Source organism: Myroides odoratus, from assembly GCF_001549985.1.
Taxonomy (GTDB): Bacteria; Bacteroidota; Bacteroidia; order Flavobacteriales; family Flavobacteriaceae; genus Flavobacterium; species Flavobacterium odoratum_A.
Map to the genome: position 1 here is coordinate 57,672 of NZ_LROZ01000009.1, position 57,671 is coordinate 115,342.

At 35.3% G+C, this 57,671-nt stretch carries 56 protein-coding genes (3 of these 56 running past the window's edge); 37 read left to right on the forward strand and 19 right to left on the reverse strand.

Translation table 11 applies throughout. From position 1 onward, the window contains the following. From AWV75_RS10915 to purD, 9 genes are all read left to right on the forward strand, one after another. A protein-coding gene (locus AWV75_RS10915; RefSeq protein WP_082711068.1) for a lipopolysaccharide biosynthesis protein crosses the window boundary here: on the forward strand, positions 1-860 show its 3' portion. It extends 376 nt beyond the left edge of the window; only the last 860 of its 1,236 coding nucleotides appear in the window; its start codon lies beyond the left edge, outside the window; the stop codon is at positions 858-860. A gap of 11 nt (positions 861-871) precedes the next feature. Next, positions 872-2,695 (forward strand): asparagine synthase (glutamine-hydrolyzing), encoded by a 1,824-nt coding sequence (gene asnB, locus AWV75_RS10920; protein WP_060874397.1) that lies wholly within the window; start codon positions 872-874, stop codon positions 2,693-2,695. Positions 2,696-2,705: 10 nt separating this feature from the next. Continuing rightward, entirely contained in the window at positions 2,706-3,827 is a 1,122-nt protein-coding gene (locus AWV75_RS10925; RefSeq protein WP_060874398.1) for a glycosyltransferase family 4 protein, read from the forward strand. Positions 3,828-3,840: 13 nt separating this feature from the next. Beyond that, positions 3,841-5,076, forward strand: a complete 1,236-nt coding sequence (locus tag AWV75_RS10930; protein WP_156424193.1) for an O-antigen ligase family protein — start codon at positions 3,841-3,843, stop codon at positions 5,074-5,076. Beyond that, positions 5,069-6,331, forward strand: coding sequence for an O-antigen ligase family protein (locus AWV75_RS10935; protein WP_060874400.1), 1,263 nt, complete (start codon positions 5,069-5,071; stop codon positions 6,329-6,331). The genes AWV75_RS10930 and AWV75_RS10935 overlap by 8 nt, the downstream gene beginning before the upstream one ends. Next, positions 6,307-8,256: a WecB/TagA/CpsF family glycosyltransferase gene (locus tag AWV75_RS19140; RefSeq protein WP_231738090.1), complete on the forward strand. Its 1,950-nt coding sequence runs from the start codon at positions 6,307-6,309 to the stop codon at positions 8,254-8,256. The genes AWV75_RS10935 and AWV75_RS19140 overlap by 25 nt, the downstream gene beginning before the upstream one ends. Then, positions 8,253-9,236: a UDP-glucuronic acid decarboxylase family protein gene (locus AWV75_RS10945; RefSeq protein WP_060874401.1), complete on the forward strand. Its 984-nt coding sequence runs from the start codon at positions 8,253-8,255 to the stop codon at positions 9,234-9,236. Before AWV75_RS19140 ends, AWV75_RS10945 begins: the two co-directional genes overlap by 4 nt. Further along, positions 9,236-10,585: an exopolysaccharide biosynthesis polyprenyl glycosylphosphotransferase gene (locus tag AWV75_RS10950; RefSeq protein WP_060874402.1), complete on the forward strand. Its 1,350-nt coding sequence runs from the start codon at positions 9,236-9,238 to the stop codon at positions 10,583-10,585. The genes AWV75_RS10945 and AWV75_RS10950 overlap by 1 nt, the downstream gene beginning before the upstream one ends. Positions 10,586-10,683: 98 nt before the next feature. Beyond that, positions 10,684-11,955, forward strand: a complete 1,272-nt coding sequence (gene purD, locus AWV75_RS10955) for a phosphoribosylamine--glycine ligase (protein WP_060874403.1) — start codon at positions 10,684-10,686, stop codon at positions 11,953-11,955. Between the two features lie 9 nt (positions 11,956-11,964). Here the strand turns inward: purD and AWV75_RS10960 are convergent, their stop codons facing one another. Next, entirely contained in the window at positions 11,965-12,195 is a 231-nt protein-coding gene (locus AWV75_RS10960) for a DUF6341 family protein (RefSeq protein ID WP_060874404.1), read from the reverse strand. A gap of 109 nt (positions 12,196-12,304) precedes the next feature. On the opposite strand from AWV75_RS10960, the gene AWV75_RS10965 reads away from it, so the two are divergent. Continuing rightward, positions 12,305-13,243 (forward strand): DUF6427 family protein, encoded by a 939-nt coding sequence (locus tag AWV75_RS10965; protein WP_060874405.1) that lies wholly within the window; start codon positions 12,305-12,307, stop codon positions 13,241-13,243. Here the strand turns inward: AWV75_RS10965 and upp are convergent. Further along, a complete protein-coding gene (gene upp, locus AWV75_RS10970; protein ID WP_060874406.1) occupies positions 13,238-13,891 on the reverse strand; it encodes a uracil phosphoribosyltransferase in 654 nt (217 codons plus the stop codon). The genes AWV75_RS10965 and upp overlap by 6 nt on opposite strands. 59 nt (positions 13,892-13,950) lie before the next feature. On the opposite strand from upp, the gene AWV75_RS10975 reads away from it, so the two are divergent. The 16 genes from AWV75_RS10975 to AWV75_RS11050 all read left to right on the forward strand — a co-directional run bounded on the left by AWV75_RS10975 (position 13,951) and on the right by AWV75_RS11050 (position 29,749). Beyond that, positions 13,951-14,556 (forward strand): DUF4254 domain-containing protein, encoded by a 606-nt coding sequence (locus AWV75_RS10975; protein WP_060874407.1) that lies wholly within the window; start codon positions 13,951-13,953, stop codon positions 14,554-14,556. Between the two features lie 178 nt (positions 14,557-14,734). Continuing rightward, complete coding sequence (locus AWV75_RS10980) at positions 14,735-15,778, forward strand: glycosyltransferase family 9 protein (RefSeq protein ID WP_197429579.1); 1,044 nt, start codon at positions 14,735-14,737, stop codon at positions 15,776-15,778. A 15-nt stretch (positions 15,779-15,793) separates the two neighbouring features. Beyond that, entirely contained in the window at positions 15,794-16,306 is a 513-nt protein-coding gene (locus AWV75_RS10985) for an adenine phosphoribosyltransferase (protein WP_060874409.1), read from the forward strand. A 420-nt stretch (positions 16,307-16,726) separates the two neighbouring features. Then, entirely contained in the window at positions 16,727-17,563 is an 837-nt protein-coding gene (locus AWV75_RS10990) for a hypothetical protein (RefSeq protein WP_060874410.1), read from the forward strand. Between the two features lie 721 nt (positions 17,564-18,284). Then, a complete protein-coding gene (locus tag AWV75_RS10995; protein WP_060874411.1) occupies positions 18,285-19,121 on the forward strand; it encodes a DUF3836 domain-containing protein in 837 nt (278 codons plus the stop codon). Between the two features lie 442 nt (positions 19,122-19,563). Continuing rightward, entirely contained in the window at positions 19,564-20,244 is a 681-nt protein-coding gene (locus AWV75_RS11000) for an N-acetyltransferase (RefSeq protein WP_060874412.1), read from the forward strand. A gap of 16 nt (positions 20,245-20,260) precedes the next feature. Continuing rightward, a complete protein-coding gene (gene argG / locus AWV75_RS11005) occupies positions 20,261-21,460 on the forward strand; it encodes an argininosuccinate synthase (protein ID WP_060874413.1) in 1,200 nt (399 codons plus the stop codon). After that, positions 21,453-22,430: an N-acetyl-gamma-glutamyl-phosphate reductase gene (gene argC, locus AWV75_RS11010; RefSeq protein ID WP_060874414.1), complete on the forward strand. Its 978-nt coding sequence runs from the start codon at positions 21,453-21,455 to the stop codon at positions 22,428-22,430. Before argG ends, argC begins: the two co-directional genes overlap by 8 nt. A gap of 12 nt (positions 22,431-22,442) precedes the next feature. Beyond that, positions 22,443-23,582, forward strand: coding sequence for an aspartate aminotransferase family protein (locus AWV75_RS11015; protein WP_060874415.1), 1,140 nt, complete (start codon positions 22,443-22,445; stop codon positions 23,580-23,582). A 12-nt stretch (positions 23,583-23,594) separates the two neighbouring features. Continuing rightward, positions 23,595-24,593 (forward strand): acetylornithine carbamoyltransferase, encoded by a 999-nt coding sequence (locus AWV75_RS11020; RefSeq protein WP_060874416.1) that lies wholly within the window; start codon positions 23,595-23,597, stop codon positions 24,591-24,593. A gap of 2 nt (positions 24,594-24,595) precedes the next feature. After that, positions 24,596-25,381, forward strand: coding sequence for an acetylglutamate kinase (gene argB / locus AWV75_RS11025; RefSeq protein WP_060874417.1), 786 nt, complete (start codon positions 24,596-24,598; stop codon positions 25,379-25,381). Positions 25,382-25,389: 8 nt separating this feature from the next. Further along, a complete protein-coding gene (locus tag AWV75_RS11030) occupies positions 25,390-26,451 on the forward strand; it encodes a M20 family metallo-hydrolase (protein ID WP_060874418.1) in 1,062 nt (353 codons plus the stop codon). Next, entirely contained in the window at positions 26,452-27,783 is a 1,332-nt protein-coding gene (argH, locus tag AWV75_RS11035; protein WP_060874419.1) for an argininosuccinate lyase, read from the forward strand. A gap of 75 nt (positions 27,784-27,858) precedes the next feature. Continuing rightward, the gene (locus AWV75_RS11040; RefSeq protein WP_060874420.1) at positions 27,859-28,386 is read left to right on the forward strand and encodes a hypothetical protein; all 528 of its coding nucleotides are present in this window, start codon (positions 27,859-27,861) and stop codon (positions 28,384-28,386) included. Positions 28,387-28,505: 119 nt separating this feature from the next. Then, the gene (locus AWV75_RS11045; protein ID WP_060874421.1) at positions 28,506-29,075 is read left to right on the forward strand and encodes a hypothetical protein; all 570 of its coding nucleotides are present in this window, start codon (positions 28,506-28,508) and stop codon (positions 29,073-29,075) included. Positions 29,076-29,200: 125 nt separating this feature from the next. Beyond that, complete coding sequence (locus tag AWV75_RS11050) at positions 29,201-29,749, forward strand: hypothetical protein (protein ID WP_060874422.1); 549 nt, start codon at positions 29,201-29,203, stop codon at positions 29,747-29,749. A gap of 28 nt (positions 29,750-29,777) precedes the next feature. On the opposite strand, the gene AWV75_RS11055 is transcribed toward AWV75_RS11050, so the two are convergent. Further along, positions 29,778-30,830, reverse strand: coding sequence for a ferredoxin--NADP reductase (locus tag AWV75_RS11055; RefSeq protein WP_060874423.1), 1,053 nt, complete (start codon positions 30,828-30,830; stop codon positions 29,778-29,780). Between the two features lie 143 nt (positions 30,831-30,973). Here AWV75_RS11055 and AWV75_RS11060 point away from each other — a divergent pair, with 143 nt between their 5' ends. From AWV75_RS11060 to AWV75_RS11080, 5 genes are all read left to right on the forward strand, one after another. After that, positions 30,974-31,309, forward strand: coding sequence for a PadR family transcriptional regulator (locus AWV75_RS11060; RefSeq protein WP_060874424.1), 336 nt, complete (start codon positions 30,974-30,976; stop codon positions 31,307-31,309). A gap of 26 nt (positions 31,310-31,335) precedes the next feature. Continuing rightward, on the forward strand, positions 31,336-31,983 hold the full coding sequence (locus AWV75_RS11065; protein WP_060874425.1) for a hypothetical protein: 648 nt from the start codon (positions 31,336-31,338) through the stop codon (positions 31,981-31,983). 71 nt (positions 31,984-32,054) lie between these two features. Beyond that, complete coding sequence (locus AWV75_RS11070) at positions 32,055-32,723, forward strand: hypothetical protein (protein ID WP_060874426.1); 669 nt, start codon at positions 32,055-32,057, stop codon at positions 32,721-32,723. A gap of 10 nt (positions 32,724-32,733) precedes the next feature. After that, complete coding sequence (locus AWV75_RS11075) at positions 32,734-33,432, forward strand: hypothetical protein (protein ID WP_060874427.1); 699 nt, start codon at positions 32,734-32,736, stop codon at positions 33,430-33,432. Between the two features lie 189 nt (positions 33,433-33,621). Beyond that, positions 33,622-36,108 (forward strand): DUF5686 and carboxypeptidase regulatory-like domain-containing protein, encoded by a 2,487-nt coding sequence (locus AWV75_RS11080; protein ID WP_060874428.1) that lies wholly within the window; start codon positions 33,622-33,624, stop codon positions 36,106-36,108. A 96-nt stretch (positions 36,109-36,204) separates the two neighbouring features. Here AWV75_RS11080 and pheS read toward each other — a convergent pair whose 3' ends face one another. After that, positions 36,205-37,221, reverse strand: coding sequence for a phenylalanine--tRNA ligase subunit alpha (gene pheS / locus AWV75_RS11085; RefSeq protein ID WP_060874429.1), 1,017 nt, complete (start codon positions 37,219-37,221; stop codon positions 36,205-36,207). A gap of 82 nt (positions 37,222-37,303) precedes the next feature. After that, positions 37,304-37,660 carry a hypothetical protein gene (locus AWV75_RS11090; RefSeq protein WP_060874430.1) on the reverse strand — a complete coding sequence of 119 codons (357 nt, stop codon included), beginning with the start codon at positions 37,658-37,660 and terminating at the stop codon, positions 37,304-37,306. A 96-nt stretch (positions 37,661-37,756) separates the two neighbouring features. Between AWV75_RS11090 and AWV75_RS11095 the strand changes: the two genes are divergently transcribed. Next, positions 37,757-38,296, forward strand: a complete 540-nt coding sequence (locus tag AWV75_RS11095; protein ID WP_060874464.1) for a CvpA family protein — start codon at positions 37,757-37,759, stop codon at positions 38,294-38,296. On the opposite strand, the gene AWV75_RS11100 is transcribed toward AWV75_RS11095, so the two are convergent. The 8 genes from AWV75_RS11100 to AWV75_RS11135 all read right to left on the reverse strand — a co-directional run bounded on the left by AWV75_RS11100 (position 38,293) and on the right by AWV75_RS11135 (position 47,353). Next, positions 38,293-39,054, reverse strand: a complete 762-nt coding sequence (locus tag AWV75_RS11100) for a tetratricopeptide repeat protein (protein ID WP_060874431.1) — start codon at positions 39,052-39,054, stop codon at positions 38,293-38,295. The two genes, AWV75_RS11095 and AWV75_RS11100, sit on opposite strands and share 4 nt — an antisense overlap. Then, complete coding sequence (locus AWV75_RS11105; protein ID WP_060874432.1) at positions 39,054-40,817, reverse strand: BatD family protein; 1,764 nt, start codon at positions 40,815-40,817, stop codon at positions 39,054-39,056. The genes AWV75_RS11100 and AWV75_RS11105 overlap by 1 nt, the downstream gene beginning before the upstream one ends. 10 nt (positions 40,818-40,827) lie before the next feature. Then, on the reverse strand, positions 40,828-41,724 hold the full coding sequence (locus AWV75_RS11110) for a tetratricopeptide repeat protein (protein WP_060874433.1): 897 nt from the start codon (positions 41,722-41,724) through the stop codon (positions 40,828-40,830). Beyond that, on the reverse strand, positions 41,724-42,755 hold the full coding sequence (locus tag AWV75_RS11115; protein ID WP_060874434.1) for a vWA domain-containing protein: 1,032 nt from the start codon (positions 42,753-42,755) through the stop codon (positions 41,724-41,726). Before AWV75_RS11115 ends, AWV75_RS11110 begins: the two co-directional genes overlap by 1 nt. A 7-nt stretch (positions 42,756-42,762) precedes the next feature. After that, positions 42,763-43,764: a vWA domain-containing protein gene (locus tag AWV75_RS11120; RefSeq protein WP_060874435.1), complete on the reverse strand. Its 1,002-nt coding sequence runs from the start codon at positions 43,762-43,764 to the stop codon at positions 42,763-42,765. Between the two features lie 2 nt (positions 43,765-43,766). Then, positions 43,767-45,398 carry a BatD family protein gene (locus AWV75_RS11125; RefSeq protein ID WP_060874436.1) on the reverse strand — a complete coding sequence of 544 codons (1,632 nt, stop codon included), beginning with the start codon at positions 45,396-45,398 and terminating at the stop codon, positions 43,767-43,769. Position 45,399: 1 nt separating this feature from the next. Continuing rightward, positions 45,400-46,263, reverse strand: coding sequence for a DUF58 domain-containing protein (locus tag AWV75_RS11130; RefSeq protein WP_060874437.1), 864 nt, complete (start codon positions 46,261-46,263; stop codon positions 45,400-45,402). 85 nt (positions 46,264-46,348) lie between these two features. Beyond that, complete coding sequence (locus tag AWV75_RS11135; RefSeq protein ID WP_060874438.1) at positions 46,349-47,353, reverse strand: AAA family ATPase; 1,005 nt, start codon at positions 47,351-47,353, stop codon at positions 46,349-46,351. 167 nt (positions 47,354-47,520) lie between these two features. Between AWV75_RS11135 and AWV75_RS11140 the strand changes: the two genes are divergently transcribed. The 3 genes from AWV75_RS11140 to AWV75_RS11150 are packed head-to-tail and all read left to right on the forward strand — an operon-like array spanning position 47,521 to position 49,994. Further along, positions 47,521-48,669: a DUF5929 domain-containing protein gene (locus tag AWV75_RS11140; RefSeq protein ID WP_060874439.1), complete on the forward strand. Its 1,149-nt coding sequence runs from the start codon at positions 47,521-47,523 to the stop codon at positions 48,667-48,669. Beyond that, positions 48,662-49,396 (forward strand): metallophosphoesterase family protein, encoded by a 735-nt coding sequence (locus AWV75_RS11145; RefSeq protein ID WP_060874440.1) that lies wholly within the window; start codon positions 48,662-48,664, stop codon positions 49,394-49,396. The genes AWV75_RS11140 and AWV75_RS11145 overlap by 8 nt, the downstream gene beginning before the upstream one ends. A gap of 40 nt (positions 49,397-49,436) precedes the next feature. Continuing rightward, on the forward strand, positions 49,437-49,994 hold the full coding sequence (locus AWV75_RS11150) for a DUF3575 domain-containing protein (RefSeq protein ID WP_002988334.1): 558 nt from the start codon (positions 49,437-49,439) through the stop codon (positions 49,992-49,994). A gap of 62 nt (positions 49,995-50,056) precedes the next feature. Here the strand turns inward: AWV75_RS11150 and amaB are convergent, their stop codons facing one another. From amaB to dut, 6 genes are all read right to left on the reverse strand, one after another. Continuing rightward, positions 50,057-51,604 (reverse strand): L-piperidine-6-carboxylate dehydrogenase, encoded by a 1,548-nt coding sequence (gene amaB, locus AWV75_RS11155; RefSeq protein WP_060874441.1) that lies wholly within the window; start codon positions 51,602-51,604, stop codon positions 50,057-50,059. 239 nt (positions 51,605-51,843) lie between these two features. Further along, positions 51,844-52,365 (reverse strand): 3-hydroxyanthranilate 3,4-dioxygenase, encoded by a 522-nt coding sequence (locus AWV75_RS11160; RefSeq protein WP_060874442.1) that lies wholly within the window; start codon positions 52,363-52,365, stop codon positions 51,844-51,846. 15 nt (positions 52,366-52,380) lie between these two features. Further along, positions 52,381-53,640: a murein hydrolase activator EnvC family protein gene (locus AWV75_RS11165; protein WP_060874443.1), complete on the reverse strand. Its 1,260-nt coding sequence runs from the start codon at positions 53,638-53,640 to the stop codon at positions 52,381-52,383. A 39-nt stretch (positions 53,641-53,679) separates the two neighbouring features. Continuing rightward, a complete protein-coding gene (locus AWV75_RS11170; protein ID WP_060874444.1) occupies positions 53,680-54,453 on the reverse strand; it encodes a DUF4292 domain-containing protein in 774 nt (257 codons plus the stop codon). An 86-nt stretch (positions 54,454-54,539) separates the two neighbouring features. Beyond that, positions 54,540-55,550 (reverse strand): sugar phosphate nucleotidyltransferase, encoded by a 1,011-nt coding sequence (locus AWV75_RS11175; RefSeq protein ID WP_060874445.1) that lies wholly within the window; start codon positions 55,548-55,550, stop codon positions 54,540-54,542. Between the two features lie 25 nt (positions 55,551-55,575). Then, complete coding sequence (dut, locus tag AWV75_RS11180) at positions 55,576-56,013, reverse strand: dUTP diphosphatase (RefSeq protein WP_060874446.1); 438 nt, start codon at positions 56,011-56,013, stop codon at positions 55,576-55,578. 176 nt (positions 56,014-56,189) lie between these two features. Here dut and xseA point away from each other — a divergent pair, with 176 nt between their 5' ends. Then, positions 56,190-57,671, forward strand: partial view of an exodeoxyribonuclease VII large subunit gene (gene xseA / locus AWV75_RS11185; RefSeq protein WP_060874465.1) — the 5' portion only. 6 nt of this gene lie beyond the right edge of the window; 1,482 of the gene's 1,488 nt are visible here — the first part of the coding sequence; it begins with the start codon at positions 56,190-56,192; its stop codon lies beyond the right edge, outside the window. After that, positions 57,638-57,671: the beginning of an exodeoxyribonuclease VII small subunit gene (xseB, locus tag AWV75_RS11190; RefSeq protein ID WP_060874447.1), read on the forward strand. Its footprint extends 161 nt past the window's final position; the window shows 34 of its 195 coding nt (coding positions 1-34); it begins with the start codon at positions 57,638-57,640; its stop codon lies off the right edge, out of view. The genes xseA and xseB overlap by 40 nt, the downstream gene beginning before the upstream one ends.

Below are 57,671 nucleotides of genomic sequence, written 5' to 3' on the forward strand. Positions count from 1 at the left end.
ATACCTTGCTATTTATCTTTCACAAGAGTTTGGGTGATTTTAAAATTGAACTTGTAATCAATATTTTTAAATCTCTATTAATTGGGGGACTAATTGTGGGCGTGTATAGCGTGCCCAATATTTCTGTACTAAGTGTCCTCGTGTTATTGCTTTTAATTAATGCTATTACGGCTTTTTTGACTGTTATTAAATCTAAGGTGTTAAAAATCAGTGATCTTACTTTGTTTTTTTCTTTCGATTTTAACCTTTTAAAAAAACAGTTTATTGCTCAAAAATACTATGGTTTACAAGACATTTTAACGGTTTCCTTTGTACAAGGAGGAATGTTGTTACTCCCTCTTTTGGTTGTAAATGAAATTTATGGTATGTACCGTGGATTGTTGCTTATTGTGGCTCCGTTTGGCTTGTTGAATCTTACTTTTTCACAGGTTTTATTGAATCAAATAAAAACAAAGACAGTCGTTGAAAAAGGCAAACTATTTCATTCGATGCAAAAAATAGCAGTAAGTGTATTGATCGTTATTCTTGTGATATTGTATGTATTGCGCGATTTTGTCTTAGAAAAAATTGCTAAAATTGAGCTGAATGAAGAAACAAATATCGCCTTCATTGGTCTGTGTATCTTGATTTTAAGTAGCTTTATTTATTCGGGTTATGAGATGTTATTAGTGGCACTAAATAAGCAAAAAATACGTTTGAGTATTATGATTGTAGGAGCTGCTGTAAATTTAATAGCCATCTTTAGTTTGTTACCACAATATGGTTTATTAGGCGCCATAAGTACTAATATCATTTCTTCAGTTGTTGTATTCATCATTATGATGGGAATAGCAGAAAGAGAATTGAAAAAAGAACAGTAATATTTTGATATATGTGTGGAATCTTAGGAAGTATAAACTTACCAATTACGGAACAAAGTTTAAATACGATTTTTCATCGTGGGCCAGATAGTGGTGCAATTGAGAAATTTGATATTAGAGGAAGTACATTATATTTTGGACATAGAAGACTAGCTATCGTTGACTTAACTGTAACGGGGCACCAACCCATGTTGACACAAGATGGGCAGTTTGTTATTATATTTAACGGAGAGATTTACAATCACCTTGAACTGAGAAAAAAAATAAAAAACATTGTGTTTAAAGGCAGTTCAGACACAGAAACTATTTTGTACTATTTGGCGCAATATGGCATTGAAGGGGTTGCAGATTTTAATGGTGTTTTTAGCTTAAGTTTTCTTGATATTCAACGAGAAAAAATGTATTTGGTTCGCGATCCTTTTGGTGTGAAACCTTTATACTATAAAGTTGAAAATAATACGCTTTTATTTGCCTCAGAAATTCGCCCGATTCGCTATTTGCAAGAGGAAACGTTGTTGGATAAAGAGAATATAGCTTCTTTATTAAAACTTCGATATAATGCTGCTCCAGATACGATTTATACAGATATACAAAAACTTCGACCAGGTCATATTTTAGCTTGGGATTTGCGTCAGCAGTCCGATTGTGTTTCGATTTCTTCCTATTTAAAACCAGTGGCTATTTCAAAACAGTACAGTTTTACACAAGCCGTTGAAAAATATGGGGAATTATTTGAAGCTGCAGTGAAGCGCCAACTTATGGCAGATGTTGAAATTGGATCCTTGTTGAGTGGTGGTATTGATTCTGCTTTAGTAACGTATTTTGCGCAAAAGCATTCGTTGACGAAGATGAAGACGTATACGGTAGGTTTTGAAGATCGTGCATTTGCCAATGAATTAGAAGAAGCGCAACGTTCTGCTGATTTTTTGCAAACGGATCATCAAAGTATTGTAATCTCTGCGGAAAATTTCCAAACCATATTTGAAGAAACGTGTCGCATTGTAGAAGAGCCTTTAGGAACAACCTCTATCCTGCCGATGTACTATTTGAATCAGGCAGTTAGCAAGGATTTAAAAGTTGTTTTAACTGGACAAGGAGCAGATGAGCCATTGGGAGGATATACGCGGTATAAAGGAGAAATGCTCGCACAGCGTTATCCTTCTTTGTTGTTTGATTTGCTGCGCCCTGTGGCTAACTTATCTAAAAAAGAAACTTGGATTCGCGCAACCCATTCGCTATCGATTAAAGATCCAATTAGACGTTGGGAGCATATTTATGCTCTTTTTTCAGATCAAGAGATTCAAGGTTTACTTGGTGTTCAAGATACAAAGAGTAGAAGCCGTATTCAGTATTTCTACGACCTGTTAGCGTGTCAAAATAAAAAAGGAGTAGAGGGAATGATGGCCGTTGATACGCGAATGAACTTAGCCGACGACTTATTGATGTACACGGATAAAGTGTCCATGAATTTTACCATAGAAACACGGGTGCCGATGTTGGATTTAGAATTGGTTGCTTTTTTAGAATCCTTACCTGTGGACTATAAAATTGGAGAAAATCAAACCAAGCGCATTCATCGTGCTTTTGCTTCGCAAGTGTTACCTCAAGAGATTATTAATCGACCTAAAAAAGGTTTTTTATCTCCTACGGAGAAGTGGTTTAGAGAAGAATTAGGTGATTATTATATAAATTTATTGAGTAATAGCAATAAAAGTGTTTATTTTGAACTTTTTGACAAGAAAGCTGTTTTACAAGTTTTTAAAGAACACAAGGCAGGGTACAATAGAGAAAAGCAAATTTTTACCCTATTGTCGCTGTACTATTTGATACACTAAATTAAAATTCATGAAGTTAGCCCTAATCACATCTAGATATCCGAAAGAAAATCAACCCTATAATCACATGTTTGTTCACGTTCGGGCGTTGTATTTTCAATCTCAACATGTAGAGGTGACTATCTTGGTTCCGGCTTGTGAGTCGAATGAATATAAATATCAAGGGATAACTGTCATAGAAGACACGGCTCAAGCTTTAAAACGCAAATTAGGAAGTTTTGATGTGTTGTATTTACATTTGTTAAATCAGTATCCTTTAAAAAATGGAGGATATCATCTCTATCAAGAGATCATGAAGCGCAAGTATCCGACAGCTATTTATTTGCACGGTGCAGATGTATTGGTCTATCCAGAATATCTCTATGATTTTACTTGGACCCTAAAAGGAATTTGTAAGTATGGGTATGTACAAACTTGGAATCATTATAGGATGAAGCGTTTTTTAAATCAGATTAGTACATTTGATCACTACCTGATGCTGACTCCTTCAAATTGGATGAAAAACCATACAGAAAAGATTTTTAAACGCAAGTTTGATCAATTTTATGCCATCCCTAATGGGATTGATACCGCGCTATTTGATGTTCCTTTCGATTATGAAACGCGCTATAAGTTAATCACCATACGTCCACTTTCTGATCCAAAGTATGGGGTGGATATGGCTATAACGTTAATGCGTTTTCTTCCTGATCTCTACACGTTAGATATTTATGGAAAAGGAGACTTAAAAGCATCGTATGAGGCGTTAATTCGAAAGTATAATTTAGAGAAACGCATTCGAATTATAGATACTTTTATTGAACGAGAAGAATTGCCTGTTTTATTTTCAAAGTATGGAATATTCTGTGCTTTCTCTCGTTTTGACTCTCAAGGTGTCATTATGTGTGAAGCAATGGCAGCAAGATTGTTGACTATTAGTAATTATAATTCAGCAATTCCAGAATTTATTAAAAATGAGCAAACCGGCTTGCTCAACGATGATTTGGAACAATTAGCGGCTACTATTGTGAAGGTCTCAGCGAATGAAAATCAATGGGCAGAATTGGTAGAAGGAGGTCGAAGCAGTATGGAAGCTATTAATTGGGAAAAACAAGGAGAAAAAGAATTAACGGTACTGCGTAAACTGATGTAAAAGAATAAAGAAATTGAAACTAAAGATTCAAGATATAGATGTAATCATTTGGGCATTGTTGTTGCCCATTCTAATCATTGATTCCCTTAATGGTTGGCTATATGAAAATAGTATAGTTACTCCTTTTTCAATTAGTCAAGTGTATAAATTAGTTCTGGTTGGTCTCTTTTTAGTGCGATTGATAAAAACACCTAAGTATCTCTTGTTTGTTTTTGCTTTATTTGCCTTTATGATTTTTCCTACTTGTGTGCAATGGATAAAGGGGATTGTAGATTGGAAGGTCATTATTCAAGACTTGATTTTTGCTTTTAAATATTTGATTACCATTATCGCCTTTTTTTATTTTAAGGTTGTGTTATCCATGGTAGACAAATATAAGATACCCAAATACTTTGTTTGGATTAAGCTCTCCTACTTTGTATTAGCATTGAATCTAAGCTTAAAATTAGTAGGTTTAGGCTATCCAATGTATACCAATGGTAATATTGGGTCACGCGGATTTTTTATTGCGGGAAATGAGATTTCTGCTTTGCTTATTATTTTGGCGTCTATCTTAGGCTATTACTATTGGGTGATTAATAAAAATTGGCGCCTTTTTGTCTTGTATGGTGTTCTTAGTTTTTTATTGGGACTTCTCATCAGTTCTAAAACAGGAATGTTGGGGATTATACTGGTTCATATGTTAATCATTGGTAGTACAGTTACCCTTGATTTTAGCCAGAAAAAGACCTTCAAACGATTGTTATACGTCCTATTTTCTGGTGTACTTTGCTTGAGCGGAATTGTATTATTTGTTAAACACTCAGCCATTATGGCTCGTTATATGTATTTCTGGGATAAAATGGATTTTCTTACTTTTATTCTCTCAAGTAGAAACATTTTTTTAGCGGAAATGCTCCCTATTTTCGAAACTAGTTATTCTCGCTTAGAGCAATGGATTGGCGTAGGAAATTACAGGTTTGAAGCTTTAGCAAATCAAAAAATTGAAATTGATGTGCTTGATATTCTATTCACCTATGGGTATTTAGGTGCATTACTCTTTTGTGGACTAATAACTGCGTACCTTGTAAACCTTGCAAAACAGGTGAAATACAGTCGTTTTTTTTTATATGCAAAATTAAGTCTCCTATGCTGTCTGGTGCTTGTTTTATTGTCTTGTCTTTCAGGTCATATTTTTAATTCAGGGATTGCGGGTATATTCATTGGCTTTGTTTTGTCTCTAGCCTATTATAAGAAATCAGATGGATAAAAAATTTGTTTTATATGCCGCAGCATTATTTGGAGTGATCACCCCTATTTATACGAAATTAGGAAATGTTGCTTTGGGGCTTTTTGCTGTATTAATGGTCGTTTATTTACTAAAAAAAGGCCAGCGATTTTCACCAAGCCTATCGAATGTTAGTAAAATAATTTTTGGTACAACTATTTTTATTATTGCTTTACTGCTGATTGGCTTGCTCTATACGGAGTATGTAAGCCGTGCAATTAAGTTATTTGAAAATTATTTGTCCTACATTTTAGTGCCTCTTATCTTTATGTTTGCTCCTTTTGATTTGCTCCAAGGTGTAAGAGAAAAGGGCACGCGATTTTTTGTATATGGTTGCGTAATCAGCAGTCTTGTTTTGTTAGGGCACAATTTTTATAGCTACTTTTTAGCTAAGGGAGAATGGGTAATAGAAGAAGACTTATTTGGTTATTATTATACCTACCACGAATTTGCTTCATTGCTCAAGTTTCATCCAACACTCCTGGGAACATACTATGTTTTCGCTCTTGTGATTCTTAATGAAACGAAAGAGTGGCTAAATGAATATGCGAAATTTGGCATCAGTTGCGTTTTAGTTTTGTGTATTCTATTTCTCAATTCTAGAGCGGTATATTTGATACTCGCTTTATATGGGGTATACTACTTCATTCAACGTGGAAAACTCCTGTATGCAAAGCGTAAAGGATTATTGGCAGGGCTTATTGTGTTATTAGGCGCTCTGATGTCTGTAGGAGTAATTTTAGTGAAAGATACCTATATCTATGAACGTATGACAGATCAGTTGATTTGGGAGCTTGAAGAGAATAAAGGGACGCTTTATGACGATCAACATACAAATGATAGTAGAGTTTCACGTTGGGAGGCCATTTACGAACATGCCATGCAAAAACCATGGATGGGCTATGGCTCAGGGAGTGAGGATGAAGAGGTTTTGAAGGCGTATAAAGAAGATAATTTGCAACATGCTCTGGAATCTGAATATGGACCGCATAATCAATACTTATCTTTCTTATTGGAGTATGGACTCATCGGATTGGGATGCTTTGTCTTTTATTTGTGCTATCAATTGCGATTGGCACTCTTACACAAGGATATCATCTATTTTTGTTTAGTTGCTGCGATTGCGATATCTTGTATTTTTGATTCGGTACTCTATCTCAATACGAATATTATCTTTTTTGCGTTCTTTGGGAATCTATTTACCTTTTTAAGTTGGAGAAACAAAACGACAGATTAATTATAGGATGCAGTATTTTTTTAGTACTGCAATTACTGCTAGATTTCATTGGAACTCGTCTAATTGATCCACAACAAGGAGCTATGTTTATTAGCGTGGCTAAAGGAATAAAAGTGTTGGTTTTGATGTTGATGTGTGGAGTTTTAATTAGGCGAAACGTGTATCAACCTCTTTATGGCTTACTTGTTTTAGGAGGTATGGCTATACTTGGGCAGTGGCTGTTGTATCCGCATTGGTCTGAAATTCCTTGGTTGACAATACTCCGGGAATGGATGTTGTATGGAGGTGGAATTGTGATGGCTTTCTTTTTCAAATCTTTGTATTTGAAGGGCACATCGAGCGCTTTTACTTTTATCTTGCGTTTGACCTTGGGAGTTATTGTTGCTGTTTGTTGTTCCATCATCATCGGCTTTATCTTTGAAATTCTGCTTTTTAAAACCTATCGGGGTGGACTGCGATTTGGCTATACCGGCTTACTTCATAAATCAGTAGCAGCCACCTATTTCTTTATTGGGAGTATTTGTCTTAGCTATTACTATGCCTATATACAGCAAAGGTGGAGTACTTGGTTGTTTTATCTCATTTTGGGCTCGTCCTTTTTAGTGGGAACGAAGGGAATTTATCTGTTTCATGGACTTTTCTTCCTCTACATCGGCTGGACCTATCGATGGTATAAAAAAATAGCCTTTTATCTGGGGGTAGTTGGCGTGTGTTTGGGGGCTATTCTTTTGGGAATATACAATAAAATTGAGTATAGTACGACTTATAAGCTGTTTCAATCTATTTATCAAGAACACGGACTTGTAACAAGCTTGATGAGTTTTCGAAATGAAATCTTTGCAGAAAAAGCAACACTATACGGTCAAAGATGGCTGTTTGGAAACTATTTTGTAGGAGGAAAACTACCTGAATTAGGCTTGTTTGAGATGAGTTTTGTTGATTTATATGTTTTTTTTGGAGGGTTTGGCCTGATTTATGTATTATTCTTATACTATAAGAGTAGTATTATTCTCTATAAGGAGAATAAGGAAAAACAATATCTCTTTTTTTGTTCTATGAGTGTTTTAATAATTAGTATTTTTGTAGGGCAATTATTTGTTAATTTTTCATCCCTATTTTTTATTCTTTGGGTTTTGTTTTTAATAAATAATGGAAAAATAGTAAAAAAAATAAACGAATCAGTGGAAGCGACACAACACTTTTTTGATATCGACATTGCGAATTTGACAATGTCGGAGACTATTGCTGTTATCAATAAATCCATTGATAACAAACAACCTATCTTACATATTGTGGTCAATGCTGCTAAGTTAGTTAATATGCAACATGATGAGGAACTCAAAGAGAGTATCCTCAAAGCTGATTTAGTTAATGCGGATGGTATGGCCGTTGTTTGGGCGTCTAAAATATTAGGAAAACCATTGAAAGAAAGGGTTGCCGGTATTGATCTTTTCGATAATTTGGTTAAAAATGCCAGTGAAAGAAACGAAAAAATATTTCTTTTAGGAGCGAAAGAAGATGTGGTTACGGAGGTAGCGAGAATTTATGCTGCAAAGTATGGAGAAGAAATCATCGGTGGATTCAGAAATGGATATTTTACTGCAAGTGAAGAGCAAGAAATTGTAGAGGCTATTGTGAAAAGTCAATCGACGTATCTTTTTGTAGCGATGAGTTCACCAAAAAAGGAAATATTTTTATCTACGTATAAAGAAGCATTGAGTTCCGTAGGCTTTATTATGGGAGTTGGTGGGAGTTTTGACGTAATTTCAGGTAAGGTAAAAAGAGCACCTGTATGGATGCAAAAAATTGGCATGGAGTGGTTTTATCGCTTTTTACAAGAACCAAAACGCATGTGGAAAAGAAGCTTTGTCGATAATGGCAAGTTTCTTGGATTAATAGCAACAGAATTAATACGAAAAAAATGAAACGCATTTTAATAACAGGAGCAGCTGGTTTTTTGGGATCTCATTTATGTGATCGATTTGTAGCGGAGGGATTCCATGTCATTGGAATGGATAATTTGATTACGGGTGATTTGAAAAATATTGAACACTTGTTTTCTAATGCACATTTTGAGTTTTATCATCACGATGTAACGAAATTTGTACATGTTCCTGGTACATTGGATTATATTCTTCACTTTGCTTCACCTGCCAGCCCCATTGACTACTTGAAGATACCCATTCAAACATTGAAAGTGGGATCCTTAGGTACTCATAACTTATTGGGATTAGCTCGTGTAAAAAAAGCGCGTATTTTAATTGCTTCTACTTCAGAGGTATATGGTGATCCTTTAATTCACCCACAGACAGAGGAATATTATGGCAATGTGAATAGTATTGGTCCAAGGGGCGTGTACGATGAAGCGAAGCGCTTTCAAGAGTCTATTACTATGGCTTATCATACGTTTCACGGCTTAGAGACTCGAATTGTGCGTATTTTTAATACCTATGGTCCTCGTATGCGACTCAATGACGGAAGAGTAATCCCCGCCTTTATTGGACAAGCCTTGAGAGGGGAAGATTTAACTGTTTTTGGCGATGGAAGCCAAACGCGTTCCTTCTGTTATGTAGAGGATCAAGTGGAAGGTATCTATCGCTTGTTATTGTCAGATTATCATCTACCTGTGAATATTGGTAATCCAGATGAAATCTCCATCTTAGATTTCGCCAAAGAAATTATTCGCCTAACTGCGAGTGAACAAAAAATAATTTACAAAGAATTGCCAATAAATGACCCATTACAACGTTGTCCTGATATAACCAAAGCACAAACTATTTTGGGATGGACACCTAAGATTGGTCGTGCAGAGGGGATGCAGCGAACATTAGCCTATTTTAAGGCATTTACATCCGCTGATTTAGCAAGAGAAGAACACAAAGATTTTTCAAATTACATCTATTAATGAGTAAAAAAGCAGGTAGGTATTCGTATATCATACGTCCATTGACTACATGCATTGATTTAATTACAATCAATGTTATGGCACAAGTGTGGTTTTCCACCTTGACGGAGCAACACTATTTGTTTCATCTTGTGTTGTCTTTGGGGTGGCTTATTGCTGCAGGATTAAGTGACTATTACGAAGTATATCGACATACAAAGACTGTGCATGTTGCAGAAAAAGTATTTAAACAATTTGTCTTTCAGTTTATATTAGTGGCTTCTTATAATGGCCTTTTTGATCGATTTGCTGAAATAAGAGATTTAATTGGTTATGGAATCTCTATTTTCGTCATTATTTGTAGCATCAAGTTCACTATTTTCTTTTTGCTTAAATACATTAGAAAATTTCTAGGCGGAAACTTTAGAAATATTGTTTTATTAGGAAATGGACGAGAAATTAGCAATCTAAAATCTGTATTGTTAAAGCGAACGGACTTAGGATATCGTATTAATAATCATTTCTATAGTTTAGAAGACGAAAGTTTAGAGGATTTAAAACAATATTTATCGCTCAATCTAGTCGATGAACTTTTTATACAGTTCTCCTTGACCAAAGAGAAGAATTTTTTAGAAATACTAGAATTTGCTGATAATAGCATGATTACGGTTCGTTATGTACCGACGCAAAAAGATATTTTAAACAACAATTTGAAGATTGAGTACTACGATTTAATTCCAGTAGTTCCTCGACGTGTAATCCCACTGGATAAGCCCTATAACAAGTTGCTGAAACGCCTATTTGACCTTGTTTTTTCATTTCTTGTGATTGTATTTATCTTGTCATGGCTGATCCCTTTAGTTGCTATTTTAATCAAAAGAGAATCCAAAGGACCAGTTTTCTTTAAACAAAAGCGAACGGGCTTAAATGACGAAGAGTTTTTGTGCTATAAATTCCGATCGATGCGTATGAATGATGATTGCGATAAACAACAAGCTACGCGAAATGATCAGCGAATTACGAAAATTGGTGCGTTTTTACGCAAATCGAGTTTGGATGAGTTTCCTCAGTTTATCAATGTATTCTTTGGGGATATGTCTATTGTGGGACCTCGACCGCATATGGTGGTTCACACAAAGATGTATTCAAAACGCGTGAGTCGATTTATGTTGAGACATTTGGTCAAACCAGGTATTACCGGAATGGCTCAAACGCATGGTTATCGCGGTGAAATAGAAAATGATAGGGATATTATCAATCGTTTTAAATACGACTTGTTTTACTTAGAAAACTGGTCTATTTTATTGGATTTGAAGATTATTTATTTGACCGTTTACAATGTTTTTGCTGGAGAAGAAAAAGCGTACTAAATGCTTTTTATCAAGTTGTTCTTCTTATTCTTAGGAACTTTTTCTTTATTCGTTTTTTTATAATTATTTTTGAACCATAATAACAAACAACACAAGTGATGAAAATTTTATTATTAGGTTCAGGCGGGCGCGAACATGCTCTTACATGGAAGATGTTACAAAGTCCACAGTGTGAAGCTGTATTTGTAGCTCCTGGAAATGCAGGAACAGCTCAAATTGCTCAGAATATTGCTATCAATCCCAATGATTTTGAAGCTGTAAAACAAGTGGTTTTAACGCATCACATCGATATGGTAGTGGTTGGACCAGAAGATCCTTTAGTAAAGGGAATTGTGGATTTCTTTAAACAAGATGAAGCAATTCAACATATTCCTGTAATTGGACCTTCAAAAGAGGCTGCACAATTAGAGGGAAGTAAAGATTTTGCAAAAGAATTTTTAATCAGACATCAAATTCCTACTGCTGCGTATCAAAGTTTTACAAAAGATACCGTAGAAGAAGGAAAGCGATTCCTAGAAACCCTTAAAGCACCTTATGTTTTAAAAGCAGATGGTTTAGCTGCTGGTAAAGGAGTTGTCATCTTAGAAGATCTAAATGAGGCAAAAGCGGAATTAGAAACGATGTTGGTGGATGCTAAATTCGGTGATGCAAGTTCAAAAGTAGTGATTGAAGAATTTTTATCGGGAATCGAATTGAGTTGTTTTGTATTAACAGATGGAAAATCATATCAATTACTTCCAACGGCTAAAGATTATAAACGCATCGGAGAAGGAGATAAAGGATTGAATACCGGAGGTATGGGAGCCGTTTCACCCGTGCCATTTGCAACAGCTGAATTCTTGAAAAAAATAGAAGATCGCATTGTTATTCCTACAGTAGAAGGGATTAAAAATGATCAATTAGATTATAAAGGATTTATTTTTATTGGAATCATCAAAGTAGGAGAAGATCCATTTGTTATTGAATATAATGTTCGTATGGGAGATCCTGAAACAGAGGTTGTTATGCCTCGAGTGAAGTCGGATTTAGTAGCCTTGTTCCAAGCAATTGCCAAAGAGGAATTGGATACCATGACGATTGAATTAGATGCACGCAGCGCAACAACTGTCATGCTTGTATCAGGAGGATATCCAGAAGATTATGAAAAAGGAAAAGTAATTACAGGTATTGAACAAGTAGAAGATTCTATTGTTTTCCATGCAGGAACAGCATTAAAAGAAGATGCAATTGTTACCAATGGTGGACGTGTACTTGCTGTTACTTCGTATGGAAATAACTACGATGAGGCATTAAAAAAATCTTATCAAAATATAGATAAACTAAATTTTGATAAGATTTATTATCGAAAAGATATCGGATTCGATCTTTAAGATAGTGGATTACTTTAGAAATGAGTGGGCTGTCGTATCTTGTGTATCTTCGTTATTTGATTTAAATAATTGTAATTTTTTTAACCAAAATACGAAGAAGTAGCAAGTAATTAGGATGAAAATCCAAGTAATGATGTTTGCAGTCCACCAGTTCTTAAGTTCTAGTTTTGCAAAGATATCCATTGGGATAAAAAGTACTTTTTCAAACAAGAATCCTAAACCATTAAAAAATGAAGTCATTGTCCTTTATTTTTAAATTAGATAATATTATTTGCATTTTTATAATATTTAGTAAGAATACAAAATACCCAAAGAAACAAATAGTACTACAAAAATATAAAATATATACATGTTAGCAAGTATTTTTAGTAAAACTAGACCGATTAACTATATCATGCTTACGCTTTTAATCGTGACAGGCTATAGTTTATTTATTGGTTTAGATTTTAGCATGGAATGGACAACATTCGAAATCATCAAAAGAGGGGGTGTTTTAGTGTTGTTATTGCTGATGATGTATATTTCTCAATTTATTGTTTCTAGAAATAGATTGGTGGATGACTCAGCATATGTACCGCTTATTTTTACGAGCTTTTTGTTTATTTTTCCCACTTCTTTTGAGAATGTAAGGGTCATTGTTGCCAGTTATTTTATTCTTCTGGCCTTGCGTCGTATTTTTTCACTTCACTCTTTAAAGCAGTCAAAGGAAAAGTTATTAGATGCTTCGTTGTGGATTTGCTTTGCTAGTCTATTCCACTTTTGGAGTATTTTATATTTTATCCTTCTATTTTATGCCATCGCCTTTTTTGGAGCAAAAGACTATAGAAATTGGGTGATTCCACTAGTGTCTTTTTTAGGCGCTTCTATTTTCTTAAGCCTTTACTTGTTAATCCAAGAGGTGCATTTTATCGATTGGTGGACAGAACGAGTACAAATTAGTTTTGACTTTATGTATTTTGACAATGTTTTTCAAAATATTGCTCTAGCGGTGTTTGTTTCTATTGCGTTACTATATGCTGTTTCTCAAGCATTAGCCATCAAAAGCAAACCGTATAATATGCAAAACACCTACAAGAAAATCATTTTGTCATTTCTTATAGGTGCTGTTATTTATGTTATTTCGGCAGATAAATCCAATGGGTTACTGCTGTTTACTTTCTTTCCGTTAGCTATTTTAGGAGCCAATTACATTGAAAGTATTCCACAACGCTGGCGAAAAGAAGCCAATGTTTACAGTGTTTTCTTGATTGGGGTATTTTTCTACCTGATGCAATTGTTCATCTTATAGTTTTTGACCATAAGCTAAATCACCAGCATCTCCTAAACCAGGAACGATGTAATTGTGATCATCTAGCTTTTCATCTAGGGTTGCTACCCATAAATGTACATTAGCAGGTAATTGTTGCTCCAGGTATTCAATTCCTTCTGGTGCTGCAATAACTACTGCAATATGCAATTCTTTAGGTTGTTCTTCTGTCATTAATTTTTGGATGACTGCTACCAATGATTGTCCTGTTGCCAACATGGGATCAATTAGAATGAGAATCTTATCCTGAAAGGATGGAGCAGCTTGGTATTCAACCAAAATTTGACCTGCTTCTCCATGTTTACCATGGCGACGGTAAGCCGAAACGAACCCATTTTCAGCATCGTCAAAGAAGTTCATAAAACCAGTGTGTAAGGCTAATCCTGCACGGAGGATTGAACAAAGAACAACATTGTCCTCAATACAAGTGGTGTGTTTTATTCCGAGTGGTGTCTGAACAGCAACGGCTTTATATGGTAGCTTTTTGCTCAATTCGTATGCCATAATTTCTCCAATTCGTTCGATGTTTTTTCGAAAGCGCATACTGTCTTTCTGAATGGTAACATCGCGAAGTTGTGCTAAGAAATGATTTAAAATGCTATTCTCCTCTGAAATATAGTGAATTTTCATAACGGTATAATTAGTACCATAAAAGTATTAAAACTATATTTGTAAATAAAATTATTCATATGTTTTCAGAATTAGCATTTCCGATATTCGAAGAGAGTATTCGTGATTACCATAAATACGACAATGTAGATCAGCCAATTAGCAATCCATATCCAAAGGATGATATTAAACATTTATTGTATTTAAAAAATTGGATTGATACCGTTCAGTGGCATTTTGAAGATATTATTCGTGATCCGCAAATTGATCCTGTTGCTGCATTGGCTTTAAAAAGAAGAATTGACGCATCAAATCAAGAGAGAACGGATATGGTAGAGTACATTGATAGTTACTTTTTGAATAAGTATAAAGAGGTACAAGTAAAACCAAACGCTAAAATTAATTCAGAGAGTCCAGCTTGGGCAATTGACCGTTATTCTATCTTAGCGTTGAAGATTTACCACATGCGTGAGGAAGCTACAAGACCTGAAGCAACACCAGAACACAGAGCAAAATGTCAAGAAAAATTAGATGTTTTGTTGGAACAAAAACAAGATTTATCTACTGCAATTGACGACTTATTACAAGACATCGCTGCTGGAGATAAATACATGAAAGTGTATAAACAAATGAAAATGTATAACGATGAGGAATTAAACCCCGTGTTATATCAAAATAAAAAATAAGAAATAGAAAAGGCATATGGGAATTACGATATGCCTTTTTTAATGCAGAAAAGTCTGTGCTAGCATAGAAAAAGAGCAGGAGAGAAATATCATTTTTTTGTATCGGTAAAAAAAATTACTTTTGTTTGCTAAAGCGTGGATAATCACGCTTTTCTTGTTTAAGATAAATCATATTTTAGTGAAAGGTTTACAACATATCGTTATTTTTAGATTATCCGCTATGGGAGACGTAGCGATGACTGTACCTGTAATTCGAGCGTTAATCGAACAACATCCTACTATACGTGTAACGGTCGTTTCACGACCTTTTTTCAAACCTTTTTTTAAAGGTATTGACCGCGTGGATTTCTTTCCTGTGGATGTGAAGAAAAAACACAAAGGATTTTTAGGGTTGATTCGTTTATATCAAGACATTAAAAGAGTAAAACCGGATTATTTTGCCGATTTCCACAATGTATTGCGTGCACAAATTGTTCGTACTTTATTTAAGTTATCAGGGGTTCCAACAGCAGCTTTAGATAAAGGAAGAGCAGCAAAAAAAGCATTGACTCGCGCTGAAAATAAGATATTTAAACCCGTACAAATAATGGTTGAAAATCATTGTGAAACACTGAAGCAGTTAGGTTTTTCGGTATCCTTAGCGCAACCGAATTTTCCAGAGAAGGCTCCATTAGCCCCAGAATTAGAAGTTTACAGTAAAGAGCAGCACAAAACGTGGATTGGTATTGCGCCTTTTGCCCAATATGATAGTAAAGTGTACCCATTGGATTTGATGCAGCAAGTGGTTGATGAATTGGCAGAACAAGAAAATCACTTGATTTTCTTATTTGGAGGTGGAGAAAAGGAAATTGCCTTATTAAACCAATTGAAACGCGACAATGACAATGTGATTGTAATGGCTGGAAAAGTGAAATTAGAGGTGGAAATGAACTTGATTCAGCATTTAGATGTGATGCTATCTATGGACTCTGGGAATGCCCATATTGCAGCAATGTTAGGCGTAAAAGTCGTAACTTTATGGGGTGCCACACATCCTTATGCTGGTTTTGCGCCATTTAATCAACCAATGGATTATTGTATAACAGCGGATCGCAATCAATATCCTTTATTGCCCACGTCAGTGTATGGAAATAAAAAGGTAGAAGGATATGAAGAGGCTATGCGAACGATTGATTCTACAATAGTATGTAAGAAAGTGTTGGAAGTAGCACAGCAAAAATAAAATAATTTAGTCATGATGAAGATTGAAGATTATATTAGAAACATTCAGGATTTTCCAAAAGAAGGTGTAGGGTTTAAAGATATCACCCCTCTCTTAAATAGTCCTGAAGCAATGGAAGAAGCAACGAAGCGATTATTAGCATTAGTAGGAAATAAGAAGGTAGATCGTGTTGTGGGGATGGAAAGTCGTGGTTTTTTCTTTGCTACTTTATTGGCTAAGGAATTAGGTGCTGGTTTTGTGCCCGTTAGAAAACCTAAAAAATTGCCTTTTGACACCATTGCCCAAGAATATCAACTAGAATATGGAATGGATATTCTTGAAATGCATGCAGATGCAATAAAACCAGGCGAAAAAGTCTTAATTCACGATGATGTTTTAGCAACAGGTGGTACAGCAGAAGCAGTTTGCAAGTTGGTGGAACGTTTAGGAGGAGAAATAGTACAACTCAATTTCTTGATGGAGCTTTCTTTTTTACATGGACGTGATAAGCTGCAGTCTTATGAGGTAAAGTGTTTATTGACTTATTAGCATAACCCTTGAATTTACATTCAAGTTCAATATAGAAAAGACGTATAGTGTGCACTATACGTCTTTTTTTTGGATAAAATGAAGCAGAAAGTAAACCTCTTTTTCAAACAATACTGCGGTTTGAGAGGTTTATACTAACTATATTTTCTATTTTAAAGTGCATTCATTTAGCTATTTAAAGCCAATTTATCATTTTGAACCTCAATTGAAAGGCGGTAGAAGAACATGTATTTTCTTTTTGTTTTGTAAGTGTTATTATTTTAAAAATACATGCATTTTCGGGATGTTTTTTACTTGTATTGCAAAAATTACTTTTTTGTTTTTAGAATTATAGGAAAGCATGAAAAATGTATTTTTAATTGATATCTAGTTGATTATAAGTGATTTATTTGTTTATTATAATATTTAAACGAAGTGATTATGAGAATTTTCAATGGTATGGTGTTTTGTTTTTTAGTTTTGTTTTTTACTAATTGCTCTTCTGCCGATGAACAGAGTGAACTAGAAAAAGAGGATGTACTTGTAGTAAGTAGAATGATGTATACTTATGAAGTTACATCTATAGCAGATGGAGAACATCAGGTTTTTTATAAGGAACCAACTCGATATATTTCTTATGACAGCAAAGGAAGAATTGCTTTTATAGATAAAATAGAACGATTGGATATGAGCCAAGAGCATAAGGATAGGAACTATACTAAAACAGCTTATCATTATGATGATACAGGAAAATTAGTTACCCTAACGTGTATAGATGCAAAAAGTATGGAGGTATTAAATAAGCTGAACTTGAAGTATAATAGTTTGGGATGGATGGTTCAATCAGTGGATGAAATAGAAAGGACAGTTACAGATTATGGGTATAATATGAAGAATGAGATCATCTCAATCAAAAGTAAGGGGAACAACCAAACAATTGATCTGAACTTAACCTATAATGACACAGGAAATCTAATAGGGGTTTACGATATAGCTGATTTGAACAAGAAGAACAACATCGATTCTTCTACTGAGGAAAGTTTCTATAGTACTAAGAATTTAGATTTTTTAAATTCACATTTTAGCTCAATACCTTGGGTGAATACAGAAATGGAGCAGGGATTTTTAGCATGTGATGGTAAAATCTGGGTAGTCACAAATACTTTTTCTAAGGAGAATCCTTTCTATTCTAAACATGAATTAACTTATAAAGACAATAATGTTACGTTGCGTTACTATTATAGTTTTGTCTATAAAAGGTTACGTATAAAAAAGTAAAGAAAGGATAAGGATCATATAGATTGCGTATTGTGTATATCTAGGGGTTGCACAAATGGACTAGACATTTTTTGTAATTAAACAACAACGCTTGCAAGAGAGTATTAGAATACGCTTTTGCAAGCGTTGTTGTTTAATGAACAGGCTAAATTAGTAGCTAGAAATAAAGGGCTAATTTGTATCAGTGAACAGGAGAACTACGTTGAGTTATTAGCGTAATGTTGATATATTCTTACGATGATGGTGAAATAGCCTTCGTGCATTAAGAAGTTTCACAATCATGTACTCGTTGTATCTTATTCTTTGCTTTTTTCTTTGCTACTGTAAGGGGTATAATTCAGTAAAAATGGTCTTTTTACGCTATAAATTGAACAGTAAAAAAGAGGTTACTTTATTGTACAAAAAGTAAAAGAAAAGAATTTTATGAGGGTGTAGATTCTTTATAGTAGCTATTTTTTTTGTTGTTTAAAGCTAATTTATCATTTTATATACAACTTGAGATGTTCTTTTTACAAGACGTCGTTGCCAGATTACGTAGCGTGACTTTATGAATTTACTTCGTTTAAAAATAAATGCAATTTTAGGGTGTATTTTAGTTGTATTTTAAAAACTACATTTTTGTTTGTAACAAATAGATATAAGTTAGAAAAATACGTTTAATTGGTAATTATGTGTTTTTAGGTGTTTTTTTTGCTTATTATGTAATTTAAAATAAGTAATTATGAGTTTTTGTAGATTTATTGGAAGTTGCTTTTTAGCGACTTTGTTTTTTAATTGTTCAGTAGATACGCCTAACGATTCAGAAAAAGATTCGCTAATTGTTGTAGATAAAATGGTGCACACGTATGTTATTACACAAAAAGGATTGCTTGAAGAAAACAGACTTCAATACAACATAACCTATACTTTTAATTATGACCAAAAGGGACGGATTACTTTTGTAGATGAGAATAAATACGTTAATGCACTGCCTAATTGGTATCGAAAGTTTGCTAGAACGACCTATACGTATGATGATTCAGGAAAGGTTATTGCTCTTACTTGTGTTGATTCAGAAAACGGGAAAGTGTTGAGTAAATGGAGTTTAGAATATAATAAAGTAGGATTAATCGTTCGATCCGTTGAGGAGGTGAAAAAGGAGGTTGTAACTTATGAATATAACGCAAAACAAGAGGTTGTAGTCATCAAAAGGGAAGAGATGAATAAAGTATCTTGGTTAAGTTTGGAATACAATGTGGCGGGAAATTTAGTTCGAGTTTATCATCCGAATCAGATTCAAGTAGGCGAGACTTTTACTCCTTTAGAAAGTGGATCTAGCAATGAAAATTTAGATTTTTTGTATTCTAAATGCCCTTATGGTATTCAATTTGTACCTTGGATTGATACGAAAAGCACAGCTAATTTCATGAATTGTAATGGTAGAATATGGAAGATTGGTAACTATTACTCTAATGACTTTATGTTGCCTTCATCACACGAAGTTCACTCTGAAGATGATCAGGAAATCATGGTCCATTTGTACAGGCTCGACTACAAGGAAATACAGGTAAAAGAGTAAAAATATAGGATAAATAAAATAGAGAAGTAAATTTTTTTTAGCAACACCTCATTTTAAAGTGCAGATAGATAGAGGTTTACTTGATTGTTGGTGTAATGTTATTTTTTTTTAAAAATACTTGCATATTAAAATTATTATTAGAAAACTTTGTACCAACCCTTAAGGGTATACACAAGAAATGAAGAAAACAGTATTACATACTACTTTTGAAATGAACAGCATAGCTTCTGCTACTGCTGCTGTTTTCTTGTTATCTACTTCGCGGTCATCGCGGTCACGGGCTTAATTTCTTTAAGCTTTCTTTTTCTTTGGGAACACTAGGTCTCCCAAACCAATAAATCTATCAAATTTTAATGTATTTCAACGAGATTGAAAGAGAGATTCATGCGTTTTAGCAGGTTCTGATTTTTGCTTTGTTGAATTCTAACTATCTGTTTTTGAGATGAATTCAAATCAGTTTATCGTTATACCAGCGAATGAAACACACGTTGGTTATGCTGCACAAATATGCGAGGAGATGGCACTTTCTGCCCAAGCGCGTGGTACGGGAATTGCAAGAAGAAAACCTGAATATGTGGCAAACAAAATGCTGGAAGGTAAGGCCGTTATCGCCTTGCATCAAGATGGAACTTGGGCTGGATTTTGTTATATCGAAACATGGAGTCATGGTGAATATGTTGCCAATTCCGGATTGATTGTCAATCCTGTATTCAGAAAAGAAGGCTTAGCCAAAGCAATTAAAAAGCGAATTTTTGAACTCTCGAGAACCAAATATCCTCAAGCTAAAATTTTCGGATTAACAACAGGGCTAGCCGTCATGAAAATTAATTCTGACCTCGGTTATGAACCCGTTCCCTATTCTGAACTTACTCAGGATGAGTCTTTTTGGAAAGGCTGTGAGAGTTGTATCAATTTCTCTATTTTACAGAGTAAGGAACGAAAAAATTGTTTGTGTACCTCTATGCTTTGGGACCCTATCGAAAAAGAAAAAGAGCTTCGAACTAAAATAGATCAAAAGACAAAAGCCAAAGAACGATTAAAAGAAATGCAGAAGAAGTATTCTTTACTGAAAAGACTGCAAATGAAGATTAAGCAAACAGTAAAGAAAACACATCTATTTTGAATTTTTAAACCAGAACATGATGAATAAAAAAATAGTTTTAGCTTTTAGTGGTGGATTAGATACGAGTTTCTGTGTCATTTACCTCAAAGAAGAATTGGGATATGAAGTACATTCTGTAGTTGTGAATACAGGAGGTTTTTCCCAAGAGGAGTTAAAAGAAATTGAAGCCAAAGCTTACAAATTGGGCGTGGCTTCTCATACAACGATTGATGAAACGCAAGCGTATTACAAGGCTTGTGTAAAATACTTGATATTTGGAAATGTACTAAAAAATGCAACGTATCCTCTATCTGTTAGTGCAGAGCGTGTTTGTCAAGCTACAGCTATTGCAAATTACGCCAAGAAAATCAAGGCTACTGCTGTAGCGCATGGTAGTACTGGAGCGGGAAATGATCAGGTGCGTTTTGATATGATTTTCAATATCTTAATTCCTGCAATAGAGATTATCACTCCGATTCGCGATTTAAAATTGAGTAGAGAGGAAGAGATTGATTATTTAGCGAAGCACGGGGTTGAAATAAATGCGGAGAAAGCAAAATATTCTATTAACAAAGGATTGTGGGGAACTTCAGTAGGGGGTAAAGAAACCTTAACTTCTAATCTATATTTACCAGAAGAAGCATGGCCAACTCCAGTGAGCAAAACAACCTCTGAGGTTGTTGAAATTGTGTTTGAACACGGAGAGCCAATTGCCTTAAATGGTGTTCCAATGCCCTCGACTGAAGTCATCCAACAACTTCAAGAACTCGCACAACCCTTCGGTATTGGTAGAGATATTCACGTTGGAGATACAATTATTGGAATCAAAGGAAGAGTAGGGTTTGAAGCTGCTGCGCCACTTATTTTAGTGAAAGCACATCACACGCTTGAAAAGCATACCCTTACTAAATGGCAATTGAGTTGGAAAGAACAATTGGGTGCTTTTTATGGTAATTATCTACATGAAGGCCAATTTCATGATCCTATCATGCGTGATTTAGAGGCTTTTTTGACGAGTACGCAACAGACAGTGAATGGAAAAGTAAAGATAGAACTTCATCCTTATCGTTTTGTCATACAGGGAATTGAATCTAAAAATGACTTGATGTCTAATGCATTTGGGAGTTATGGAGAAATGAATAATGCCTGGTCTGGAGAAGATGTTAAGGGATTTTCTAAAATATTTGGGAATCAAGTGATGATTTGGCATAAAGTAAATCAACAAGAAGATGAATAAGGATAAAATCAAAGTAGGTATTGTTGGTGGAGCAGGTTACACAGGAGGAGAGCTTCTTCGTCTGTTGCTGAATCACCCTGCCGTTGAGCTGGTGTTTGTCCATTCCAATAGTCACGCAAATAAACCCGTTTATACGGTGCATACGGATCTATTTGGCGATACAAATTTGTTGTTTACTGCTGATTTAAAGGAGGATATTGACCTTGTTTTCTTGTGTTTGGGACATGGAGATGCTCGTGTATTTCTACAAGAAAATACGTTCGGAAAGTCAGTGAAAATAATCGACCTAAGTCAGGATTTTAGATTGAAAAAGGACGATAATCCCTTTATTTACGGATTGCCAGAATTAAATAGAGAGCAGCTTAAAAAGGCAAATTACATTGCGAATCCAGGTTGTTTTGCGACGGCAATTCAATTGGCGTTATTGCCTTTAGCGACTCACCAAGTTTTGCCTAGTACGGTGCATATACAAGCGGTTACAGGATCAACAGGAGCAGGACAAAGTTTAGCTTCTACTTCTCATTTTAGTTGGAGAGCTAATAATCTATCGGTGTATAAAGCATTTACACATCAACATTTAGGTGAGATAGGCGAAAGTTTACACCAATTGCAACCTGAGCTGGAGCCAGCGCTCAAGTTTATACCAGAACGAGGTGATTTTGCAAGAGGGATATTTGTTAGCGCTATCTTGGAGTCAACGTTGAGTTTAGCAGCATTGCAGACGATGTATACCCAATACTATGAATCTCATCCGTTCACGCATTTTAGTGAAGAAGCGATTCATCTTAAACAAGTAATAAACACCAATAAATGCTTGATTTCAATTGAAAAACACCATAACGATGTATTGATAACAAGCACCCTTGATAACCTACTGAAAGGAGCTTCTGGGCAAGCAGTCCAAAATATGAATCTTCTTTTCGGTTTAGACGAAAAAACAGGGTTAAACCTTAAAGCATCTGCTTTTTAAACGAGATAAATTATGATGAAATTATATGATGTATATCCTTTGAATCCGATTGAGATTGTCAAAGGACAGGGAAGTTATGTTTGGGATAAAAATGGACAAGCCTATTTAGATTTATATGGAGGGCATGCTGTTATTTCTATCGGGCATACTCATCCTCATTATGTTGAACGTTTAAAAAAGCAACTGGATCAAATAGGATTTTATTCAAACTCAATTGAAATTCCCTTACAGCATCAAGTAGCAGCACTATTGGGAGAAGTTTCAGGGTTACAGGATTATCAATTGTTTTTGTGTAATTCTGGAGCAGAAGCGAATGAAAATGCCTTAAAAATTGCTTCTTTTCATACGGGAAGAAAAAAAGTGATTGCTTTTGAAAAGGCGTTTCACGGAAGAACTTCGTTAGCTGTTGCTGCAACAGACAATGCAAAAATTGTAGCCCCAGTAAATGAAACAGAAAACCTTGTTTTCTTGCCATTTAATAATGAGGATGCGCTAGAAGAAGCCTTTATGACTTATGGAAACGAAGTAGCTGCAGTAATTATTGAAGGAATTCAAGGCGTTGGGGGAATTCAAGTAGCGACTGCTTCTTTTTTACAGCAGATTAGAACTTTAACCACAGAATATGGCGCTGTTTTTATTGCAGATGAAATTCAATGTGGATATGGTAGAACTGGGTCTTTTTATGCGGTTAATGATGAAGGAGTACAAGCGGATATCTATACAATGGCTAAAGGAATGGGGAATGGATTTCCGATTGGTGCCGTTGCCTTAGCTCCTGTGTTTAAACCTTGGCATGGTCAATTGGGAACAACATTTGGTGGAAATCATCTGGCTTGTGCGGCAGCATTTGCTGTTTTAGAGGTTATGCAACAAGATCAATTGTTGCTTCACGCCAAAGAAATTGGAGATTATCTATTGAGCGAATTAAAAAAGCTAGATAAAATACAAGAAGTTAGAGGAAAGGGATTGATGATTGGCATTGATTTTGCACCTGAATTAAAGCATTTACGTCAAGACCTTTTGCTAAAAGATCACATCTTTACGGGGAATGCAAGTCCGAATGTGATTCGCTTGTTACCAGCATTGACATTAAGCGAAACAGATGCAGATCTATTCTTAGAGAAGTTCAGTAAAAGATTACAACACTACTAAAAATACAAACCGATGAAACAATTTTTTTCAGTACACGATATACCTTCTTTGTCTGAAGCGGTGAAAACAGCTTTAGCTTGTAAGGCAAATCCGTTTCAAAATGAAACGTTAGGAAAACACAAAGTAATTGGCTTGATATTTTTGAATCCAAGTTTGAGAACGAGAATGAGTACGCAAAAAGCAGCCATGCAATTGGGTATGCAAGTGATGGTGATGAATATGACCTCAGATGGTTGGGCTTTAGAAACAAAAGATGGGGTAGTCATGGACGGAAATACGGCTGAACACATCAAAGAAGCAGCGGCTGTGATGGGAGAATACTGTGATATTTTAGGCTTGCGTTCTTTTCCTGGTTTACAGGATGCAACCGAAGATTATAGTGAAGAGTTATTGCAGAAGTTTGCCCAATATTGTGGGAAGCCTGTGGTGAGTTTAGAAAGTGCTACGAGACATCCATTACAGAGTTTTACTGACCTCTTAACTATTATTGAAAAAGGAGATTATCGATATGATGAGGTAAAAAAACAATATATCCCACAGCGTAAGAAACCCAAAGTAGTATTGACTTGGGCACCTCATGTGAAAGCATTACCTCAGGCAGTTCCCAATTCATTTGCCGAATGGATGATTCAGGCAGAAAAAGATGGATTGCTTGATTTTGTTATTACTCATCCAGAAGGATATGCTTTAAAAGAGGAGTTTACACAAGGAGCTACGATAACGATGAATCAAAAAGAAGCTTTACAAGACGCTGATTTTATCTATGTAAAGAATTGGTCTAGCTATGAGAATTATGGGCAAATTACCTGTACAGATTCCTCTTGGATGTTGACCTTAGATCATTTGAAGGAAACGAATCAAGCCAAAGTGATGCACTGTTTACCAGTAAGACGTGATTTGGTTATTGCTTCTGAAGTGTTGGATAGTGAGCACGCTATTGTGATTGAAGAAGCGGGAAATAGAGTGTGGGCTGCTCAAGCAGTTTTACAAGAAATGTTGAAAAATAAATAAGCATGCAAAAATTAACCGTAATTAAAATTGGTGGCAATATTGTCGATGACGAAAAGGCATTGACTGATTTCTTGCTGGCTTTTGCGCAAATCAATTCACCTAAGATTTTGGTGCATGGTGGAGGAAAACTAGCAACTAAATTAGCCCGTGACTTGGCTATTCCTACTGAAATGGTGGAGGGAAGAAGGATTACTTCGGAAGCCATGTTGCCAGTTACTGTTATGGTGTATGCGGGACTGATAAACAAGCAAATTGTGGCTCAGTTGCAGCATTATCAATGTGATGCTTTAGGTGTATCTGGTGCTGATGCACAGCTTATCCTGAGTCATAAACGCGCCATAGAACCGATTGATTATGGTTTTGTGGGGGATTTTACTCCGCAAGAAGTCAATAGTACACGTTTACACCAATTTCTAGCATTGGGACTTTGTCCTGTTTTTTCGGCGATTACAGCAGATCAAGAAGGACAATTATTAAATACAAATGCAGATACAATCGCTTCAAACCTAGCCATTTCCTTAGCAACACACTATCAGGTAGAATTGGTGTATTGTTTTGAACATCAAGGTGTATTGCGCGATAGAAAGGATGAACATTCGGTTATTCCTCAGATTCATTCTGCAAATTTCAATCAATTAAAAAACGAAGGGGTTATTTCGGATGGCATGTTACCAAAAATAGCCAATGCTTTAGCAGCAGTTGAGCAAAAAGTACATCAAGTTTGTATCAAGTCAGCTCAAGATCTTTTGAAGCCAACAGCAGGTACCATCATCAGTCAATACATATAAAATAAGAAATGAAAAAAGAACTAACGATAAAAGCGGTAACATTATTACAACAGTTGATTGCAACGCCATCATTTAGTAAAGAAGAGGGGAAAACAGCAGAATTTATTGCACAATTTCTCTTACAACACCATGTTGCTATTCATCGTGATTTGCATAATGTTTGGGCGTTTAATAAACACTATGATGCAAGTAAACCTACTATTTTGTTGAATTCACATCATGATACGGTTCGTCCAAATAAAGATTATACACGAGATCCTTTTCAACCGGAAATTATAGGGGGTAAACTTTATGGACTCGGAAGTAATGATGCAGGAGGTTGTTTAGTTTCGTTGTTAGCTACTTTTTTATATTTCTATGAACAAGAACAGTTGAATTACAATTTTTGCATCGCTGCAACAGCAGAAGAAGAGATATCAGGAACCGATGGATTAGAATACGTGATTCCAAAATTAGGGACACTTGATTTTGCTATTGTTGGAGAACCTACACAAATGCAGTTAGCCATTGCAGAACGAGGATTGATGGTTTTAGATTGTGTGGCACATGGACGTTCAGGACATGCAGCTCGAAATGAGGGAGATAATGCTATCTTGAAAGCAATGCCCGATATTGAATGGTTTACAACGTATCAATTTCCGAAAGTATCCGAGGAATTTGGGCCGATTAAAATGAGTGTAACCCTGATTCAGGCGGGAACACAACACAATGTGGTACCTGCAACTTGTGCGTTTGTTGTTGATGTCCGCGTTACAGATGCCTATACGAATGAAGAAGTTTTAGCTATTATCAAGGAACACGTGAATTGTGAAGTAAATGCGCGTTCTACACGTTTAAAACCTTCTTCTATTGCGAAAGATCATCCCATTGTTCAAGCGGGTATCCAATTAGGACGTACAACATATGGATCGCCAACGACAAGTGACCAAGCGTTATTAGCTATCCCTTCGTTGAAATGTGGCCCTGGCGATTCTGCTCGATCGCATACGGCAGATGAGTTTGTCTATATTAGTGAAATTGAAGAAGGAATCTCACTGTATATTGAAATGTTAAACCAAATCGTGAAGTAAATGAAGTTATGGCAAAAAAATACAACCGTCAATCAAGTAGTAGATTCGTTTACGGTTGGACAAGATAGAATCTTAGATCTAAATTTAGCTCCTTTTGATGTACTAGGCTCCTTAGCGCATACCCAGATGCTACAGCATATTGGTTTGTTAACACAAGAGGAGCTGACACTGATTCAGCGAGAGTTAAAAATAATTTACCAAGAAATTATTCAGGGTGATTTTCAAATTGAAGAGGAAGTAGAAGATATTCACTCGCAAATCGAGTTATTGCTCACAAGAAGAATTGGTGAAGCAGGAAAAAAAATTCACGCAGGTCGTTCGAGAAATGACCAAGTGCTAGTGGATTTGAAGTTATATTTTCGTCATGAAATTGAGGAGATTGTAGAACAAGTGAAAAGCGTATTTGAAACGTTTCAACGCTTGAGTAATCAACATAAAGACGTACTTATGCCAGGCTATACCCATTTGCAAATTGCCATGCCTTCTTCTTTTGGACTTTGGTTTGGAGCTTATGCGGAGAGTTTGGTAGATGATTTAGAACTCATGTTAGCGGCTTGGAAAGTGGTGAACAAAAATCCATTAGGTTCGGCAGCGGGTTATGGTTCCTCTTTTCCATTAGACAGACAAATGACCACTGACCTGTTGGGGTTTCAGTCGATGAATTACAATGTGGTCTATGCTCAAATGGGAAGAGGAAAGAGTGAGCGTATTTTAGCTCAAGGATTAAGTGCAATTGCTGCTACTTTGGCGAAATGGGCGATGGATTGTTGCTTGTATATGGGCCAGAATTATAAATTTATTGGATTTCCCGATCATTTAACGACAGGCTCGAGTATCATGCCACATAAAAAAAATCCCGATGTTTTAGAATTAATTCGCTCAAGATGTAATAAGATTCAAGCATTACCCAATGAAATTGCTTTGATGACAACAAATCTACCTGCTGGATATCACAGGGATTTACAATTGTTAAAAGAGAATCTTTTCCCCGCTTTTACTTCATTGAAGGAATGTTTGGAAATGACTCAATTGATGTTAGAAAACATAGCGATTAATTCAGATATTTTATCTGACTCAAAATATGATTACTTGTTTAGTGTTGAGGTTGTGAATCAGTTGGTTTTAAGCGGAACACCTTTTAGAGAAGCCTATAAAACAATTGGTTTGGCCATTGAGGATGGACAGTATCAGCCTGCTAAAGAAGTAAATCATGCTCATCAGGGCAGTATCGGTAATCTGATGAATGAAGAAATAAAAGTAGCATTTGATGCTGTATATCAAACCTTTGAGTTTGATCAAGTGAAGAATAAACTAGTACGTTTAGTGTTGTGATAGATTGTAAAAAGACTTAGAATTTGTTTTCTAAGTCTTTTTTATTTAAATTTATGTTAATTAAATAAATACTGTATGTTAATGAGACAAGCTTTACTAATTGCCTTGTGCCTATTACTTTTTGCTTGTTCAAAAAGCGATGACAATAAATCGGATGAGCCAGATGTTTTTTCATTGGCCTATGTTCCTTTGAATAGTTTTGATGAGCTTGATATGCAAGGTTATTATTATGCGGGCTTTAAAGCCGAAGGAAGAAAGGCAAGTATGTTAATTAAGAATTCAAAGGCATGTAGATCCCATGATTTTTTGTCTCTTAGTAAAACAAAAGAAGGAATTTTAGATAAATTAGAATATGCATTTTATATAGAGGGAAGTTTTGGATGTTTTCAATATGCGATGCATACGTTTGAAGAAAATAAATTGATAGAAACAGGAAAAATCTTTACAACAGTAAGAGATCAATATAGAAATAGATTGTTTAAAGGAATTTTAGAGATTGGTTTTCAAGGTGAATATCTGCGTATTGAGGATCAAATATCGGATTATCAACGAATGGACCCGAATGAAAAAGTCTATTTATATTTTAAAAAAGAAAGAGAGTAATGAAAAGTAAATGCTAACTTTCTATTTTAGAATATTTTGAGATAAAGCATAACGTAGTGTTTATATTTAAAGATATAGGAAGGATTTTTTTAAATGTTAAGAATAACGATATAACGGATATGAAAAAAAACAGCCAAATTTTAGTTTTATTAATCAGCATTTTAATTTTTTCTTGTTCAAAATCGGACGATACTAAAGATGATTCTGATCCTATTTTTGATTTGCCCTATACTAAGCTAAAGCATTTAGATGACATTAGTAATGATGTTTTTTACTATGCTGGAATTAAGGTTGGAAATGCTAAAACTAGCATGTTAATTCCTAGTTCCATGTCTTGTCGAGCATCAGAATATTTTGGACCAATATTTGATCCTTTGCATCCAGATCTTGATTTTACCTATATTAAATATAAAAATGGAGAATTAGGATGTGAGACGACAAATTCATCTTTTTTTTCTGAAACGAGTTTAGTAGAGGAAGGGCAATTATTTACAACGATTCGAGATGGGTATATCGATGATTCTAATCCGTTCAATATCAAAATTGTTTTACAAAAACGAATTTTCAAAGGAATTCTAGAAATTGGTTTTCAGGGGAAATATTTGCGTATAGAAGATCGAATGTCAACCTATAAAAGAGAAGATTCTAATGAGAAGGTATATTTATATTTTAAAAAACAAGGAGAGTAATGAAGAGTAAATGGTATAACTTTTATTTTAGAATATTTTGAGTCAAAGCATTTTAGTGTTTCACTTGGTGTTTGTATAAAATATAAGGAGGAGTTTTGATTTCTAAGAATAACAATATAACAGATATGAAAAAGAACAGCCAAATTGTAGTTTTACTACTTAGTGTTTTAATTTTTTCTTGTTCAAAATCAGACGATACTAAAGATGATTCTGATCCTATTTTTGATTTGCCCTATACTAAGCTAAAGCATTTAGATGACATTAGTAAAAATGTTTTTTATTACGCAGGAATTAAGGTTGGAAATGCCAAAACGAGTTTGTTAATTCCAGGTTCAACATCTTGTCGCGCTTCGGAATATTTTAGTTTCATGGAAGAAAAAGTATTACCTAATTTAAATTTTGGTTATGTTAAGTATCAAATTGGACCATTAGGATGTGAGACAACAAATTCTAGTTTTTTTACCGAAACTAAGCTAATTAATGAAGGAGAATTATTTACTACAATTAGAAATGGAATTATTCCAGATAGGGGGCCTATAATTTTACAGGAACGAATTTTCAAAGGAATTCTAGAAATTGGTTTTCAAGGTGAGTACCTGCGCATTGAGGATCGAATGTCTACCTATAAACGTGAAGATCCAAATGAAAAAGTGTATCTATATTTTAAAAAATAAAAAAGGAAGCTAATTGCTTCCTTTTTTATTAAATATCATCGTAATTAATGTGAATTTCATCAGAGGTAACAATCGCTTGACACGATAGGATTAAACCTTCTTCAACTTCTTCATCAGTAAGAATACTGTTGCGTTTCATGGTTGCAGAACCTTTGGTAACTCTGCACATACAAGAGCTACAAATACCCCCTTGACAAGAATATGGAGCGTCAATACCTGCTTCTAAAACTCCATTTAAAAGCGCTTGACTCTTCGGCATTTCAAAAGTTGTTTCTTCGTCATCAACGATTACAGTTACTTTTGTACTTCCGCCTTCTATTTCTACTGGGTTGTTTCCATCCGTATTAGGCGTGAAAATCTCAAATAAGATATGGTCTTTGGCTATTCCTTTGGATTGTAAGGTTTCGCTTACAACGTCAATCATCGCTTCAGGTCCACATAAGAAATAGTTAGCAAAGGTTTTATCTTGGTGTTTGTTATTGACTACAAAGTTAATTGCAGCTTTGTCAATGCGCCCAAAAAGAGAATCGTTTTCTCTCATTCTCGAATAAACAAAATGCACATACAACTGTTCTGGATACTTTTCTTGTAGTAGGTGTAATTGCGTGTGGAAAATAGTCTCCTCCGCTGTCTTATTCCCATAAACTAATACAAATTTACTGTTAGGCTCTTCGGTTAAAACAGTTTGTAAGATTGACATAACAGGTGTAATACCACTACCTGCAGCAAAAGCTGCATAGTTATTTGTTGCTCCAGCATCTGGTGTAAACGTGAAACGCCCTTCTGGGGTATCTACTTCTAACTGATCGCCCTCTTTCAACACATCATTGGCATAGACGGAAAATACTCCTTGCTCTACTTTCTTGACTACAATGCGAATTTCTCCACTCTCAGGTGTAGAACAAATTGAATAAGCGCGTCTTATTTCTTTGCCCTTATGTTCATATCTGATGTTGAGATATTGCCCAGCAACAAACTTATAATCTGATTGTAATGCTGCAGGAATATCAAATACGATAGATACCGCATTTGGAGTTTCTCTACGAATCTCTTTTACCGTTAATTTGTTGAATCTTGACATCGTTTAGTTCTGTTTAAGTTCGCAAAAATACAAAACCCATGGAGTAAAAGGAAGTTTTACTTCGCGGTTTAACGAAAAATATTATACCTAAAGGTTATAGGTATTCAAAAAACACTATATTTGTATACCTAATAATCTTATGTATGGCAAAGCAGCAACAATTATATAAAGGAAGTTTGAATACCATTATTATGAAGCTATTGGCTGAAAATGGTCGAATGTATGGATATGAAATTACACAGAAGGTCAAAGAAATTACTGCTGGAGAAATGAGTTTAACGGAAGGTGCGCTCTATCCAGCATTGCATAAATTGGAGGCAGATGGCTTCTTAGATGTAGACATGGAGCGCGTAGATGGAAGAGTAAGAAAGTATTACAAATTGACTGAAAGTGGTGTAACAGAAACAACAAACAAAATGGAAGAGTTAGAAAACTTCATTCGAAATATGCAACATATTGTCAATCTAAAGTTGACCTAATATTTTCTATCTAACACAACTGAAAAATGATGATAAAACTTACGCCCCTTCAAATTAAGAGCATTGAGGAAAGATTGCTCCAAAAGTATGAGTTGAAATACGAGGAATTCAGAGCGGAGCTTCTCGATCATATTGCTTGTGATGTGGAAGAATTGATGGAGGAAGGAGAGCCCTATGAGGAAGCGATAATTCTTGTTTTTAGGAAGTGGAATGTAAAATTGTTGTCTAATACAAAGGGATTTTATAAAGGAATTCCTCACTTTATACTGGATCAATTAAAGGCTACGTATAGAAAAATAGAAATTAAACTATTGGGATTTGCTTTGTTGTTCAGTTTGATTCTCATCGTAAGCAAGAAATATTTAGCTTTTGATTTACGTCTTGTTCTGTATTCGTTGTTTGTAATTCATGCCGTTGGAGTGGTTCTAATTTATCAAGAGTTAAAAGGTTTACAAGATTATCGCTATGATTTTTTCAAGGGTAAATCTCTTGTTGTGTTGCTTCAAAGTGGAGTTGCTTTAGTTGGAGTCCAAGCGTTTTATTTTGCTTGGGATACTGGGACAAATAGTTTAGAAATACTAGTGATTTATTATTTCTTACTTAATACGTATTTATTATATCGATTCAGGACCTATAGCAAGTATCAAAAATTGAAAATAGCCAAAATAAAATGAGTTTAAATGAAATAAAGGTAACCGTTATTGGGCATCTGTTAGTTTCAATATAACGGTTAAAAAACAGAAAAATGAAAAACATAACACAGCCTCAACTTCAACATATTGACCAGTTTTTAATGGAACATTATCGCTTGTATTATATTGATATTCGTGCAGAAGTAGTGGATCACATGGCCAATGATATTGAAGAGCAACTACAAGATAAAACCTATGAAGAAGCCTTTGTACATGTCATTACTAAATGGGATGCTACATTAAAACCATCGAAATTTTTCTTTAGAGGTATACCTAGGCTTATTGCACAGCAATGGACCAAAGAACGAATAAAACGAGGGGCTAAAGCTTGTTTATTTGGAGCATTAACGACCTTAATTATCGCTAGTTTCTTTTTCCGTTTTATTGACTTAGATACAGCCTTCCCATTGGGATTGGGAACATTACTTATACTCTATGTAGGGATAGGAATTTTGTATATCATCAATCGTAGTTTAGTAAAAGAAATCCCTTTGCATACCGCAACGGGTACTTTTCTCAGAGTAGAATTTAAAAGACTGGGATGGGTACAAAGTGTATTTATTATTATGCCATTGCTCAGTCAAATGAAGTTTATTTCAGTAGGAGAGTTATTTGTATATACTTATTTCCTCATTGGATTTGTAATGCTATTCTATCTAGTGCAGTGGCGGATGGATTATCAAAAAGAACAGCTATATCAAATTAAATGGAAATCCGTCTAAAACGATAGGTATGGAAAGAAAGATTACTTTACAAGAAATAGAGCAATTACATAGGTTTGTTCGTCGACATTATGTTGAGTTTTATGATGTCGAATTAGAATTGGTCGATCATTTGGCGAATGACATTGAAGCACAATGGCAAGAGGATACCCAATTATCTTTTGATCTCGCTCTAGATCAGGCTTTTAAAAAATTTGGCATTTTTGGTTTTACAGATGTCATAGAACAAAAAACGAATGAGTTAAATAAAGTATATTACAAAGAAAGCTTTCGTTTATTGAGAACATTTTTTACTATTCCTAAAATTGTTATTTCGATTGCTCTGTCTTTAATTATTTATGTTATTCTCCGATTTGTAGGGAGAGAACTGTCAATTAATGTAAAAGAGATTGCAAGGGGAGCTGTATTTCTGTTTTTTATGTATCAATTCATTAGCTTACAGCTTAGACGGGCAAAGCAAAATAAAAAATCTCAATCGAAGTGGTTATTACAGACTGTTGTATTTAATTTAGAAATATGGCCTTACTATCTAATGTTTATGTTTTTTTTCCAAATTTTTATGTTTGAAGGAACAAGTAATTTTTCACTTATTTCTCAAACTATGGTGATAACACTGACTATTTTGTATGTCTATGTATTGAAGGCAGTTATCATACCGCAAGTTAGAGAGGATTTACGGATACAAAAACAACGGGTTTTACTGGCTTAAAGCTAAGAATAGGAGCAAGATTATTCCACAAAAACAGAGCCTATCCCACAAAAAAAATAAGCTTTTTATTCTACTAAACGACTGTATAACAGTCGTTTTTTTTATGCAATACAGGGAGAAAATGAAATGATGCTGTAACAGAAAGGATAGAGTAGCGTCTTATTCTATATCAACCAAAAAAATTAGCGTATGAAACAACTATTCACCTTGTTTTTGTGCTTTTTATCACTAGTTTCTTTTGCACAAATAAAGGGAACGATAGTAGATCAAGAAGGAAAACCCATTAGTTATGCTACAGTCATTCTGGAACAAACCCAGCAAGGCGCTATAAGTAACGACAAAGGAATGTATGAGATTAAACCCAAAAATCAGGGAGATTTCACACTTGTTTTTCAGTTTTTAGGCTATAAAACTGAGCGTAAAAAAATAACATATCAAGGACAACCCTTGACTGTGGATATTGTGTTGCAAGAAGAAGAATTCCAACTGGATGATATTGTAATCAAAGTAGGTAAAAACCCTGCGGATGATATTATTCGCAGAGCTATTGCAAACAGAGCGCAAAACACAAAAGGAATGGCTACTTTTGCCGCCGACTTTTATTCGAAAGGAATGATTAAGAGTCTGAAAATTCCCAAATTTGCAAAAGACAAAGTACTGATAAATGGAGATAAGGCTTCGGGGCTTGATTCGCTTGGTCAGGGAATTCTTTATCTATCTGAAACGGTATCGGAATTAAAATATCAGAAACCCAACCAATTAAAAGAACACATTATTGCCTCTAAAATTAGTGGAAATAACAATGGGTATAGTTTTAATACAGCGGATGAATCGTTTTATGATTTCTATGAAGATCAATTGACAATGGCTGATTTTGATGTACAGTTAGTCTCCCCAATTGCCAAGCAAGCCTTTTCTTTTTATAAGTATAGCTTAGAAGCAACGTTCAAAGATAATGGTGTACTCATCAATAAGATTAAAGTTACGCCTAAAGTGAAAAATCAATCCGTATTTTACGGTGATATCTATATTGTAGATACCTCTGCAGCCTTGTATGGAGTTGACTTAACCGTAACAGGTGTTAGTTTGCAACAACCTTTTATAGATGAAATAACGATTAGTCAGAATTTCTTCTTTAATCAAGCCAATCAAACTTGGGTGAAGCGTTCTCAAACCTTGGATATGTTGATTGGATTGTTTGGATTCAAAGGGCAAGGAACATTCTTGAGTGTATTCAATAATTATGATTTTACTCCTAATTTTACGAGAGCTGATTTTGGAAAAGAAGTGCTTTCTTTCGCAAAAGATGCCAATAAAAAGGAAGATGATTTCTGGGTCAATCACCGTTTGTATCCATTAACGACAGAAGAAGTTCAAGATTATCATTTCAAAGATAGCATTCGCGAAATAAAAGACTCTCCTCAATATAAAGACAGTCTACGCATGGCTCACAATCGCTTTGAATTTTTATCTCCTTTAACGGGTTACAATTACAAAAGTAAAAGTGAGCGTTTTACTTTTAATTATAATGGTTTAATTGAGCTAGATAAAATTGGGTTTAATACGGTTCAAGGGTTCTATATGGGAACCAATTTTGGCGCAACTTTCTATGGGAAAGATAAAAAATCATATACACGTGCTGGATTAAATATGAATTACGGTTTTGCTTCTGAGCGCTTTAGAGCGTATGGAAGTATAAGCCATCGCTTTAACGATGTACATAAATCAGTACTCTATGTAAAAGGAGGTACGAAAATAGAGCAATTCCATAAGGATAATATCAGTGAACAATTCAATAGCTTATTCTCGTTGTTATTCAGAAAAAACTTTGCCAAGTATTACAACAATGAAAATGCCTATGTAGGTTATCAAGGAAAATTTATGGATGAAGCGCTGGCTTTGACTACAGAAGTAGGGTATGAGCAACGAAAACCTTTGTTTAATAATGCGAATGGTTCTTTCTATACCGGAAGTAGAGCATACACCTCAAATGACCCTACAAACCCGCTAAATGATTTAACCGCGCCAATTGAATTACATCATTTGTATAAATTCCGCCTTGGAGCTACAATCCGATTGGGGATGAAGTATGTTTCTTATCCAGATGATCGTTGGTATATTCCAAATACAAGTTACCCCAAAATCAATGTGGGATACGAAAAAGCATTCAATGGGAATCTTGCTGGCTATAATTACGATTTGGTTACTGCAGGCATTGCTCAAGATATTTCATTGGGTAATAAAGGCGCGTTTTCTTATAACCTTAAAGGAGGACATTTCTTTAATGCAGATGATATTTCGTATGTGGATCGCAAACATTTTACAGGAAACCAAACCCATTTAAATGTGGAGAATGATCGTATGAGTTCGTTTAATCTATTGCCTTACTACAGCTTGAGTACCAATAAATCGTATGCAGAAATGCACATGGAATACAATTTCAAAGGATTTATTATGAATCGCTTACCCTTGTTGAAATGGACAGGATGGAATGTTGTTGCAGGGTACCATAATGCTATCGTATCTGATACAAAAGCATATCAAGAATTTACTGTGGGCTTGTCGAATATTGGTTTTGGAAGCATGAAAGGTTTCCGTGTAGATTATGTACGTGCATACCAAGGAAGTAATTTCTTCAAGGATGGTTTCATGTTTGGATTTAAGAAAGACTTTTAGCGTTAGTTTGATATTTGGATTGGAAAGGAATTTAGTTTATTAAGTGGACAGTCCAAAAAAAAAGCCCGATACATTTGTATCGGGCTTTTGTCTATATTAGAAGTTTGATTTGAATTGCTCTAAGAAGCGAACATCGTTCTCGTAGAACATGCGAATATCGCTGATTTGGTACAATAACATCGCAATACGCTCGATTCCCATACCAAAGGCAAATCCACTGTATTCATTTGCATCAATGTTACAATTAGTCAATACGTTTGGATCAACCATACCACATCCCATAATCTCTAACCAACCTGTTCCTTTAGTAATTCTGTAATCCACTTCCGTTTTCAATCCCCAATAAATATCTACTTCAGCACTTGGCTCAGTAAAAGGGAAATACGAAGGACGTAAGCGAATCTTAGATTTACCAAACATTTCTTTGGTAAAGTATAGTAAGGTTTGTTTTAAATCAGCAAAAGACACGTCTTTATCAATGTATAATCCTTCTACTTGGTGGAAGATACAATGAGAACGAGAGGAAATATCTTCATTTCGGAATACACGTCCTGGAGAAATTGTACGCAAAGGCGGTTTGTGATCCTCCATATAGCGCGCTTGTACAGATGAAGTATGCGTGCGCAATAAGTGTTGTGGATTCGACTGCACAAAGAATGAATCTTGCATATCACGCGCTGGGTGATAGTCAGGAAAGTTCAAGGCAGAGAAGTTATGCCAATCGTCTTCAATTTCTGGACCTTCAGAAATAGTAAAACCAATACTGTTAAAAATATCAACAATTTGATTTTTTACAAGTGAAATAGGGTGTCTTGATCCGATTGTCGTTGGATAACCTGGACGCGTTAAATCGCCATACAATCCTTGTACATTCTTAGACTCTATTTCCTCTTGAATGGTTTTTACTTTAGTTTCAATGGCACTTTTTAGCGTATTAATCGCTTGACCAAATTCCTTTTTCTGATCGTTAGGAACGGTTTTAAAGTAGGCGAATAATTCGTTTAAAATCCCCTTTTTAGAAAGGAATTTAATTCTAAAAGCTTCTAGTTGTTCTTTGTTATCGGTTTGGAAATGTTCTGCCTCCCCAATGTATTCTTTTATCTTATCTATCATTTTAAGTAAAGTAAAAGGCAAATTTACTGCTTTTCATTTAGACATAAAATTAAAGCATGCTAAATTTTTATTTATCCGTGTTTTAATCTATATATTTTAGCGCTAAGAAATAATGCACGATTGCTTCTTTCATTAAAACACTTTGTTCCCCTGCTCGCAATGCAGGTAAATGTTCTTTTACGTTGTAATGCGGCCATCCGTCTTGGTCATAGTGATCAAATTCATAATATCCATAGGGCTCAAGTAGGCGGCATATTGCGATATGCATTAAATTAACTTTATCGTCTTTTTTATATCGTTTTTTAATTTTACCGAGTTCTTGAACGCCAATAAGATAGATGATTGCTTCTAGATCGAGGGTTTCCCCATCACCAAAGCGGGTAGATATCTTTTGTACCACATCGTCCCACCTTTTTTTTAATTGTTCATCTCTTGCCATCTTGTTGTTTGTTTGAATGAAACAAAGATACAATTTACTTATGACGCAGATTTATAGAAAAAATAATAATTTAGGGGATTATAAATTATGGATAGCATGGTACTCGATATTTTGGTTTTATTGGCTTTGGCTTTTGGTGTGTTTAAAGGGTTTAAAAATGGTTTCTTTGTATCCGTTGTTGCCTTCTTATCCCTTTTAATTGGCACGATGGGAGCCTTAAAGTTTTCCAATGTGGTTAAAGATTTTCTTCAACATAAATGGGGATGGGAATCTAGTTTTTTACCTGTATTGTCTTTTGTCATTGCATTTGTATTGGCCATATTAGCGGTGCGATTGGCAGCGCAAGTCACAACGAAAATTTTTGAAGCGGCCTTTTTAGGCTTTTTTAATCGAATGTTGGGGGCTTTATTCCAAATTTTAGTTGTTATTTTAATGATGAGCCTTGTGTATGCAGTAATGGATCAAATCAATAATAGTATCCGTATCATCAGCCCAGAAACGTTAGCTTCATCAAAAAGCTATAGCATTTACTTGTTTGTATCCGAGCATATCTTTCCAAGTTTGTTTGAAATGGTCAAGTATTTATTTGAAAAAAGCGTAGATGTTTTGCAAACACCTACGCCTGAATCTATTTAAATTTCGCGAATTACCTCTTTGTTAATCCAACCAATTTCTTGATTTTCTAAACGGACTTTTATCCATAATCCTTTTTCCTCTAGGAGCAATACTTTCGTTCCTTTGTGTAATTCTTTGAGTGTTGCTGAGGTTGTCTTAGCGTCTTCTTTGAGGTCCGTTTTGGCTGCAAATATTAGTGCCGCAGTGTTATTACTTGTATAATTGCTTTCAAAGGATGCAGCATATAGGCTTCCTAAGCCAAGAACTACACTAAGAATCATACCGACAAACAAGAGACGTTTGATTGTGCTATTGTGGTTTATAAAATAAACAATAAAACACAAGAGTAACGCAATACTAGAGAGCGTGGCTACAATAGCCCATCCATCAACAGATAATTTACCTAATGATTGATGGATAATATCAGCTTTTTCATATTCCTGAATGATGGTAATATCATCTTCCAAATGCTCTTTGGTAAAGTTTAAATTGGTTTTAGCCTCTTGCATGGAAGGATTTAGTTTCAAGGCCTTTTCATAGTAGTAAGCTGCATTGACATAATCTCCCGTTTTAAAATAGGCATTAGCTAGATTAAAATACAGTTCAGGTGAATGCTCCTGAATGTTTGCCAAAGCTAAATAGCCTTCAACCGCTTCTTTGAAGTGTTCCTTCTGAAAAGTTTCATTCACTTTGTCAAAAGACTTCTGCCAGTCCGTAGTTTGGGCGTAACTACATACCCCCAACAAGGCAAAAACAAGATAGAAAGTTAGTTTTTTCATTAGGATTTAAATTGTTTTTCCAATTGATCAATAACATCAATGGCTGTTTCGTAATCTTTGACTATTTCTACTTGATCTGTTGGCGTATAACGCGCCCATTCACAAGCATTTTTAAGGTTCATAAAGGAATCTATTGTGGCTGGTGTAATGGATTTTTCTTGCAAAATTTCAGTGATATTATCATTGCTCATTTCGCTAGTTTCCATATTCAATTTCGCCTTTAAGAAATTGTGTAAACAACGTTCTAAAGCTTCATAAAACAGCGCTTTGTTATTCATGTGTTTTTTCGCTTCGCTAAGGTATTTCTTCGCTAATCGATTGTTTCTCTTTACTCTATTTCCTTCTACATCGTTGGCTTTAGCCTCTCTCAATCGCGTTGCAAGCACAAATAATGGCATGATTACAAGAGGTGCTAGCAATAAGAAATAGAACAACGAAGTATTCCAGTAGGTTGGTTGCTTAGATTCAACAAAAGTTAATGTCTTCTTGTTCTTTTGGAAAAGTTCCTGGTCATCTGCGTGATCTGCACTAGCAACTTCTTTATTTGTCGGCAACATAGGGCCGTCTAAAACATGAATCTTTAGGGTATCTGTTGTAATCGTTTTATATTGTTTGGACGCTAAATCGAAATATGAAAATTCCATTGGATCAATGTTGTATTCACCCTTATATTGTGGAATTATCGTGTATTTATTGGCTCTATTTCCCTGTAAACCAAAAGCTGTAGGATTTAACTTTTCTGAATATTGTGGGTCATACACCTCTAAAGCAGAATGTGCAACCGGTGTAGGAATAGTAACCAGGTTGAGGTTTCCTTTTCCTGAAACAGTCACTGTTAAATACAACGGCTCACCCGCCTTTAACTCTGTAGTAGAGGGAGTTACTTTGAAGGAGAAATCACCCACTCCTCCAGAGAAGTTTGTAGGTCTATCTTTTTGAGGAAGTTCTTGTGCATCTATGGTAATGGTTTGGGTACTAAATTCTTTTTCTACTAAACCATATTCAGGAAAACCAAAGAAATCTCGACGCCCTGTTGGTACTTCAACTTGAACGGTTAGGGATAGGGGTTTAATAACCTGTTTACCTACTTCCTGAGCCATGATGATATCTTGCTTCAAGACGATGTAATTGTACATTTCCCCTTTGTATTTTCCTTGTTTTAATTCGGGACGTTGTGGCATTTCAATATTATACGTCCAGAACTTGTCGTAGGTAGGGATTTGATTGCCGCGATAACCACCGACATTTGCATTAAAATACAACTTGTATACAATGGAGATAGGTTCATTGACGAAAGGTTTAGTCTTTGAAACTTCAGCGACTAAGTGAACCTTGTCTAGAGACCCTTGCTGCATTTGATTGATCTGTTGACGAGGATCTTGTCGTTCAACAGCATCTGTAACTGTAATAGTGATAGGATTGGTAGTATACGTTTCACCATCCATCACAATGCTTGCTTTACCAATAGTTATTTTTCCTTTTCTCTTGGGTTGTAAAAGATAAGAAAAAGATTTTTTAAAAGATTTTTTTCCATTCATCCAAGCATAACTAACCGAACTATTTGGCCCGCCAACAACACTAAATCCTTCAAAATTTGGAGAACGGAAATTATCTCCATCGCTATTCATCGTAAATTCAATCTGAATAACGTCATTTAAAGGCATTTGGTCTTTATTAACACTCGCTTCAAAAGTTGCTTGTGCAGCTAAAGATTGTGTGAGGAGGACACAAACCAATACAATATACAGGTGTAATGTTTTCATAATTTAAAGCTTACCAATCTTTTTTACGTTGTGTTGATACCCCTTGTGCTTCGCCTTTTTTATCTCCTTTTTTATTCTTGTCAATCAAACGTTGTTGTACCGCTTGTTCATCGCGATTCACCGCATCTAATATACGCTCCATCTGCTCTTTGCTTTGTTGTTGCTTCTGTTGCTGCGGATTTGGTTTTTGATCAGCATTTTGATCTTTATTATCCTTGTTATCCTTGTTATCCTTGTTATCCTTGTTATCCTTATTGTCTTTATTATCCTTGTTGTCTCCTTGATCTTTCTTGTCGTCCTTTTGATTGTCCCCTTTATCATTCTGTTTGTTGTCGTCCTGATTTTGGTCCTGGTTCTTATCTTGATTCTGATCTTTGTTTTTGTCTTGATCTTGGTTGTCTTTATTATCCTGGTTATTTTGATCTTGATTGTCTTTATTCTGATCGTTTTGAGGATTTTCTTCGTTTAGTTTTTTTGCAACAGCATAGTTATAACGCGTTTCATCATCCTTCGGATTATTTCGCAACGCGTTTTTATAGGCCTGTTCAGCTGCTTTATAATTCTTTTCAGCCATATAAGCATTGCCCAAGTTATGATAGGCTTGATGTTTGGCTGTTTTAGTGGTTGCTTCTTGAATAGCTTTGTTATAGGCTGAAATGGCCTCTTTATTCTGCTTTTGGCGAATAAGACTATTCCCTAAATTATAGGTAGGTGTTTCCTTTTTGTCGCTCTTCGATGAGGCAATGCGATAAGCTGCTTCCGCTTGTGTGAATTGCTTGTGTTCATAGGTTTCATTTCCTACGGTTAAAGCGCGGCCTGCTGATTGTGCCCAGACAGACAGCGAAGTGAAAAGAACCAATCCAAAGGTCAAATATATATGTTTCATTTTTCTACTAACTATAAGCATTATTCTTTTTCATTGAAGAGGTTTAATTTCTTCATCCAACTCGTTTTGCGTTCAAGAATGAATAAATCAATACAAATGAGTAAAAAAGCTAAACCTAAAAACCATTGAAATTGGGATTGAAATTCAGCAATTTGTTGAGATTCAAAATCCGTTTTTTCAATTTTGTTGAGCTCATTTGTAATTAGATCTACAATTTCTTGTGTATTTGATCCATAAAAGTATTTTCCTCCAGTTGCATCCGCAATGTGTTTCAAGGTAGAGGGGTCTAATTTAGTGATAACAATCTCGTTGTCCCAATCTCTTTTATATTCAATACCCTTTGCCGTTTTAATGGGAATAGGGCCTCCTTTTTCTGTTCCAACACCAATGGTAATAATCTTGATGTTTTTTTCTTTTGCTAATTCAATAGATGAATCAACACCTTCACCGTGATCTTCCCCATCTGAAATAAGAATCATTACCTTACTTGTTCTAGGGTTATCGAAGTAATTACTCGCCACGTGGATTGCATCTTCTAAGGCCGTTCCTTGAGAAGAAACCATATCGGTATTCATGGATTGTAAATACATTTTGGCCGCATAGTGATCGGTAGTAATGGGCAACATGGGAAATGCACTCCCTGCATACCCTACAATTCCAATACGATCAGGTCCGAGACTATTGATAATTTGCGAGGTTAATTGTTTCATCTTCGCTAAGCGATCCGGAGCCATATCTTGTGCAAGCATACTCTTAGAAACATCTAGCGTGAAAACAATATCAACCCCTTGTCTTTTTACAGTAACAATGCGTGTGCCAATTTTTGGATTGACCAGTGCAAATATGATACAAATCAAAGCCGTTACATATAAACCCGCTTTGATGATGGATTTATTTGCAGATTTATTTGGAGCTAACGCTTGCAGTGCTTTTGGTGTAGCAAACGTTTTTTGCACTTTCTTTTTCCATAGTATTTCCCATACCACTAGCAAAGCAATAACCGCTATTGCAAGTAGTAAAAGAAAATATTTTTTGTCATCTAATTCCCACATAATGCTATTAAATAAATCCTCTAAAAAGTGTTTTACTTAGAATAAAATCTAATGCTAATAAGATAAAAGCAAGAAGAGCAAACAATCTGAATTTTTCTTCTGTATTAACATACTTCTGCTCATCTATTTTTGTTTTTTCTAGCTGATTGATTTCGTCGTATATATTTTTAAGGCTTTGCGTATTGGTTGCTCTAAAATATTGTCCTCCTGTTTCTTTGGCAATGGTCTTCATCAATTCCTCATCCAATTCAACAGGTATTTTTTCATAGCGTAACTCCCCATTAGGGCCATAACCCACAGGAGATTCTGCCAATCCGTTTGTTCCTATTCCAATCGTGTAAATTTTAATGTTGAATTCTTTGGCAATTTGAGTTGCCATTAAAGGATCAACCGTCCCTGTGTTATTTACCCCATCCGTTAGTAAAATGATGATTTTACTTTTTGCAGGGCTTGTTTTTATGCGATTAATAGCCGTGGTTAACCCTACACCAATAGCGGTTCCATCTCGTAAATCATCAGAGTATTTAATATCTCGAAGTGAATTTAAAAGTAAGGTTTTATCACTAGTTACGGGAGTTTTCGTATAGGCTTCTGCCGCGTAAATTACAATTCCGATGCGATCAGCGACACGTTGACTTACGAAATCAGCAGCTACTTCCTTTAAGGCTTCTAAGCGGTTGGGTTTTAAATCTTTAGCTAGCATACTCCCCGAAATATCCATCGCCATTACAATATCAATCCCATGGGTTGAGTGTATTTGATGGTCTACACTAATTACTTGGGGACGCGCTAAGGCAACGATAAGTGCACTCAAGGCTACTGTTTTTAGTACAATAGACAAGGGTAACAGGCGAACTAAAAGGGATGAATGCCCCGTAAAAGGTGCTATCGAACTGAATTTAATAGTTGCCTTTTGTTTCTTTCTGTTTCTATACCAAATGAAGATAACAAGAGGTAATAGCAGAAACAACCAAAAGAATTCAGGATGTAAAAAGGTTGCGTTTCTCATAGTTACTTTTCTTGTTTGTATTGCATGGAGTCAAAAACTTTTTCAGTAATCTCATCTGCATATTGATCTTCTGTATGGTGGAATACCCATACTTGATTTAAAACGGTTTTACTCTCGTGCGTTAATACACAAGCAAATGCTATTTTTTGATTTTTTCCTTGATCTAATTTCAGGGTGAAACTACCTTTGGCTTTTAATCCTGTCAGTCCCGAAGCATTTTCAAATTTCTCGTGGGTTAATTCAATCGCATCCACATCGTAATTCTTGGTGATTAACTTCAGAGAATGATCGATAATTTCTTCTTCGGTATATTTAAAATCTTTTCCTGTTTGTATGGTACTCAAGGTGATGAAAATAGGATTACCTAATTCACCACTTTTGAATTGTTGTATATTGTCAATTCCGTCAATTCCGCTATCGCCAACTGTTGGATCGTTCTTTCTTACCAATACATCTGGAGTACTAACAGTTAGTCCAACACCACTGCCATAGGTACTGTTAATCCATTCTTGTTGGAGTAGACGTTTTGAAGAGTTGAACGTAAATAAGCTCAGATTCTGTTCTGAAGTGATGTTGATTACATAAACAATACCAATAAGCAGGATTAATACGGCTGAAATTGCGGTAGGAATTCCAAAACGCACTCTCTTTCTCTTTCTTTTTCGCTCTTCTCTCAAGCGAATGCGTTCGGTTTGAGTAGCGGCAGAAATAGGATAAGCGGTGTTAATCTCGTTAATGATATTTTGTGTTTTAGACGTATCTGCAACAATTTCATTATCTGCGGGTTGTGATTTAGCAAACTTTACTAAGTCAGCCGTATCCAAGATGTGCTTGAATTCTTTGATAATTTTAGGATCAATTTTTATTTCCTTATCGCGAAGGGTATTCTTTAAAATAGATACTGTCTCAAAAGTGGTTAACTCCCGTGCAGAAATACCAAAGGTATCTTCAATAAAGGCACGAGCGATATCCGTCATCTCAGAATAATACGGTTTTGCATCTCCACGCGTCCAATTTTGTTTCTCTTCCAATTGCTTAAGCTTGGTTACTGCTTTCTCAAAAGGGGTACTGTATTTATCGTCTTCTGTAAGATTTTTGTCTTGTAGTTTTTTGATAATAAAGTAAATGACAATCCCTATTACAATCGCTAAAAGAAGAAAAGCAAGGTAGTACCAGCTTGTAGAAGGAGCTGCTCCTGCTTTGGAAATCGATTTAATATCGTATAAGGGTGTTTTTAAAGTATCTACAACAACATTTTGAACGTTGATGCGAATAGAATCCGTCTTAAATAACTTCGCATCAATGATAACAGGCAATTCGGGAATGGTAAAGCTCCCTTCATCGAATTGCGTTAATTCATAGCTTTTGATTAACTCAATGAAGTTGTCTTTTTTAATGGTATCGATTGGATAGGAATCTATGACTTCTAAAGCCCCTAACGTTTCCGATTCAGGAAATAATACTTTACTATCCTTAGAAGTAATGGCACGAATGCTATATTTTATAGGTTCCCCAATTTTAATGTTGGTGGTATCTACTTTTGTTTCAAGTGGTAACTGAGCTAACATCAACTGAGATGATAACAAAAGAATAAGTACGCTTAAAAGATTGTATTTTGTTCTATTCAGTGTCATTTTATCTAGCTTTGAAATACCCTAATAATTTTTTTACATAACTCTCATCTACACGCATGTTGATTACACCTGCTCCACATTTTTGAAAGGTCTTCTTGAACTGATCTTCTTGTTTTAAAAAATGAGCGGTATATTGATTTCTAACCTCTTTACTTCCTGTATTGACTAGGATTTCTTCTCCTGTTTCTGCATCATAGGTATTGATCATTCCTACATTAGGCAGTTCTTTTTCTCGTTCATCATAAATGCGTATTCCTGTGATATCGTGTTTTTTAGCTGATATCTTTAAGGTGCTTTCGTAAGGAGGTGTAACAAAGTCAGATAGGATAAAAACAATAGCCTTTTTCTTGATTACTTTTGATAAGTAAGCTAAGGCTAAAGCAACATCGGTTTGTTGACTTTTGGGCTTGAAATCAATCAATTCACGTATAATGCGCAACACATGCATTTTTCCCTTTTTAGGAGGAACGAATAATTCAATTTGGTCCGAAAATAAAATTAGTCCAATTTTATCGTTGTTTTGCGTGGCAGAAAACGCTAAAGTTGCGGCTATTTCTGTGACGATATCTTGTTTGAATGCATCGGTTGACCCGAAGTTTTCAGAGGCACTGATATCTACCATAAGCATTAAGGTAAGCTCTCTTTCTTCTTCGAAAACTTTGATATAAGGCTCATTGTAACGCGCAGTAACGTTCCAATCAATGGCGCGAACATCATCGCCAAATTGATACGGACGCACTTCAGAAAAAGTCATACCACGCCCTTTAAAGGAAGTGTGGTATTCCCCAGAAAAAATATGATCACTTAAACGCTTGGTTTTGATCTCAATTTTTTTGACCTTTTTTAAAATCTCTTTGGTTTCCATTGTAAAAGAATTATTCAAAATAATTATTCCTTAAACGAGCGGAATAATTGTGAAATAAATAGTTGTAATCCCTAGTATTTGATTACTATGGCACTTCTATTTCGTTTACAATTTGATTGATAATATCAACAGAAGTGATACTTTCTGCTTCTGCTTCATAAGTAACCCCAATACGGTGGCGCAATACATCAATGACTACTGCACGTACATCTTCTGGAATTACATATCCTCTGCGTTTGATAAAAGCATAACATTTAGCCGCAGTGGCTAAGTTAATACTACCACGAGGTGATGCTCCAAAACTAATGAGCGGTTTTAATTTCTCTAGTTTGAATTGTTCTGGGTATCTCGTAGCAAAGATGATATCTAAGATATACTTTTCAATTTTTTCATCCATGTACACCTTTTTAACGGCTTCTTGTGCACGTTTGATTTGATCCAAGGTTACTACTGGATTTATCGTTTGTTTTTCACCAGCTAAATTTTGGCGAATAACTAAGCGTTCTTCTTCTAATTTTGGATAGTCAATTACCGTTTTCAACATGAAACGGTCCATTTGCGCTTCTGGTAATGGATAAGTCCCTTCTTGTTCTACTGGGTTTTGTGTTGCCATAACCAAGAAAGGTTTATCTAACGGATAGGTAGTATCACTAATCGTTACTTGCTTTTCTTGCATCGCCTCCAAAAGTGCAGATTGTACTTTTGCTGGAGCACGGTTAATCTCATCCGCTAAGATGAAGTTAGCGAAAACAGGCCCCTTGCGAATAGAAAAATCATTTTCTTTTACGTTGTAAATCATCGTACCGATTACATCGGCAGGTAATAAATCGGGCGTGAACTGAATTCTATTGAAGCTTCCATGTACCGCTTTTGATAAGGTATTAATTGCGAGTGTTTTTGCTAATCCAGGTACTCCTTCTAGTAAGATGTGCCCTTGTCCTAGTAATCCAATTAACAATCGATCAATCATGTGCTTTTGTCCAACAATAGCCTTGTTCATTTCCATTGTTAAGATATCAATAAAAGCACTTTCTCTTTCTATAAGTTCATTTAATTCTCGAATATCGTAATTTGATCCTGGTGTTTCCATAATAAAAGTTTTGTCTGAAAATAACGCTCATTTAATTATTCATGCAAATTCAAAAAATATTCTCTATTAAGTTGTTAATAGATGGTTAAATCTAAAGTGGCCGTTCAACATTTGGGCATGATTTATGGGTTTCTTTTTATAAATTTAAGAACAAAAAATAATTTGCTATGATTAATAAGCGATTACTTATTAAAAATCTATTGGCCCAATATGATGAGAATAGTTTCTATGATAAGAAACGGCAGCTAAATTTACATACCAAATCGGGGAAAGCAAAATTTTTAAAACATATTTGTGCCTTATCAAATTCAAATCCTCAAAATAACTCCTTTATCATTGTAGGAGTGGATGATGATAATAACGAACTAGTTGGTGTAGATTTTTATGATGATAGTAAGATTCAAAATCTAGTAAATGCATATTTTGCCAATCCGCCGAGCATTACCTATGACAACGTTACTTTTACGGATCTTGCTGATGATAAGGTGATTGGCTTGGTGACCATTGCGCCAAATTCTGATTTAACTACGTTCAAACGACCCATTGGTGAAATCCAAGCAGGCTCTTATTTTTCCCGTGTTGGGAGTACATCCGTGCCCAATGGCGCACTCGTTTACAACGGAAATCAAAGTCATGTGGAGAGTATTGAAAAAAGCTCTCAAAATAATTTAAATCACGTCCTCGAAAGCGTTGTACGTTATATGACGCAGTCTTCTAAGGATATTCACGCCAATTATAGCGTATTTAAAGAGCAATTTGTAATCTGTTGGGTCGGAAAAAAGATGAATATTCGCGGTATTCCGTTCTATTCGCGTATGGATATTGAATTTGTGAACGAGCAAATCAAGTTATTTTACTCTTCTTTGGATGTGGTAACCTTGTTTTATGATACCGAATCGTTTGTGTTAACCGAGTATTTGAATCTCGGATTAAATGATGGAACGAGTTATTATCCCTTTGAAGAAATACGCTTAAATTTTTATGACAACGGCAGCTATGCGATGGAGAGTAAGATGCTCTTCGAACCGCCCAAGTATAATGAAAATATTTTGGAGCACATTTATAGGAACAGCTTAAAGGTCATTCAAAAATTAAAAACAGGAGAGCGGTTAACGAATAAGGAAGAGCGCGTGTTAAGTAAATTGTGTTACAACATGATGTTGTGTTACCTCAATGGTTTTGAACAAGCGAAAGAAGAATTGATTGAGGTTAAAGATTATTTAAAATTCACCAATGACCCGGAGTTGTTTACAGGCTTTAAGCAAGTTATGCGTATCTTGCGAAAACTGAAATACGAAACAGAAAGTTATGAGTAGAACATTGGTTATAGGAGATATACATGGAGGATTTAAAGGATTAAAACAACTTTTTGAACGAGCCCAAATAACACCAACCGATCAATTGATTTTTTTAGGCGATTATGTAGATGGATGGAGTGAACCCCATTTAGTTGTTGAATTTTTATTAGCCCTAGAACAAACGCATTCTTGTGTGTTTTTAAGAGGAAATCACGAGAGTCTATTAGTGAAGTGGATGCTGACAAAGGAAGAAAACCCACAGTGGTTTAGGAATGGAGGAGATGCTTCTGTGTTGGCTTATCGTCAGTTACCTGAAGAACAGTTTGCCCGACATTTAGCTTTTTTTCAGCGTTTGCAAAATTACTATATCGATTCCAAGAATCGATTGTTTGTACATGCAGGATTTACCAATCCGAGAGGAATAGAAGTCGAGTTCTTTGAAGAGTATTTGTATTGGGATCGCACGTTGTGGGAAATGGTGATGGCCATGGATCCAGCACTAGATTCATCCAGTCCTTTATATCCTAAACGATTGAAATTCCATGAGGAAATTTATATTGGACATACACCCGTGACGCATTTTGGCTTTGATGTACCAGTTAATTTTGCAAATGTTTGGAATATTGATACAGGAGCTGCTTTTTTAGGGAAAATAAGCGTCATGGATATTGAGACAAAAGAATATTGGCAAAGTGATGTTGTCGCTGATTTATATCCAACAGAAGAGGGAAGAAATCATGGATAATAGTAAAATATTATATATTTGTAGGCAAAGTTTAGAACAAATGAAAAAAATAATCGCAACTGCTTTTTTAATCGGTGGAATATTAGGCGCCAAAGCACAAGCTGTGAATGAGGTTAAGGTAAATATTCTTAATGCCATTGTAGTGCCTTCAATTGAATTGGGTTATGAGCATTTTATTGACCATAATCAATCTGTTGGATTAGATGTGCATTTTATGGATCGCTTTTCATACTATCACGAAAGTAAAAGCAAAGACCAAAAGTTTAATACAACGAGTTTAGCTTTAAATTATAAATTCTATTTTGGAGGTAAAAATGATGCCAACGGAAGTGGGTATTCTGTTTCTCCTTTTATCAAGTATCGTTTTGGTAACTTTAAGGAGGATAGATTTAATGCAGAAATTGATGGATTAGAGCGTGTAAAAACGGATATGAATAGCTTTATTCTAGGTATCGGGGTTGGATATAAATGGACGATGGGTGATTCTTTCGCTATTGAGCCCTTTGCTAATATTGCTCGAAACTTTAGTAGTGAAGTAAATGATCGTTTCTCAGCGATTGAATTCAATGCAGGAGTTATGATTGGTTACCGCTTTTAATCAAAAAGAGATAAAAACAAAAAAGACGTCTATTAGACGTCTTTTTTTATGGTTGTATTCGATTAAAAATCAAATTTAATACCTTGTGCTAATGGAAGTTGACTTCCGTAGTTAATTGTATTTGTTTGTCTTCTCATGTAAGCTTTCCAAGCATCAGATCCAGACTCACGTCCTCCACCTGTTTCTTTTTCGCCTCCAAAAGCTCCACCAATTTCAGCACCTGAAGTACCAATATTAACGTTAGCAATTCCACAATCAGAACCTGCATGTGAAAGGAATAATTCCATTTCGCGCATATTGTTTGTGAAGATTGATGAAGATAATCCTTGAGGAACACCATTTTGCATTGCAATAGCTTCTTCAATGTTGCTGTATTTCATTACGTATAAAATTGGTGCAAACGTTTCAGCTTGAACAATTTCAAATTCGTTTTTCGCTTCAATGATACATGGTTTTACATAACAACCACTTTCATATCCTGCTCCTTCTACAACACCACCTTCAACGATAATTTTTCCACCTTCTTGTTTTGCTTTTTCAATCGCTTTCAAGTAATCTTGAACAGCACCTTGGTCAATTAGTGGTCCAACGTGATTTGCTGCGTCTAATGGGTTTCCAATTTTTAATTGTGCATAAGCACTTTGTAATACTTGGATTGTTTTATCGTAAACGCTTTCGTGGATAATTAAACGACGAGTTGATGTACAACGTTGTCCTGCTGTTCCAACTGCTCCGAATACAGCTCCAACTAATACCATGTTGATATCAGCATGCTCAGAAACGATGATTGCGTTGTTTCCTCCTAATTCTAAAATTGTATTTCCAAAACGCTCAGCAACTGTTTTTGATACGTGACGACCAATACGAGTTGATCCTGTGAAAGATACTAATGGAATTCTGTGGTCATTGTTCATTAAATCTCCACATTCATTTCCAACTACTAAGTTACATACTCCTTCTTGGATATCGTTTGCTTTGAATACTTTAGCAATAATATTTTGACACGCAACTGCACATAACGGTGTTTTTGAACTTGGTTTCCATACACAAACGTCTCCACAAACCCAAGCAATCATTGTGTTCCAGCTCCAAACAGCCACTGGGAAGTTGAAAGCAGAAATAACACCTACAATTCCAATTGGATGCCATTGCTCATACATTCTGTGCATAGGTCTTTCTGAGTGCATCGTTAAACCGTACAATTGACGAGATAATCCTACTGCGAAATCACAGATGTCAATCATTTCTTGAACTTCACCTAAACCTTCTTGTAAACTTTTACCCATTTCATAAGAAACAAGTTTTCCAAGGTGTTCTTTATTGGCACGTAATTCTTCTCCGATTTGACGAACGATATCTCCTCTTTTTGGTGCAGGAACTAATTTCCAAGATTTGTAAGCCTCTTGTGCTGTTTGCATTACTTTTTCGTAATCTTCAGCTGTTGTAGCTTTTACTTTTCCTATTAATTCACCATTTACAGGTGAGTATGATTCGATAATTCTTCCGTTAGAAAATGAGTGTAAACCTGTTGAAGTACCATTGTTTACTTCTTCAAGTCCTAAATGCTTCATCGCATCCAAAATTCCAAATTGGTCATTTGTTGTTGCCATTATTCTTCTTTTATAGTTTATAAGATAGTTCTTCGCTAAGATATAAAAATAATTTTAGCTAAGAGGTGTTAATAAAAACACTTCATTTTGCTATATTATTAAGTTGTTGTCAATTATTTGGAATAAAAGCAACGTTTATTTTGTGCTAATTGTAAAATTATAATTAGGTTGTTAGTCTGAAGCAATAGATTGCTTTAAAACAAAAAAATACCGTGTGTTTTTGCGTGTTTACGGGAAGATTATGGAACAGCATCCATCACGCAATTGCAGTGCGAGCAGGTTCTCAATTCTTCTGATTGGTAAAAATGCTTAAAATGAGGAAGAAAATCCGTTTCGATATCAGTTAATTCGAAATAGACTTCATGTAATTTCTCGTTGCAGTTCTCACAATACCAAATTAAACCATCTTTTGCATGGGCTTCTTTTCTTTTCGTTTCCACGACTAAGCCAACAGAATTTGCTGTGCGAATAGGCGCATGAGGCATTTTGGCTGGTAGGAGATAGATGTCTCCGGGGTTAAGTGTAATGCGTTTTCTTTCTCCATCTTCCTGAATATCAATGTAGATTGTTCCTTCTAGTTGAAAAAAGAATTCTTCATTCTCGTTATAGTGAAAGTCTTTGCGATTATTAGGACCTCCAACAACCATAATGATATAATCTTTTGAATCGATAAAAAGATTCTTATTTGATACAGGTGGTTTCAGCAGGTCTTTATTTTCATTCACCCACTGTAAAAGATTAAAGGCTACGGCATTACTCATAGGATAAAAATGCGTTTAGTTACTTCTACTCAACCAATTTTGAGGGTTATCAATATTGGAGTTGTGCGAAAGTAAGAATTTTAAAACAGTTTTTCCTGCGCTGTTTGTGTTAATTGTTCCGATGGTTTGCTTTAAACTTACTTTATCGCCTTTTTGAACGGTAACATCACGTAGATTTTGATACACCGTAATGTAATCTCCATGCTGAATTAACACGGCTTTGTTTCCTCCAGATAAAACCTGTACTTGTAATACTTCTCCTTCAAAAATAGCTCTTGCTTTAGCATTGGATTCAGTGGTAATTTCCACTCCACTGTTGTGGACAGTTAGGTGTGTTTGTACAGGGTGTGGCTGATCTCCATAAGGTAGAGATACATAGCCTTTCTCCACGGGCCACGGTAATTTTCCACGGTTTGCTTTGAAATTATCAGCAACTAATTTTCCTTCTGGTGTTAGCTCAAAAGTAGCCGCAGCAGAACTAGTCGTTTTAGATTTAGTTGTGGTTTTACCCGCTTTTGCAGCCGCTTCTCTAGCTTTTCTATTTGCTTCTTCAATGGCTTCGCGAATTAATTGCTGGATTTTGCGATCAATTGCTTTGGTTTCGTCTTGTTTTTTCTTGATTTGTTCGTTGAACTTCTTCTGATCTTTCTTCACAATAGACACAAGTTCTTGTTGTGCTGTTAAATCTTCTTTTAAGTTCTTTTCATTCGCTTCTTGTTCTGCTAAAAGCTTGCGTTGCTTTTCTTTCTCAACTTCAAGTTTAGCTAAAGCTTCATTTAACAAGATCGTTTTTTCTTTCAGTTCTTCTCCCTGTTGTTTTCTGAAATCAGCATATTGCTTTAAATATTGTACGCGTTTATAGGCCTGAAAAAAGTTTTCAGAAGAGAGAATAAACATCATTTTGCTCTGATTGGATCTACTCTTGTACGCTTTTACAATTGTTTTGGCATAATCTTGCTTAAGTTGATCTAATTCTTTAGCTAAAGCATTCGCCTCTTTTTGATTTTTAGCAATATTGTTCGTGGTGATATTAATCTGCTTGCGCACATTACTGATTAACTGTCTGTTCAGGGTAACTTTTCGGTTAATCTCATCAATCTCAGCTAAAATATTGCGTTCTTTCGTTTGCTCTTTGTGAAGTAACTGCTGTACAGACTTAATTTCAATTACAATCTGTTGCTTTCTGCGTTCTAACTGTTCTTGTGTCTCTTTTTGTTGAGCACACAAAGGCAATGCCATTAAAATGAACAATATAGAGCAGTAGGTTTTTTTCATAGCGGTGTACTTCTTAAGCCATACAATATTACGGAATTTTTACAAATTAATGAGTTTGTACCCCTTAGGAACTGCATAATTAATTTGTAAATCTTCGTTAAACGAAACTTTTCTGTAACGAATATCCAAATTTATGGTTTTTTCTTCTTCCGCTAGAATATTTATTTCTGTTGGGACAATAAAGTTTTTTACTTTTTGATAACCTGGATACGAGATAGTTACTTTTCGGTTGGAGTTGCGTTCTGTAATCGCTTCTTTTTTCAAAAGTGTATTCTCATCTTCGAAAAAGTAAGTAGACTGTAATTCTTCTTGTTCAGGAGAGCTGACTTTGTGTAACCCATCTTCAATACTAGCCACATATTCTCCACTATTTTGACTGTCTAAGACTTGTCCTAACAGCAGGTTTTGAAAACGATTGAAGTTTACATCAGCCCCAATGAATTTTGTCAATACATCATATCCTCCTTGAAAGGCGTTTTCGTGGAATTTTTCATAGTATTGGATGCCGTCAGGCGTAATAAGTGCTTTACTAACGAGGATGTCCGAATAGCGGATGTTGAGCTGGATCTGTTTGTCTTTTTCAATTAAAACCTCAAGTCCAATTTTGTAGTTATCTTCTTCCGTTTTATAATGGGCGGTTCCTTTCAGCGTAACGGTTTCAAAATCCTGTGCATTTTTAGCGTGATTGTTTAAAATGACCAAAGCCGTTTTTGATTTTGTAGCATTTGATTCTCGCAATAAAAACCCTTCTCCTCCTTTTTTACAACTGATAAATAGTAAGCTTGTAAGGCATAGGAACGCAATCTTTTTCATAGTTTTTGTAGCTAAATGGTTTAGTACCTCGAATATAGATAAAAAAAATCCGTTTTAAAGAAATTTAAAACGGATTTAATAGTATTTTAGTCTAAAACAGAATAATCACCAATACTGATGTTGGTGTGATTTCCGTTGTATTTAGCGTGATTTCCAATCATAGCATTGTCCAAGTTAGCATTTGCAATAAAAGCGTATGTTTGAATTAAACTATTTTTAATTGTTGCATTTTCTACTTTGGAATGATCTCCTAAAGATACATTTGGACCAATCGTTGCATTTTTTAATACTACGTTATCCCCAATATAACAAGGAGGGATAATGGTGCTATTTTCTAATTGAATAGAAGACGAAACATAATTGCTGTTTTCTGCTTCTAAGAATGTTAACATGCGATTGTTGGTGTCAACTGTAACATCTTTGTTTCCACAGTCCATCCATTCATCAACTTGTCCAGGAACAAAGCGCATCCCTTTTTGTTTCATATTTTCTAATGCATCAGTTAGTTGGTATTCTCCACCTTTAATGATGTTATTATCTAATAGGAACTCTAATTCTTGGCGCAATGTTTCTCCACTTTTGAAAAAGTAGATACCAATAATAGCTAAGTCTGAGACAAAAGTGGCTGGTTTTTCTACAAAATCAACAATTTCATTTTTGTCATTGAGTTGAACTACACCAAAGGCACTTGGATCCTCTACTTGTTTCACCCAGATTACGCTATCTGCTGTTTTGTCTAAATTGAAATCTGCACGGAACAACGTATCAGCATAGGCTACTACGATAGGACCAGACATACTTTCTTTGGCACATAAAATCGCGTGAGCCGTTCCTAAAGCTTCATTTTGGTAACAAATAGTTCCTTTTGCTCCTAACTTTTCAGCAATAGCAATAAGGTCTTTTTCTGTTTGTTTACCGAAGCTTTCGTGAATAATAAATGCGATTTCTTCAATTTTGTCATTTAAAACCTTGGCAATATCCTCAACCAATCGATGTACAATTGGCTTTCCTGCAATTGGAATTAAAGGTTTGGGTGTAGTAAGGGTATGTGGGCGTAAACGCGATCCACGTCCAGCCATAGGTACAATGATTTTCATTTTGTATCTTATTTATTTTTCGTTTTTATTTTGTTCCTGTGCTTCCAAATCCTCCTGCACCACGTGTGGTCTCTGAAAGTGCTTCTGCATCTTCCCATTGGATTTGTTCATATTTTGCAATTACCATTTGAGCGATGCGCTCTCCATTTTCAACAACAAAAGGCTCTTTAGATAGATTAACTAAAATAACTCCAATCTCTCCTCTATAATCTGCGTCAATGGTACCAGGTGAATTCAATAAGGTAATTCCTTTTTTTGCCGCTAAACCACTTCTTGGTCTGATTTGAGCTTCATATCCTTCAGGCAATTCAATAAATAATCCAGTTGGTACAATAGCTCTTTCTAAACTGTTTAATGTAATAGGCTCAGTAAGATTTGCTCTTAAGTCCATTCCTGCAGATTGCGTTGTTTCATAATGAGGCAAAGCATGCTGTGATTTATTTATAATTTTTACGGATGTCATACAGAATAATATTAAAATACAGCGACAAATATAAAGGTTTGTTTGGACAATTAAATAATTGAGGTTTAGTTTTCCGCTGTCGATTTTTGAAATAGCAAATACAAGGAGTGTGGTGAATGTCATTCAAAAAAGAAAGATCAACCCGTTTAATTTTGTACTTTCGTATTTCGTATCCTATGTTAGAAAATAGAAAAATATTTACCCTACACGCTATCTTAAATCGTGTTCAGCAAGTTTTTGATGAACTTATGCTGGGGAAATACTTTTGGGTTAAAGTCGAGGTCCTCAAAGTGAACAAAGATCGTCGAGGGCACTACTATCTAGAATTAGTAGAGCAGGTAGATGATCAGGTTTTGGCGCGATGTCGAGCTACGATTTGGCAACGAAATGTCGAGCGCTGCGTGATTGATGGAGGTGAAGAATTAGATAAGGTCGTCAAAGAAGGTGCTGAAATCCTATGCTATGGTGAAGCTATATTTCATCCCGTTTATGGTTTCTCTTTGCATGTTATTCACGTGGATTATGCTTTTAGTTTAGGAGAAATTGAACGCAAAAAGCAAATGGCTTTGATGCAGCTGCAGCAAAAAGGATTGCTTCAGCTCAATAAGAATCAATCCCTACCGTTGGTCCTGCAACATATTGCTGTTGTAGGTTCTATAGGAACATCAGGGTATGAGGATTTTGTGCAACACTTGTTACAGAATCCCTATCATTTTACTTTTAACTTGACGTATTTTGATACACAAGTACAAGGGGAAGAAGCGAGTGCGAATATCATTAAACAGTTAGAGGTTGTTGCGCAAGGCACATTTGATGTTGTGGTTTTGATTCGCGGTGGAGGATCAAAATTTGATTTGGATGTGTTTAATGCTATCGAAGTAGCAGAACAAATAGCACAAATGCCCCTAGCGGTTTTCACGGGAATTGGGCATGAAACAGATAGTACGGTGGCGGATTATGTTGCACACACGTATTTTAAAACGCCTAGTGCCGTGGCTGCCTTTATCATTGAAAAAGCCCTAAAGTTTCAGGTGTTTTTAGAGCAGATGGGACAGGAAATAAAAGAAAATGCACGAAGAGTGTTGACCCACCATCGAACAACACTTCATCAAGTAGAAGAAAGAGTGACAAATTTAAGTACCTCTCTTGTGGTGGAAGAACAGGCGAAATTAACGCAGCAATCTACAGCATTGGGCTATTTAGTGAAGCAGTTGACCCAAGTAGCTAAGAGCGATTTGAGATGGACGGAACAAGCCATAGTCGTTGAAACGAATGTTTTAGTAAAGAAGAGAAGCAATACCCTATATGATAACGTTGCTCGATTGGGTGTATGGGGGAAACAGAAAGTATCTTTGGAGCACCAGCAACTCTATCGCTTACAAGAGATGATAACTACTCAGGTGCGACATACTTTAACTCGAGTAAATCTTCAATTGACGCAAACTACAGCACTGCTGTCTTTATATGATATGGAGCATATGCTGAAAAAAGGATTTGCCATAATTCGACATCAAGGAGCAGTAGTTACGGAACGAACAGTCTTACATCAAGGAGATGAATTAGAATTGACCTTATATAACAAACAATATAAAATTACGCTGGCAAGCATAGAAGAAATAGAACAATGGAAAAACTTACATATGAAAAAGCCGCAGCAG

What these genes read in the sequence shown, in the direction of transcription:
- asnB (WP_060874397.1), top strand. Translation starts at nt 872, where the DNA reads ATGTGTGGAATCTTAGGAAGTATAAACTTACCAATTACGGAACAAAGT.
- AWV75_RS10925 (WP_060874398.1), top strand. Translation starts at nt 2,706, where the DNA reads ATGAAGTTAGCCCTAATCACATCTAGATATCCGAAAGAAAATCAACCC.
- AWV75_RS10935 (WP_060874400.1), top strand. Translation starts at nt 5,069, where the DNA reads ATGGATAAAAAATTTGTTTTATATGCCGCAGCATTATTTGGAGTGATC.
- AWV75_RS10945 (WP_060874401.1), top strand. Translation starts at nt 8,253, where the DNA reads ATGAAACGCATTTTAATAACAGGAGCAGCTGGTTTTTTGGGATCTCAT.
- AWV75_RS10950 (WP_060874402.1), top strand. Translation starts at nt 9,236, where the DNA reads ATGAGTAAAAAAGCAGGTAGGTATTCGTATATCATACGTCCATTGACT.
- purD (WP_060874403.1), top strand. Translation starts at nt 10,684, where the DNA reads ATGAAAATTTTATTATTAGGTTCAGGCGGGCGCGAACATGCTCTTACA.
- AWV75_RS10960 (WP_060874404.1), bottom strand. Translation starts at nt 12,195, where the DNA reads ATGACTTCATTTTTTAATGGTTTAGGATTCTTGTTTGAAAAAGTACTT.
- AWV75_RS10965 (WP_060874405.1), top strand. Translation starts at nt 12,305, where the DNA reads ATGTTAGCAAGTATTTTTAGTAAAACTAGACCGATTAACTATATCATG.
- upp (WP_060874406.1), bottom strand. Translation starts at nt 13,891, where the DNA reads ATGAAAATTCACTATATTTCAGAGGAGAATAGCATTTTAAATCATTTC.
- AWV75_RS10975 (WP_060874407.1), top strand. Translation starts at nt 13,951, where the DNA reads ATGTTTTCAGAATTAGCATTTCCGATATTCGAAGAGAGTATTCGTGAT.
- AWV75_RS10985 (WP_060874409.1), top strand. Translation starts at nt 15,794, where the DNA reads ATGAAGATTGAAGATTATATTAGAAACATTCAGGATTTTCCAAAAGAA.
- AWV75_RS10990 (WP_060874410.1), top strand. Translation starts at nt 16,727, where the DNA reads ATGAGAATTTTCAATGGTATGGTGTTTTGTTTTTTAGTTTTGTTTTTT.
- AWV75_RS10995 (WP_060874411.1), top strand. Translation starts at nt 18,285, where the DNA reads ATGAGTTTTTGTAGATTTATTGGAAGTTGCTTTTTAGCGACTTTGTTT.
- AWV75_RS11000 (WP_060874412.1), top strand. Translation starts at nt 19,564, where the DNA reads ATGAATTCAAATCAGTTTATCGTTATACCAGCGAATGAAACACACGTT.
- argG (WP_060874413.1), top strand. Translation starts at nt 20,261, where the DNA reads ATGATGAATAAAAAAATAGTTTTAGCTTTTAGTGGTGGATTAGATACG.
- argC (WP_060874414.1), top strand. Translation starts at nt 21,453, where the DNA reads ATGAATAAGGATAAAATCAAAGTAGGTATTGTTGGTGGAGCAGGTTAC.
- AWV75_RS11015 (WP_060874415.1), top strand. Translation starts at nt 22,443, where the DNA reads ATGATGAAATTATATGATGTATATCCTTTGAATCCGATTGAGATTGTC.
- AWV75_RS11020 (WP_060874416.1), top strand. Translation starts at nt 23,595, where the DNA reads ATGAAACAATTTTTTTCAGTACACGATATACCTTCTTTGTCTGAAGCG.
- argB (WP_060874417.1), top strand. Translation starts at nt 24,596, where the DNA reads ATGCAAAAATTAACCGTAATTAAAATTGGTGGCAATATTGTCGATGAC.
- AWV75_RS11030 (WP_060874418.1), top strand. Translation starts at nt 25,390, where the DNA reads ATGAAAAAAGAACTAACGATAAAAGCGGTAACATTATTACAACAGTTG.
- argH (WP_060874419.1), top strand. Translation starts at nt 26,452, where the DNA reads ATGAAGTTATGGCAAAAAAATACAACCGTCAATCAAGTAGTAGATTCG.
- AWV75_RS11040 (WP_060874420.1), top strand. Translation starts at nt 27,859, where the DNA reads ATGTTAATGAGACAAGCTTTACTAATTGCCTTGTGCCTATTACTTTTT.
- AWV75_RS11045 (WP_060874421.1), top strand. Translation starts at nt 28,506, where the DNA reads ATGAAAAAAAACAGCCAAATTTTAGTTTTATTAATCAGCATTTTAATT.
- AWV75_RS11050 (WP_060874422.1), top strand. Translation starts at nt 29,201, where the DNA reads ATGAAAAAGAACAGCCAAATTGTAGTTTTACTACTTAGTGTTTTAATT.
- AWV75_RS11055 (WP_060874423.1), bottom strand. Translation starts at nt 30,830, where the DNA reads ATGTCAAGATTCAACAAATTAACGGTAAAAGAGATTCGTAGAGAAACT.
- AWV75_RS11060 (WP_060874424.1), top strand. Translation starts at nt 30,974, where the DNA reads ATGGCAAAGCAGCAACAATTATATAAAGGAAGTTTGAATACCATTATT.
- AWV75_RS11065 (WP_060874425.1), top strand. Translation starts at nt 31,336, where the DNA reads ATGATGATAAAACTTACGCCCCTTCAAATTAAGAGCATTGAGGAAAGA.
- AWV75_RS11070 (WP_060874426.1), top strand. Translation starts at nt 32,055, where the DNA reads ATGAAAAACATAACACAGCCTCAACTTCAACATATTGACCAGTTTTTA.
- AWV75_RS11075 (WP_060874427.1), top strand. Translation starts at nt 32,734, where the DNA reads ATGGAAAGAAAGATTACTTTACAAGAAATAGAGCAATTACATAGGTTT.
- AWV75_RS11080 (WP_060874428.1), top strand. Translation starts at nt 33,622, where the DNA reads ATGAAACAACTATTCACCTTGTTTTTGTGCTTTTTATCACTAGTTTCT.
- pheS (WP_060874429.1), bottom strand. Translation starts at nt 37,221, where the DNA reads ATGATAGATAAGATAAAAGAATACATTGGGGAGGCAGAACATTTCCAA.
- AWV75_RS11090 (WP_060874430.1), bottom strand. Translation starts at nt 37,660, where the DNA reads ATGGCAAGAGATGAACAATTAAAAAAAAGGTGGGACGATGTGGTACAA.
- AWV75_RS11095 (WP_060874464.1), top strand. Translation starts at nt 37,757, where the DNA reads ATGGTACTCGATATTTTGGTTTTATTGGCTTTGGCTTTTGGTGTGTTT.
- AWV75_RS11100 (WP_060874431.1), bottom strand. Translation starts at nt 39,054, where the DNA reads ATGAAAAAACTAACTTTCTATCTTGTTTTTGCCTTGTTGGGGGTATGT.
- AWV75_RS11105 (WP_060874432.1), bottom strand. Translation starts at nt 40,817, where the DNA reads ATGAAAACATTACACCTGTATATTGTATTGGTTTGTGTCCTCCTCACA.
- AWV75_RS11110 (WP_060874433.1), bottom strand. Translation starts at nt 41,724, where the DNA reads ATGCTTATAGTTAGTAGAAAAATGAAACATATATATTTGACCTTTGGA.
- AWV75_RS11115 (WP_060874434.1), bottom strand. Translation starts at nt 42,755, where the DNA reads ATGTGGGAATTAGATGACAAAAAATATTTTCTTTTACTACTTGCAATA.
- AWV75_RS11120 (WP_060874435.1), bottom strand. Translation starts at nt 43,764, where the DNA reads ATGAGAAACGCAACCTTTTTACATCCTGAATTCTTTTGGTTGTTTCTG.
- AWV75_RS11125 (WP_060874436.1), bottom strand. Translation starts at nt 45,398, where the DNA reads ATGACACTGAATAGAACAAAATACAATCTTTTAAGCGTACTTATTCTT.
- AWV75_RS11130 (WP_060874437.1), bottom strand. Translation starts at nt 46,263, where the DNA reads ATGGAAACCAAAGAGATTTTAAAAAAGGTCAAAAAAATTGAGATCAAA.
- AWV75_RS11135 (WP_060874438.1), bottom strand. Translation starts at nt 47,353, where the DNA reads ATGGAAACACCAGGATCAAATTACGATATTCGAGAATTAAATGAACTT.
- AWV75_RS11140 (WP_060874439.1), top strand. Translation starts at nt 47,521, where the DNA reads ATGATTAATAAGCGATTACTTATTAAAAATCTATTGGCCCAATATGAT.
- AWV75_RS11145 (WP_060874440.1), top strand. Translation starts at nt 48,662, where the DNA reads ATGAGTAGAACATTGGTTATAGGAGATATACATGGAGGATTTAAAGGA.
- AWV75_RS11150 (WP_002988334.1), top strand. Translation starts at nt 49,437, where the DNA reads ATGAAAAAAATAATCGCAACTGCTTTTTTAATCGGTGGAATATTAGGC.
- amaB (WP_060874441.1), bottom strand. Translation starts at nt 51,604, where the DNA reads ATGGCAACAACAAATGACCAATTTGGAATTTTGGATGCGATGAAGCAT.
- AWV75_RS11160 (WP_060874442.1), bottom strand. Translation starts at nt 52,365, where the DNA reads ATGAGTAATGCCGTAGCCTTTAATCTTTTACAGTGGGTGAATGAAAAT.
- AWV75_RS11165 (WP_060874443.1), bottom strand. Translation starts at nt 53,640, where the DNA reads ATGAAAAAAACCTACTGCTCTATATTGTTCATTTTAATGGCATTGCCT.
- AWV75_RS11170 (WP_060874444.1), bottom strand. Translation starts at nt 54,453, where the DNA reads ATGAAAAAGATTGCGTTCCTATGCCTTACAAGCTTACTATTTATCAGT.
- AWV75_RS11175 (WP_060874445.1), bottom strand. Translation starts at nt 55,550, where the DNA reads ATGAAAATCATTGTACCTATGGCTGGACGTGGATCGCGTTTACGCCCA.
- dut (WP_060874446.1), bottom strand. Translation starts at nt 56,013, where the DNA reads ATGACATCCGTAAAAATTATAAATAAATCACAGCATGCTTTGCCTCAT.